Below are 57,147 nucleotides of genomic sequence, written 5' to 3' on the forward strand. Positions count from 1 at the left end.
GCGGCGGGTTTCACACCGCACTCGCGCTTGCCGCATGGGAGTCCGAAGGCTGGCTCCTTCTGTTCCCCGAGGCCTTCCCCCATGTGCGCCCGAGATGGAGGGTGCCTGCCCAGTTACGGGGAAGGGACTCAGGGAGGATCAAGGAGCCCAAGGAAGAGCTAAAGCGACGGCTCGGCGTACCGATGTTTCGTGAGAGTGACGGCCCTCTCATCGCGCGAGAGGCCCTTGCGCACGGTCTGATCGACGCTCCGGAGGGCCGGAACGACTCGTTCAGCGACTTCCTCAGGGAGCTCGACGACTGGTCCTGACTTGCCCGCTGCCTGGAGCATGTTGGTCACTCGATGGAATGCTCGCGAGACAGGAATCAATCGGTTAGGGCGGTGAGCCATCCGTGATCCTGAGCCGGAAAGGGGAATCTCAGTGAGACTGACTCCGACCCTTTGCATTAGGTACTTCAACTGGTCAGCGCCTTGATCACACTATCCGAGCTGGAGTGCCCCCGGCAGGATGCGAACCTGCGCACTTGGCTCCCGAGAGCGCGTGCTCCTGAGGCGTCTATGCAGGTCAGAGGTCGAAAGCTAGCAGCCAAGCCGGGCTGGTCCGTAAATAGGCCGCATCCTGCGGCGCTGCCGTGGGGTCCGACCAGGCAGTGAAGCGGGCACACAGGCCCGCGGCTCACCCGCTGCAAACAGGTCGGACCACCCCTTCCGCCCGGACATGCTCCCTACTCCGTGGGCGCGGCCGGCTGACTGGTGCGCTGCGTGCTGGTCAATGATCGTGCCCCCCTCGTTCCCGCTCCGGACCCGAGGCGACCATGCTCGCCACCCAGGCATGACATCACTGGCGAGAAGCACCCTATTTTGTCTGACCGCTACCCCAGGGATCCAGCCAGTAGACGAGCCTCCGACCTGCGTGTTCCCAGATCACCCTGGCAGTCGACCTGTCACTGTTGGTTGCCCTCGGTCACCCTTGAGCCCCTCGCGCGGCCCACAGACGGCCCAGGAGATCGACCTCTGCTGCGCCGCCGCATCACTCGGGAGGCAGGACTCCACGGCCAGCCGCTCACTGTGAAGCCACGTGAACGTTCGGTCTGGCTCCAGGCGGGCGTCCCCCCAATGGATGGCGTGGATCCCGCGCTCGGGATCTGCTGTGAAGAACACACAGACGAGCTTCGTCGTGGCCCCAGTTCCTCGACCGCCTCGTGCAGCTGCTCGTACTCTTCAGTCACAAGGCCGTCAGCCAAGGGGAACAAGCCTTCCTGAGGGTCAGGCCCATGCCCGGTGAGCATCCGCCGGCGCGTTGACGATGCATCCGCAGACAGCCGTGCGCGATCGAGCGGCGTCGGACGGTTCGCGTATTTAAAGGGGAAGAGGGCGTAGTCGTTTACGACCGCATAGTCGTACCCGCGCACGTCACGCACCACCCCGCGCAGCTCCACCGCTGCCGCAGCAAGCTCCTCCCTTACAGCCTCCGCAAGTGTGGCCCCGTATGGGCTGCGCTTCTTCAGCTTCGCAGCAAGGTGCACTTCACGAGCGCGAAGGTGTGCTCTCCCTAGCTGTTCAGGCACGAGCGCCTGAAGTTGCACCGCACTCCTACCGAAACGCTCCAACGTCCATGCCGATGCCCTAGGCCCACGGCCACTACATCCAGACACTCCCCATGCCCCCTCCGTCCGCCCTCAACCTGTCTGACAGCTACACGGCGCCACACAAGAGAGAGAATCGGTCAGTCGACCTAGAAGCTGCCCCCGCTCGCCACCGACACCGTGTCACCCGCCTGTCCGACATGACAGATAGTCACTGTCAGGCCTCCTCGGCATACTTGACTCGAGTCGCCGATCAGTGTGCAGCTCGTGACGTCGATGGCAGCAGCTCGGGTGATGTGATGAGCGGGAAGGGATTCGGTTTCATCAGAACTGTTCCTCGCGACGGGCACGCCTTGGGCGGCGGAACGTGCCGCCCTGAGCGCTTCGGCCCCACTTGGCGTCGCCGGCTGCCTGGCCACCGCAACGACTCGGACCTCGGCGGTCGTCAGTGCCTGCTCGATCTTCTGGCCAAGCTCTGTGTCGGCTTCGTGCGCGATGCGCAGTACCTCGATGTCTGTCTGGGCAGCCTTCGTGCCTGCGGCTTCGTTCTGAGCCAGAGAAGTGCTTCAGTTCCCCTAAACCCCGGGTGCCGGCAGCCCGGCGAACACGTGGCATACAGGCCCGTCGAAGAGTTCGTCAGCGTGCGTCAAGGCCGAAGTCCCTTCCGATCTTCTCCCTAGGTACTGTCGAACCACATTCGGGCCTGCTGGACCTGCTGCGCACGGCTGGACGACTCGCATCGTTGACCGAGTGGTGAAGGAGCGTCGTGTCCTTGTCCGCCAGGTCGTAGATCTCGATCGCCTCGCCCTGGGCAACGACCTTGTTGAGGTGGTTCGGGTAGTACCCCGAAGGACGCATCCCCGTTGTTGATCACGTACAGCTTGAAGGACTGCGTGCCGCTGTGAAAGCGCACGCTGATGCGAGATTCGGCGACAAAGCCCAGGTGTTCCAGCTCGGTGATCGCGTCCCGAAATGCTGCGGGTGTAACCGACCATGATGTCGTGCATGCGGTCGCGGAGCCGCTTGTCTTCGGGCCCGTCGACGCACTTCGGGGGCTTACGGCCCGCTGAGCTCGTCGGCCTGGCCCAGCCGGAGGCCTCCTCCCCGCTTCCGGTTGAGGGACCGCCCTCCTGCACCGGGCACGTCCCAACGTCGGCAAGCAATGGACCGACTTAGGTGAGAGCCACGCCGACCGCGGCCTCAAGAACCGGCCTACGGAAGATGTCCGTCGGGTGCCGATCCCTCCCCAGCTCGTAAGCACCGTGCGACCTCCGGCACTCCGCGCGCTCGTCGTGGCTCAACGCGGGCGTGAACACCACCGCGCTCGCCGAACCGCGCCGGCAACAGCGTGGAGGTGCTGTTGAGTCGGTACGCGAAGTGCCTCGACGGCCGTCAGGAAGTGGCGAACCGGCGCATCGAGCAGCTGGTGCGCGAGTACGAGTGACCGCCACCTGCCACCCCTGATCAAAGGCCCCTGGACCTGTCCGGGGGCCGTGGGTGTTCAGCTGCTGCGATCCCGCACGGACGACGTCTAGAACGGGGGAGTCCACCCCGGCGGCCACTTCGTCTCGTGTCCGGGCGGAGGCCACACGTCCGAGCCGTTGTAAACGCACCACTGACGGCCCAGCCACTCGCACTCGGGTATGGCACCTTCCCAGTCGTCCGTGCAGCGGTCGGCCCAGTGGCGTCCCACCAGCACCGGCCGGGTCAACACGCCGTTCGCGGTGTCCTGGACACGCAGAACCATGCCGACACCGTTGATACCCGGATTGCCCCGCGGCCCGTACGACACCCTGTGAGCACCCGAGGAGTAAAGGTCCAGGACCGTCTCTTCGAGTGCAGCAGGCACACAGCCAGTCAGTTCCAGTCCGTCCAGGGTCACGCGCGGACCGTGGGCGGCGTCGGCTGCCACGCAGAAGAGCCAGTCAACGCGGTTGAAGTACGTGTAGACAGCGGGCACCCCTGGGTGGAAGCCGAGTTGGAGGCCGTAGACGTCCGGGTAGAAGGGTTCGGCTGAGAAGCGCTTCAGCTCAAAGGCTTCCGGGAGCGCAGCCCTGACCTCGTCGGGGGACATCCCGAATCGCAGCGGGCCGACGCTCTCCAGCGGGTTCAGCACCCACACCGGCAGGCCTGGCTCCGCCGAGGTCTCCCCGGCTTCCGAAACCATCCGCTGTTCCCCTCGTTCGTGGGCCTGCCTCGCGGGCCAGGCCACGATAGGCCGCGACCCCCGACATACGGCCGCTCACCCCGGCACACGCCCGCACATACAACAAGACCCCGCGTCCAGCGTTTCCGCTGATCACGGGGTCTGTGTGGCACTTCCTGCGAAGTGCCCCCGGCAGGATTCGAACCTGCGCACACGGCTCCGGAGGCCGTTGCTCTATCCCCTGAGCTACGGGGGCGTCCGCCGTGTTTCTCGGCGACGGGTAGAACCCTACCAGCTCTAGGAGCGTGCCTGTGAACAGGTATTTCCGGGGCGTCACCGAGGGGCGCGTCCCCCGCACGGGTCAGAAGTGGGCAAAACCCGGACGCGGCCCTTGGGGGCGGCCTACTCTCGTTCGTGTGTCAGGCGTGTCCGGTCGGGTGCTCGTTGTCGATGACAACAAGGTGATCCGCCAGTTGATCAGGGTCAATCTCGAACTCGAGGGGTTCGAGGTCGTGACCGCGGCCGATGGTGCCGAGTGTCTGGATGTCGTACATCAAGTCTGTCCTGATGTCGTCACCCTGGACGTCGTCATGCCCCGCCTGGACGGGATCAAGACGGCCGAGCGGCTGCGGGCCGACCCGCGGACCAGTCATCTGCCGGTGGCGATCATCAGCGCCTGCGGCGAGCACGAGGTCGGCGGGGTCTCCTCCGGTGTCGACGCGTTCCTCGCCAAGCCCTTCGAGCCCTCGGAGCTCGTGCGCGTCGTGCGGCAGTTGATGCACCGCGAGCGGCGGGAGCGGCCCGAGGCGGCCGGGCCCGACGGGGGAGAGGACCCTGCCGCAGTCGTCGTACTGAAGGAACCGAAGGAACTGAAGGAGCAGGACGCCCGACGCTGACCCGCGGTGCCCGCATGGCGAAACCGGTTCGCGTTCCGCCCCCCCTCCTCCCCTAGGCTGGTCCCGTGACCCCCGCGGACCTCTCCCTCACCGTGCAGCACGCCGTGCGCCGTGCGGTCGACGACGGTGCGCTGCGGGTCGACGTTCCTTCTCGCGTCAAGGTCGAGCGGGCCCGGCCCGGGGGTACCGGGGAGTACGCCAGTAGCGTCGCGCTCAGCCTCGCTCGGTCCGCGGGGCGCACCCCGCTCGATGTCGCGGGGATTCTCCAGGAGCGGCTCCGCGAGAGCCCCGGGATCCTCGCCGTCGACATCACCGGGCCCGGGTTCCTGAACTTCACCCTTCGTGGCGATGCCGGCGGTGATCTCGTACGGGCGATCCGCGGGGCCGGATCGCGGTACGGGCACGGCACCGCCCTCGCCGGGACCGTCGTGCGGTTCGCCGCCGTGTCCGAGCCGCGCGCCGCGGTCGTGACCGACGTCGTGCTGCGGCTGCTTCGGGGGCAGGGGGCCGACGCCGGCTTCGGGGGGGACGAGCGGATTCCCGTGCGGGGTGGGGCGTACCAGCCCGCGCTCCTCGGTGTCGATGCCGCTCGGTGGGCTCTGCTTCGGGCCGCCTCCCATGATCGCGTTCTCGACGGGGCCCCTCTGCTCGTCCAGCACGAGCGCAACTCACTCTTCCGTGTGCGCTACGCCCATGCGCGGGTCCGCCGGCTGCTCGTCAACGCGGCGGACCTCGGCTTCGCCCCCTCGTACGACACGGACATCCACGCTCCCGAGCTTCTCGGCGTCCTCGGCGACCACCCCTTCGTCCTCCTCGCCGCCGCCCGCCACCGCGCCCCCGACCGGGTCGCCCGGCACCTCGAAGCCACCGCCGACGCGCTGCTCGCCTTCCAGCACACCGTGCTGCCGCTCGGCGACGAGAAACCCTCGGCCGCCCATCGCTCCCGGCTCGCGCTCGCCGAAGCCGCCGGGACGGTGCTCGCCGGTGGCCTGTCCCTGCTCGGCATCAGCGCACCCGACCAGATCTGAAAGAGCCAGTCGCCATGAGCCGTTCCGCCCACCCCGCCGGGCCCCGCCACGCCGACGTCCTGCCCGAGGGGCACTACACCGCCCCGCCCGCCGACCTCAACCAGCTCGACCCCAAGGTCTGGGCCCGGACCGTGAGCCGGGACGGGCGCGGGGTCGTCACCGTCGGCGGGATCGCCGTCGACGCCCTCGCCGAGGAGTTCGGCACGCCCGCCTACTTCCTCGACGAGACCGACTTCCGGGGCCGCTGCCGCGCCTGGGCCGAGGCCTTCGGCAAGGACGCCGACGTCTTCTACGCGGGGAAGGCGTTCCTCTCCCGCGCCGTCGTGCGGTGGCTCAAGGAGGAGGGGCTCAATCTCGACGTGTGTTCCGGGGGGGAGCTGAGCACGGCGCTCTCCGCGGGGATGCCTGCCGAGCGCATCGCCTTCCACGGGAACAACAAGAGCGAAGAAGAGATTCGTCGGGCCGTCGAGGCCGGCGTCGGGCGGATCGTGCTCGATTCGTTCCAGGAGATCGTGCGGGTCGCCCATGTCGCCCAGTCCCTCGGGAAGCGGCAGCGCGTGCAGATCCGCGTCACCGTCGGCGTCGAGGCGCACACGCACGAGTTCATCGCCACCGCCCACGAGGACCAGAAGTTCGGCATCGCCCTCGCCGGCGGGCAGGCCGCCGAGGCGGTGCGGCGGGCGCTGAAGCTGGACGGCATCGAGCTCATCGGGATCCACTCGCACATCGGGTCGCAGATCTTCGACATGGCCGGGTTCGAGGTGTCCGCGCGGCGTGTTGTCCAGCTGCTTGCCGAGGTGCGGGACGAGCACGGGGTCGAGCTGCCCGAGATCGACCTCGGAGGCGGGCTCGGTATCGCCTACACCTCCGAGGACGATCCGCGCGAGCCGCACGAGATCGCCAAGGCGCTCGGCGAGATCGTGACGCGGGAGTGCGAGGCCGCCGGGCTGCGGACGCCCCGCATCTCCGTCGAGCCCGGGCGCGCCATCGTCGGGCCCACCGCGTTCACGCTCTACCGGGTCGGCACCGTCAAGCCGCTCGAAGGGCTGCGGACGTACGTGAGCGTCGACGGCGGCATGTCGGACAACATCCGCACCGCGCTCTACGACGCCGAGTACAGCGTCAGCCTCGTCTCGCGGACCAGCGAGGCGGAGCCGATGCTCTCCCGTGTCGTCGGCAAGCACTGCGAGAGCGGTGACATCGTGGTACGGGACGCCTTCCTGCCCTCGGACCTGGCGCCCGGCGACCTCGTCGCCGTTCCGGCCACCGGCGCGTACTGCCGCTCCATGGCCAGCAACTACAACCACGCGCTCCGGCCGCCGGTCGTCGTCGTCCGGGACGGCGAGGCGCGGGTCATCGTGAGGCGCGAGACGGAGGAAGATCTCCTGCGTCTGGACGTCGGCTGATGAAATAGTCGAGTGATGGAATTCATGTCTCACGATCCGGACTAAACGTGGAATCGCCCGTCCGGTGAGTGAGACTGGTTCTCACTCGCAAGAGAACCGTAGAGATACGAATCAGAAGTATGAGAATCGAGGTCGGATGATGCGTACGCGTCCGCTGAAGGTGGCGCTGCTGGGCTGTGGAGTGGTCGGCTCAGAGGTGGCTCGCATCATGACGACGCACGCCGACGACCTCGCCGCGCGCATCGGCGCGCCGGTCGAGCTCGCCGGCGTGGCCGTCCGCCGGCCGGACAAGGTCCGCGGGGGAGTCCCCGCGGACCTGATCACCACCGACGCGACCGCCCTGGTCAAACGCGGGGACATCGACGTCGTCGTCGAGGTCATCGGCGGCATCGAGCCCGCCCGCACCCTCATCACCACCGCTTTCGAGCACGGCGCCTCCGTCGTCTCGGCGAACAAGGCGCTGCTCGCCCAGGACGGCGCGAATCTGTACGCCGCCGCCGAGCAGCACGGGCAGGACCTGTACTACGAGGCCGCCGTCGCCGGCGCCATCCCGCTCATCCGGCCGCTGCGCGAGTCCCTCGCCGGCGACAAGATCAACCGGGTGATGGGCATCGTCAACGGCACGACGAACTTCATCCTCGACAAGATGGACACCTCGGGGGCCGGGTACTCCGAGGCGCTCGACGAGGCCACCGCCCTCGGGTACGCCGAGGCCGACCCGACCGCCGACGTCGAGGGCTTCGACGCCGCCGCCAAGGCCGCCATCCTCGCCGGGATCGCGTTCCACACGCGCGTGCGCCTCGACGACGTCCACCGCGAGGGCATGACCGAGGTCACCGCCGCGGACTTCGCCTCCGCCAAGCAGATGGGCTGCACCATCAAGCTGCTCGCGATCTGCGAGCGGGCCGCCGACGGCGAGTCCGTCACCGCGCGCGTGCACCCCGCGATGATCCCGCTCAGCCACCCGCTCGCCTCCGTCCGCGAGGCGTACAACGCGGTCTTCGTCGAGGCGGAGGCCGCCGGGCAGCTCATGTTCTACGGCCCCGGGGCGGGCGGCTCGCCGACCGCCTCCGCCGTCCTCGGCGACGTCGTCGCCGTCTGCCGCAACCGTCTCAACGAGGCGACGGGCCCCGGCGAGTCCGCGTACACCCAGCTGCCCGTGAGCCCCATGGGCGACGTGGTGACGCGGTACCACATCAGCCTCGACGTGGCCGACAAGCCTGGCGTGCTCGCCCAGGTCGCGACGGTCTTCGCCGAGCACGGCGTATCCATCGATACGGTGCGCCAGCAGGGCAAGGACGGCGAGGCCTCCCTCGTCGTCGTCACCCACCGCGCGCCCGACGCCGCCCTCTCCGGGACCGTCGAGGCGCTGCGCAAGCTCGACACCGTGCGCGGTGTCGCCAGCATCATGCGTGTTGAAGGGGAGTAAGGACCCATGACCCACAAGGGCACCCACCAGTGGCGCGGCATCATCGAGGAGTACCGGGACCGCCTTCCGGTCACGGACACGACGCCGGTCGTCACGCTCCGTGAGGGCGGCACGCCGCTCGTCCCCGCTCAGGTCCTCTCCGAGCGCACGGGCTGCGAGGTGCACCTCAAGGTCGAGGGCGCCAACCCCACCGGCTCCTTCAAGGACCGGGGCATGACCATGGCCATCACGAAGGCCAAGGAGGAGGGCGCGCAGGCCGTCATCTGCGCGTCCACCGGCAACACCTCCGCCTCCGCCGCCGCCTACGCGGTGCGCGCCGGGATGGTCTCCGCGGTCCTCGTGCCCCAGGGCAAGATCGCGCTCGGCAAGATGGGCCAGGCCCTCGTGCACGGCGCGAAGATCCTGCAGGTGGACGGCAACTTCGACGACTGTCTGACCCTGGCCCGCGGCCTCTCCGAGAACTACCCGGTGGCGCTGGTCAATTCGGTCAACCCGGTCCGCATCGAGGGCCAGAAGACCGCCGCGTTCGAGATCGTGGACATGCTGGGCGACGCCCCCGACATCCACGTCCTGCCCGTCGGCAACGCCGGCAACATCACGGCGTACTGGAAGGGGTACCGCGAGTACGCCACCGACGGTCTCGCCACCCACCGCCCGCGCATGTGGGGCTTCCAGGCCTCCGGCTCCGCGCCGCTCGTGCGCGGCGAGGTCGTCAAGGACCCGTCGACGATCGCCACCGCGATCCGCATCGGCAACCCGGCCTCGTGGGACTACGCGATCGCCGCGCGCGACGAGTCGGGCGGCCTCATCGACGAGGTGACGGACCGTGAGATCCTGCAGGCCTACCGCCTGTTGGCCGCGCAGGAGGGCGTCTTCGTCGAGCCCGCCTCGGCCGCCTCGGTCGCCGGTCTGCTGAAGGCCGCCGCGCAGGGCAAGGTCGACCCGGGCCAGACGATCGTCTGCACGGTCACCGGCAACGGCCTCAAGGACCCCGACTGGGCCGTCGCCGGCGCGCCGCAGCCGGTCACCGTCCCGGTCGACGCCGTGACCGCCGCCGAGCGCCTCGGTCTGGCCTGAAACAGGGCCTGAAACAGGACAGTCCCACCGGTTCCTGATCGGGTGAAACCCGATCAGGAACCTACATAGGCGCACAGGATGGCTCGCGACACGCATCGTGCGCCTCCTGTGCGCCCTATGTCGCCACAGAACCTTCCTTCGATAGGCTGTACCGAACCCGCCCCGACGCATATGCGTGGTGTCGTTGCCGTTGTCGCCCTCCGCGGCCGAAACGGCCCCCCGGGGCCCGGGTCCCCGAGTACTTCTCTTGCACCACCCGCTGTCCGAAACACCGTTTTCGCAATCAAGGAGAGTCAACGAGCGATGGCCGGTCCAGCGTTCCGCGCCGCCGCCGTACGGGTGCGCGTCCCCGCCACCAGCGCCAACCTCGGCCCGGGCTTCGACGCCTTCGGCCTGTCGCTGGGGCTCTACGACGACGTCGTCGTCCGGGTCGCCGACTCCGGGCTGCACGTCGACATCGCCGGTGAGGGCGCCGAGACGCTCCCGCGCGACGAGCGCCACCTGCTCGTACGCTCCCTGCGCACGGCCTTCGACCTGCTCGGCGGACAGCCGCGCGGCCTCGAGGTCGTCTGCGCCAACCGCATCCCGCACGGCCGCGGCCTCGGCTCCTCCTCCGCCGCCATCTGCGCCGGCATCGTCGCCGCCCGCGCCGTGACCATAGGCGGGGACGCCAGGCTCGACGAGGCCGCCCTCCTGGAGCTGGCCACCGAGATCGAGGGCCACCCCGACAACGTCGCCGCCTGTCTGCTCGGCGGATTCACCCTCGCCTGGACCGAGTCCGGCGCCGCGCGGGCGATCAGGATGGATCCTTCGGATTCCATCGTTCCGGTGGTTTTCGTCCCCGGGAAGCCCGTGCTGACCGAGACCGCCCGCGGACTCCTGCCGCGCACCGTCCCGCACGTGGACGCCGCCGCCAACGCCGGCCGCGCCGCCCTCCTCGTCGAGGCCCTGACCCGCCGCCCCGAGCTGCTGCTCGCGGCCACCGAGGACCGGCTGCACCAGGAGTACCGGGCCCCCGCGATGCCGGAGAGCATCGCCCTCGTGAACCGGCTGCGCGCGGACGGCATCCCCGCGGTCATCTCCGGCGCGGGCCCCACGGTCCTCGCGCTGGCCGAACACGGGACGGCCGACAAGGTCGCCCGCCTCGCGGGAGAGGGCTGGGCCGCCAACCGGCTCGACCTCGACGCGTCCGGAGCGAGCGTCCTGCCGCTGGCGCCCTAGGCATGTGGCGGCCGGGGCGCCGGGCAGCGCCTCGGACGCCCGGGGCGCCTGGCAATGCCCCGGACAGGAGATTGCCGGTGAGGGAGAGGGGGAATGTTTGTTGGAGCCGGTAGTGTTAACCTCAAGTCTGCACCAGACCTCTTTGTGGAGCGGTGCGGAGTGTCCCCATCAGGGACCACCCATTCTTCCGGGAGCCTCCCCAACTGCCTGAGCAGCCTGCCTGAGCAGTTTCGAGCACGCTCCGGAACCGGCACGACACCCCTCGCTCTTCTTTCGAGCCGAGGGCCGAGCAGGGGGCGCTCGGGCCGGACCCACAGCACGTTCTCTCTCCGCCGTACCCGGCGGGACCACCGCCCCGGACACGGTCCACGAACCAGGACCCTGCCGGACAGCACAACCGGTCGCCGAGCCAGATGGCCGACGTCCGCTCCAGGGAAGGACCCTTCGTGAGCGACACCACCGATCTGATGGGCGTGACTGCCGACAACAGTGTCGACAACGCCGCGCCCGCCGCAGGTGCCACCGGCACCGCACGGCGCCGCCGCTCCGGCACCGGCCTCGACGGCATGGTCCTGGCCGAGCTGCAGCAGGTCGCGTCCGGCCTCGGCATCAGGGGCACCGCGCGGATGCGCAAGAGCCAGCTGATCGAGGTCATCAAGGAGGCGCAGGCCGGAGGCTCCGCCGCCCCCGCCAAGGCCGCCGACACCGCCGAGACCAAGCCGAAGCGCCGCGCCACCTCCAAGGCCCGCACGGGCGAGACCGCCGAGGCCGCCGCGCCCAAGGCGGAGAAGGCCGAGAAGGCCGTCGCCCAGCAGCAGATCGACATCCCCGGCCAGCCCTCCAAGGTCTCGGCCGCGCAGGACCAGGCCCCCGCCGACGAGGCCCCGGCCGGCGAGCGCCGTCGTCGCCGTGCCACCGCGCCCGCCGGTTCCCCGGAGGGCGAGGCCAAGGCCGAGGCCGCCCAGGTCGTCAAGACCGAGGCCCGCGCCGAGACCCGCGAGGTCAAGGCCGAGCCGCAGGCCGACGCCAAGGCCGAGGCCGCCGCCGACGGCGCCGAGGGCCGCGGCCGCCGTGACCGCGGGGAGCGCGGCGACCGCCGTGACCGCCGTGACCGTCAGCGCGACCGCAAGGGCGACGAGCAGCAGGGCGGTGGCCAGGGCGGCCAGCGCCAGCGCCAGGGCGGCCAGGGCCAGGGCCAGGGTGCCCAGGGCCAGCAGCAGGGCGGCCAGCAGGCCGGTCCGCAGGACGACTACGACGACGCCGAGGGCGGCCGTCGCGGGCGTCGCGGGCGGTACCGCGACCGTCGTGGCCGTCGTGGCCGTGACGACTTCCAGGCCGGCGAGCCGCAGGTCGCCGACGACGACGTCCTGATCCCCGTCGCGGGCATCCTGGACATCCTCGACAACTACGCGTTCATCCGGACCTCCGGCTACCTGCCCGGCCCGAACGACGTGTACGTCTCCCTCGCCCAGGTCCGCAAGAACGGCCTGCGCAAGGGTGACCACGTCACCGGCGCCGTGCGTCAGCCGAAGGAGGGCGAGCGCCGCGAGAAGTTCAACGCGCTGGTCCGCCTGGACTCCGCGAACGGCATGGCCGCCGACTCCGGCCGCGGCCGCCCGGAGTTCAACAAGCTGACCCCGCTGTACCCGCAGGACCGCCTCCGCCTGGAGACGGACCCCGGTGTGCTCACCACCCGCATCATCGACCTCGTGTCGCCGATCGGTAAGGGCCAGCGCGGTCTGATCGTGGCCCCGCCGAAGACCGGCAAGACCATGATCATGCAGGCGATCGCCAACGCGATCACGCACAACAACCCCGAGTGCCACCTGATGGTCGTCCTGGTCGACGAGCGTCCGGAAGAGGTCACCGACATGCAGCGGTCGGTCAAGGGCGAGGTCATCTCCTCGACCTTCGACCGTCCGGCCGAGGACCACACCACCGTCGCCGAGCTGGCCATCGAGCGCGCCAAGCGCCTCGTGGAGCTGGGTCACGACGTGGTCGTCCTGCTCGACTCGATCACCCGTCTGGGCCGCGCGTACAACCTCGCGGCGCCGGCCTCCGGCCGCATCCTGTCCGGTGGTGTCGACTCGACCGCGCTCTACCCGCCGAAGCGCTTCTTCGGTGCCGCGCGCAACATCGAGGACGGCGGTTCGCTGACCATCCTGGCCACCGCGCTGGTCGACACCGGCTCGCGGATGGACGAGGTGATCTTCGAGGAGTTCAAGGGCACCGGCAACATGGAGCTCAAGCTCGACCGGAAGCTCGCCGACAAGCGCATCTTCCCGGCCGTCGACGTCGACGCCTCGGGCACGCGCAAGGAGGAGATCCTCCTCGGCAGCGACGAGCTCGCCGTCACCTGGAAGCTGCGCCGCGTGCTCCACGCGCTCGACCAGCAGCAGGCGATCGAGCTGCTCCTCGACAAGATGAAGCAGACCAAGTCGAACGGCGAGTTCCTGCTCCAGATCCAGAAGACCACGCCTGGAGCCGCCAACAACGACTGACGCGAGAGCTGCGTCACACGACGAGAGCCGGACCCCGGTCCCGTAACCCCGTCGTGACCTGCGTGAACCACTGCGCCCACCGTGCCCCGCACGGTGGGCGCAGTGCCGTTTCCGGGCAGATCTCACGCAAACCTCACGGCCCTCTATGCAACCCTTTCGGGTGCAGAGCCGTCACTGAAGGTGAATTCATGGGCCGAGGGAGGGAAGACGATGACCGAGCAGAGCAAGAGCGGCCGCGCACGCGGCACGCGCCGCAAGCAGCCCGCCAAGCGGCGCAAGGCGCCCCTTCTCATATCCGGGGCCGCCGCGGTCCTCGTCCTCGGCGGCGCCGCCCTGGGCTACGGCTACCTCAAGCTCGACGGCAACCTCAAGGGCGTCGACATCAACGCGCAGCTCGGCAAGGAGCGCCCCGACAACGTCGACAACGGCTCCCTCGACATCCTCGTCCTCGGCTCCGACTCCCGCTCCGGCGCCAACCACGCGTACGGCAAGGACGAGGGCGGCGCCCGCTCCGACACCGCGATGGTCGTGCACGTCTACGAGGGCCACAAGAAGGCGAGCGTGGTCTCCATACCCCGCGACACCCTCATCACCCGGCCCTCCTGCACCGACGCCAAGGGGACCGCCGTCCCCGGCGAGCGACGGGCCATGTTCAACACCGCGTACGAGGTCGGCGGCCCCGCCTGCGCCGTCAAGACCGTCGAGTCGATGTCCGGCATCCGCATGGACCACTACATCGAGGTCGACTTCACCGGCTTCAAGAAGCTCATCGACGAGCTCGGCGGCGTCGAGATCACCACCACGCAGGCCATCAAGGACTCCAAGAGCCACCTCGACCTCGCCCCGGGCACGCACACCCTGGACGGCGAGCAGTCCCTCGGCCTCGTCCGCACCCGCAAGAGCGTCGGCGACGGCAGCGACCTCGGCCGCATCCAGCTCCAGCAGGCCTTCATGAAGGCCTTCATCGAGCAGGTGAAGGGCGTCGGCGTCCTCACCGACCCGACCAGGCTGTACGGACTCGCCGACGCCGCCACCAAGGCCATCACGCCCGACTCCGAACTCGACTCGGTCCAGAAGCTGATGGGCTTCGCCAAGGGCCTCTCCGGCATCTCCGCGGGCAACGTCCACATGGTCACGCTGCCCGTCGACTACGACCCCCGGGACCCCAACCGCGTCGTCCCCCTCGAAGCCCAGGCCCAGCAGGTCTGGAAGGCCCTCAAGGGTGACCTCCCGATCCCCGCGTCGGCCACGAAGGGCACCGCCACGGGCCAGGCCGGGGGCCTGGTCAGGTAGCGCGGGAATACCTCAGGGCCGACCCCCGTTTTGGGAGATGCGGCCGGTCCCTGGCAGACTGGTACGTCGGTCCCGGTTCACGCTGTCCGCAACCCGCGGCGGCGACCCGGAGCCCTCCCGAAACTAGGAGACACCTTGAAGCGCGAGATCCACCCCGAGTACGTCGAGACCCAGGTCAGCTGCACCTGTGGCGCGTCGTTCACCACCCGTAGCACCCTGACCGAGGGCACCATCCGTGCCGAGGTCTGCTCCGAGTGCCACCCGTTCTACACGGGCAAGCAGAAGATCCTCGACACCGGCGGCCGTGTGGCCCGCTTCGAGGCCCGCTTCGGCAAGGCTGCCGGCTCCGCCAAGTAGCGAGCCACTGCGCCGGTCTTCGGCTGCCCCCGTGCGGGGGTGGCCGGGACCGGCGCTTTGCCGTCCCGTAGCAACCCACGAAAACCCAGGAGCCCCCGATGTTCGAGGCGGTCGAGGATCTGGTCGGCGAGCACGCCGGCCTCGAGACCAAGCTCGCGGACCCTTCGGTCCACGCCGATCAGGCCAACGCGCGCAAGCTCAACAAGCGCTACGCCGAGCTGACCCCGATCGTCGCCACCTACCGCTCCTGGAAGCAGACCGGTGACGACATCGAGACAGCGCGCGAGCTGATGCACGACGACCCCGACTTCGCCGCCGAGGTCAAGGACCTTGAGAAGCAGCGCGAGGAGCTCACCGACAAGCTCCGCCTGCTCCTGGTCCCGCGCGACCCCAGCGACGACAAGGACGTCATCCTGGAGATCAAGGCGGGAGCCGGCGGCGACGAGTCCGCCCTCTTCGCCGGCGACCTCCTCCGGATGTACCTGCGGTACGCCGAGCGCGTCGGCTGGAAGACCGAGATCATCGACGCCACCGAGTCCGAGCTCGGCGGCTACAAGGACGTCCAGGTCGCCGTGAAGACCAAGGGCGGCAACGGCGCCACCGAGCCCGGCCAGGGCGTCTGGGCCCGGCTCAAGTACGAGGGCGGGGTGCACCGCGTCCAGCGCGTGCCCGCCACCGAGTCCGCCGGCCGCATCCACACCTCCGCCGCCGGCGTGCTCGTCACGCCCGAGGCCGAGGAGGTCGACGTCGAGATCCACGCCAACGACCTGCGCATCGACGTCTACCGCTCGTCCGGCCCCGGCGGCCAGTCGGTCAACACCACCGACTCCGCCGTCCGCATCACCCACCTGCCGACCGGCATCGTCGCCTCCTGCCAGAACGAGAAGAGCCAGCTCCAGAACAAGGAGCAGGCCATGCGCATCCTGCGCTCCCGGCTCCTCGCCGCCGCCCAGGAGAAGGCCGAGGCCGAGGCCGCCGACGCGCGCCGCAGCCAGGTCCGCACCGTCGACCGCTCCGAGAAGATCCGTACGTACAACTTCCCGGAGAACCGGATCTCGGACCACCGCGTCGGCTTCAAGGCGTACAACCTCGACCAGGTCCTCGACGGCGACCTGGACCCGATGATCCAGGCCTGCGTCGACGCCGACTCGGCGGCGAAGCTCGCCGCAGCGTAAGGCCCCCCTCAAGCCCCACCCCGCACCACGGAGGACCAGCGTGAACCTGCTGCTTGCCGAGGTGGCCCAGGCCACCCAGCGGCTGGCCGACGCCGGCGTTCCCTCACCGCGTTTCGACGCCGAGGAGCTCGCCGCGTTCGTGCACGGCGTCAAGCGGGGGGAGCTGCACAACGTCAAGGACGCGGACTTCGACGCCCGCTACTGGGAGGCCGTCGCCCGCCGAGAGGCCCGCGAGCCGCTCCAGCACATCACCGGCCGGGCGTTCTTCCGCTACCTGGAGCTCCAGGTGGGGCCCGGCGTCTTCGTGCCCCGCCCGGAGACCGAGTCGGTCGTCGGCTGGGCCATAGACGCCGTACGCGCCATGGACGTCGTCGAACCGCTCATCGTCGACCTGTGCACCGGCTCCGGGGCGATCGCCCTCGCGCTCGCCCAGGAGGTGCCGCGCTCGCGGGTGCACGCCGTGGAGCTGTCCGAGGACGCGCTCGCGTGGACCCGCAAGAACGTCGAGGGCTCCCGCGTCGTGCTCCACGAGGGAAACGCGCTCACCGCGCTCCCCGAGCTGGACGGCCAGGTCGACCTGGTCATCTCCAACCCGCCGTACATCCCGCTCACCGAGTGGGAGTACGTGGCGCCCGAGGCCCGCGACCACGACCCGGAGATGGCCCTCTTCTCCGGCGAGGACGGCCTCGACACCATCCGCGGCATCGAGCGCACCGCCCACCGCCTGCTGCGCCCCGGCGGCCTCGTCGTCATCGAGCACGCCGACACCCAGGGCGGGCAGGTCCCGTGGATCTTCAACGAGGAGGCGGGCTGGGCCGACGCCGCCGACCACCCGGACCTCAACAACCGGCCGCGGTTCGCGACCGCCCGCAAGGCGATGCCATGACCGCCATGACGAACCACGTGTACGAGGAGGACGGGAACTGATGGCACGGCGATACGACTGCAACGAGTCGACCGACCGCACGACCGGTCTGCGCGAGGCCGCGTCCGCCGTCCGCCGGGGCGAGCTGGTCGTGCTTCCCACCGACACCGTGTACGGGATCGGGGCGGACGCCTTCAGCGGCGAGGCCGTCGCGGACCTGCTCGCCGCCAAGGGCCGGGGCCGCAACATGCCCACGCCCGTGCTCATCGGCTCCCCGAACACCCTCCACGGCCTGGTCACCGACTTCTCCGAGCAGGCCTGGGAGCTCGTCGACGCCTTCTGGCCCGGCGCCCTCACCCTCGTCGCCAGGCACCAGCCGTCCCTCCAGTGGGACCTGGGCGACAGCCGGGGGACCGTCGCCATCCGGATGCCGCTGCACCCGGTCGCGATCGAACTGCTCACCGAGGTCGGCCCGATGGCCGTCACCTCGGCCAACCTCACCGGCCACCCGGCGCCGGAGGACTGCGACGCGGCCCAGCAGATGCTCGGCGACTCCGTCTCCGTCTACCTCGACGGCGGCCCGACCCCCGGCATCGTCCCGTCCTCGATCGTCGACGTCACGGGCAAGGTGCCGGTGCTGCTGCGCGAGGGCGCGCTCTCCCCGGAGGAGCTCCGGAAGGTGGTACCCGACCTCGAGGTGGCCAGTTGACCGCCCCTGAGGGGCGTGGCATAGCGGGGTACGAAGACAGCGACACCTTCCGCATCCTCCACGTCAGCACCGGCAACGTCTGCCGCTCGCCGATCACCGAGCGGCTGACCCGCCATGCCCTGAGCGACCGCCTCGGCGACCCCCTCGGCGGCGGCCTGATCGTGGAGAGCGCGGGCACCTGGGGCCACGAGGGCGCCCCCATGGAGACCAACGCGGAACTGGTCCTCGCCGACTTCGGCGCGGACTACAGCGGCTTCGTGGGGCGCGAGCTCCTCGACGAGCACGTCATCCGCGCCGACCTCGTCCTGACGGCCACCCGCGACCACCGCGCACAGGTCATCTCGATGGGCCACTCGGCGGGCCTGCGCACCTTCACCCTGAAGGAGTTCACCCGCCTGGTCCGCGCGATCGACCCGGCCACGCTCCCGGACCCCCGCGACGAGGGCATGGTGGAACGCGCCCGCGCCCTGGTCCGCGCCGCCGCGGCTCTACGCGGGTGGCTCCTGGCCCCGTCGCTCGACGCCGACGAGGTGACGGACCCTTATGGCGCCCCGATCACCTTCTTCCGCTCGATCGGCGACGAGATCAACCAGGCGCTGGACCCGGTGGTCACGGCCCTGACGGGCGTTGCCGCCAAGCGCTGACGGCCCAGGCCACATCCGGCGGTCGGAGGCCGCCGCAGCGCCGCGAAGCCCGGGAGGCCCCTCGGGGCCGAGCGGTGCGAGGGGCGCGTCGGGGATCGGGTCGTTCGGGAGGCGGGGTGGGGGGCGGCTGCCTACATTGGTGCTGACATCCCTCCACGTCCGGAGTCCGCCATGTCCGTCACCGCGCCCCCCGATGAGGAACTCGACGTCCTGCGCCGGCAGGACCCCGAGGTCGCCGATGTGCTGCTCGGCGAGGTGCGGCGGCAGGCCGACAGCCTGCAGTTGATCGCGGCCGAGAACTTCATGTCGCCGGCGGTGCTCGCCGCGCTCGGTTCGCCGCTCGCCAACAAGTACGCGGAGGGCTATCCCGGCGCCCGGCACCACGGCGGCTGCGAGTACGCCGACGCCGCCGAGCGGATCGCCGTCGAGCGGGCCACCGCGCTCTTCGGAGCCGAGCATGCGAACGTGCAGTCCCACTCCGGCTCCTCGGCCGTCCTGGCGGCGTATGCGGCCCTTCTCAGGCCCGGTGACACGGTCCTGGCCATGGGGCTCGACCACGGCGGGCACCTGACGCACGGTTCGCCCGCCAATTTCTCCGGGCGGTGGTTCGACTTCGTGCCGTACGGCGTCGACGCCGAGACCGGGCTCGTCGACTACGAGCAGGTCGCCGCGCTCGCCCGCCACCACCGGCCCAAGGCGATCGTCTGCGGGTCGATCTCCTATCCGCGGCACCTGGACTACGCCGTCTTCCGGGAGATCGCCGACGAGGTGGGGGCGTACCTGATCGCCGACGCCGCGCATCCCATCGGCCTCGTCGCCGGGGGAGCGGCCCCCAGCCCCGTTCCGTACGCCGACGTCGTCTGCGCGACCACGCACAAGGTGCTGCGCGGGCCGCGCGGCGGCATGATCCTGTGCGGCGCGGAGCTCGCGGGCCGGATCGACCGGGCGGTGTTCCCGTTCACGCAGGGCGGCGCCCAGATGCACACGATCGCGGCGAAGGCGGTGGCCTTCGGCGAGGCGTCCACGCCGGCGTTCACCACGTACGCCCATCAGGTGGTCGAACACGCCGAGGTCCTCGCGGCCGCCCTCGCCGCCGAGGGCTTCGCGCTGACCACCGGAGGGACGGACACCCACCTCATCACCGCCGACCCGACACCGCTCGGCGTCGACGGCCGGACCGCCCGCGCCCGGCTCGCCGCCGCCGGCATGGTGCTCGACACCTGCGCGCTGCCCTACGGGGAGAGCCGCGGGATCCGGCTCGGCACGGCCGCCGTCACCACACAGGGGATGGGCTCCCCGGAGATGGCGAGAATTGCGGCGTTGTTCACCGTCGCGTTGCGAGACGACCCCGGGGAGACGGCCCGGGTACGCGCGGAAGTACGGGAGCTGACCTCCCGATTTCCCCCGTATGGGCGCTGACCGGAGGCCGAGCGCAACCGTTCGGGCCACCCCGGTGTCTCCAAGCACATGGACGGCACGGCTAGGGTGTGGGGCTGAGATGGCCAGCTATTCCTGTGGGGCAGCCCGTGCGTGATTACCTGCTGACGCTCTGTGTCACGGCCGCTGTGACCTATCTGCTCACCGGTCCGGTGCGGAAGTTCGCCATCGCGACCGGCGCGATGCCGGAGATCCGCGCCCGCGACGTACACCGAGAACCGACACCGCGGCTCGGTGGCATCGCCATGTTCTTCGGGCTGTGCGCGGGACTCCTCGTCGCCGACCACCTGCAGAACCTGAACAGCGTCTTCGAGCAGTCCAACGAGCCCCGCGCGCTGCTCTCCGGCGCCGCGCTGATCTGGCTGATCGGCGTCCTCGACGACAAGTTCGAGCTGGACGCGCTCATCAAGCTGGGCGCGCAGATGATCTCGGCGGGCGTCATGGTCGCGCAGGGTCTGACGATCCTGTGGCTGCCGATCCCCGGCGTCGGCACGGTCGCGCTGACCCCCTGGCAGGGCACGCTCCTCACGGTCGCCCTGGTGGTCCTCACCATCAACGCCGTGAACTTCGTCGACGGCCTCGACGGCCTCGCCGCCGGCATGGTCTGCATCGCCGCCGCGGCCTTCTTCCTGTACGCGTACCGCCTCTGGTACGGCTACACGATCGAGGCGGCCGCCCCCGCGACGCTCTTCGCCGCGATCCTCATGGGCATGTGCCTGGGCTTCCTCCCGCACAACATGCACCCGGCACGGATCTTCATGGGCGACTCGGGCTCGATGCTGATCGGCCTGATCCTGGCGGCCTCCGCCATCTCGATCACGGGTCAGGTCGACCCGGACGCGCTGAAGATCTTCGAGGGCTCGACCCGTCAGGCCACGCACGCCGCCCTGCCGGTCTTCATCCCGCTGGTGCTGCCGCTGACGATCATCGCGATCCCGATGGCGGACCTGGTGCTCGCGATCGTGCGCCGTACGTGGAAGGGCCAGTCGCCGTTCGCGGCCGACCGCGGCCATCTGCACCACCGGCTCCTGGAGATCGGGCACTCGCACAGCCGCGCGGTGCTGATCATGTACTTCTGGTCGGCGCTCATCGCCTTCGGCACGCTGGCCTACTCGGTCCACTCGACCTCGATGTGGATCGTCCTCGGCGTCGTGGCGCTGAGCGCGATCGGCCTGGTGCTGCTCCTGCTGCCGCGCTTCACGCCGCGTGCGCCGCGCTGGGCCCAGTCGGTCGTGCCGCCCCGCTACCGGCGCCGCAAGCCCTCCGTGGCGCCCGCCGAGGCCGGGGAGGAACGGGAGCCCGTGCCCGCCGGGGTCAACGGGGCGACCGCCATCGGTCACCGTTCGCGCTTCACCGACCGGAGTAAGGCCGGGGCGCGCAGTTGACGAAAGCCCCATTCGGGGCCAATACCAGACAAGGTGACCCCGTGTCGCGCACACACGCGCGGGGTCACTCTCATGTGTGACTGTTTGCACACCTTACGGGTAAAGACCTATTCAAATAGTTTGTGATACGGTTCACGAGACCCGGCGACAGTGCCGAAAGACCGTAGTGCGACGGTCTGTTGGCCCCGAGGCCCATCTCGGACCGGGCATACGCTCGTCCCTGACGACCATCACCACCCCCTCCAAGCAAGCGGAGACACCGCCATGCCTTCCAGCGACGCTCGCCTCCTCCTCTCGGCCGTCGTCCCCACTGCCGCCGTCGGCGTCATCGCCACGGTGATCAGTGGTGTCGTCGCCGGCGGGAAGGGCGCTCTCGGCGCGGGAATCGGCACCTTGGTCGTGCTCATCTTCATGGGGACCGGGCTCTTCGTCCTCCAGCGGACGGCCAAGAGCCTCCCGCAGTTGTTCACGGCGATGGGAATGATGCTGTACGCGGCCCAGCTGCTGCTGCTCTTCGCTCTCCTCGCCCTGTTCAAAAAGACGACGCTGTTCGACTTCAAGGCCTTCGCCTTCTCGCTGATCGCGGCAACCGTGGTGTGGGCCGCTGCACAGGCCCGGGCGCACATGAAGGCCAAGACGTTCTACGTCGACCCCAAGAACACGGGGTCGAAGCAGTGAAAGGTAGGGCCGACGTAAAGGTCCCTCCGGCTTCCTGCTATCGTCCGATGCCAACTGCGGCACTGCGGACGCAGGCATCGGAACCGGCGCCTTTCGCAGCGCGAGGCTCGATGCCCACCAGCCGCCCCCTTATCCGTAAGACCAGTCCAGTGCCGAACCGCGGCTGCGCGCCGCGCCGACACAACGAGGTTGCCGTACCTATGCGCCACGCTGAAGGAGCCCGCGGTGAGTGCTGACCCGACTCAGGTGCTCGCTTTCGAGACCGACTGCCACATCTTCGACGGATGCGGCTTCCCAGGCCCGGGTCTGCACTCGTTCCTGTTCGAGCCGATCTGGGGCGACACCGACGGCTTCTACTTCAACAAGCCGATGCTCCTCGCGCTGCTCGGCTCGATCATCGTCGTCGGCTTCTTCTGGGCGGCCTTCGCCAAGCCCAAGCTCATCCCGGGCAAGCTGCAGATGACCGCCGAGGCCGGCTACGACTTCGTGCGCCGCGGCATCGTGTACGAGACCCTCGGCAAGAAGGAGGGGGAGAAGTACGTCCCCCTGATGGTCTCCATCTTCTTCTTCGTCTGGATGATGAACCTCTGGTCGATCATCCCGGTCGCCCAGTTCCCGGTGACGTCGATCATCGCGTACCCGGCGGCTCTCGCGGGCATCGTCTACATCCTCTGGATGAGCCTGACGTTCAAGCGTCACGGCTTCGTCGGAGGCCTGAAGAACCTGACGGGCTACGACAAGTCGCTCGGCGCGATCCTCCCGCTCGTCATGTTCATCGAGTTCCTCTCGAACGTCATCCTGCGGCCGTTCACCCACGCCGTGCGACTCTTCGCGAACATGTTCGCGGGTCACACGCTGCTGCTGCTCTTCACGATCGCCTCCTGGTACCTGCTGAACGGCATCGGCATCGCCTACGCGGGTGTCTCGTTCGTCATGGTCATCGTGATGACCGGCTTCGAGCTCTTCGTCCAGGCCGTCCAGGCGTACGTCTTCGTCCTCCTGGCCTGCACGTTCGTCCAGGGCGCGCTCGCCGAGCACCACTGAGCGTCCTCTCCCAAGACCCCCAATCGTCCGGTGGCCAACCCCCACCGGTCCGTGAAAGAGAAGGAAGAACTGGCATGTCCCAGACCCTTGCTGCTGTCGACGGTTCCCTCAGCTCGGTCGGTTACGGCCTCGCGGCGATCGGCCCCGGCGTCGGCGTCGGCATCATCTTCGGTAACGGCACCCAGGCCCTGGCCCGTCAGCCCGAAGCCGCCGGTCTGATCCGCGCCAACCAGATCCTCGGCTTCGCCTTCTGTGAGGCGCTCGCCCTCATCGGCATGGTCATGCCGTTCGTCTACTAAAGACGAACTGCGACGACCGCCTCTTTAGACGAAAGGCACTGATGTGAACCTCGCCATGATCCTGGCGCAAGAGGCTGAGAAGGAGAATCCTCTCATCCCGCCGTGGCCTGAGGTGGTCATCGGTCTGATCGCCTTTGTCATCGTCTTCGGTTTCCTCGCCAAGATGCTCCTCCCGAACATCAACAAGGTTCTGGAAGAGCGCCGCGAGGCCATCGAGGGTGGCATCGAGAAGGCCGACGCTGCTCAGGCCGAAGCCCAGAGCGTGCTCGAGCAGTACCGGGCCCAGCTCACCGAGGCCCGCCACGAGGCCGCTCGCCTTCGTCAGGAGGCAACGGAGCAGGGCACCGCGATCATCCAGGAGATGAAGGCGGAGGGCCAGCGCCAGCGCGACGAGATCATCGCCGCCGGCCACGCCCAGCTCGAGGCCGACCGCAAGGCCGCGGCCACCTCGCTGCGTCAGGACGTCGGCAAGCTCGCCACGGACCTGGCCGGCAAGCTGGTCGGGGAGTCCCTTGAGGACGTCGCCCGCCAGAGCCGTGCGATCGACCGTTTCCTCGACGAGCTTGAGGAGAAGGCAGAGGCCGGCCGATGAACGGAGCGAGCCGCGAGGCACTGGCCGCCGGCCGCGAGGCGCTGGACGCGCTGACCGACAGCACGTCGGTCGACGCGGGCGTGCTCGCGGACGAGCTGGCGGCTGTCACCGCGCTGCTCGACCGCGAGGTGTCGCTGCGCCGGGTCCTGACCGACCCCGCTCAGTCGGGTGAGGCCAAGGCCGAGCTCGCGCAGCGACTCCTGCGCGGACAGGTGGGCGGCGCGACCGTCGACCTGGTCTCGGGCATGGTCCGGTCCCGCTGGTCGCGTTCGCGCGACCTGGTCGACGCGACCGAGGAACTGGCGAACACCGCCGACCTCACCGCGGCGCAGAAGGCGGGCGCCCTCGACGACGTCGAGGACGAGCTGTTCCGGTTCGGCCGGATCGTGTCCTCCAGCACCGAGCTCCGCTCGGCGCTGACGGACAAGGCCGCCACGGCCGCCGCGAAGGGCACGCTGCTCGGCAGCCTGCTCGGCGGCAAGGCCCACGCGACCACCGAGCGTCTGGTCGTCCGTCTGGTGACCCAGCCCCGGGGACGTAGCCTGGAAGCGGGACTCGAGTCCCTGTCCAAGCTCGCCGCGGCGCGCCGGGACCGGATGGTCGCCGTCGTCACCTCGGCGGTGCCGCTGTCCGACGGGCAGAAGCAGCGCCTCGGTGCCGTACTGGCGAAGCTGTACGGCCGCGAGATGCACCTGAACCTGGACGTGGACCCCGCGGTCCTCGGCGGGATCACGGTGCGCGTCGGCGACGAGCTCATCGACGGTTCCATCGCGGAGCGCCTCGCCGAGGCGACCCGTCGACTGGCCGGCTGACGACAGCGACCGCAGCAGCACCAAGGCAGCACAGCAACACAGCATCACCAGCGGCCCGGTTGGGCCGTGCAGAGATTGCAGAAGATTCCTGGGGGTCGGCCCCCAGACCCCTTAAGAAACTTCGGGCCCAACAAGGAGAGCAGGGAACCCAGATGGCGGAGCTCACGATCCGGCCGGAGGAGATCCGGGACGCACTGGAGAACTTCGTCCAGTCGTACCAGCCGGACGCGGCCTCGCGCGAGGAGGTCGGCACGGTCAGCCTGGCCGGCGACGGCATTGCCAAGGTCGAGGGTCTTCCCTCGGCCATGGCGAACGAGCTGCTGAAGTTCGAGGACGGGACCCTCGGTCTCGCGCTGAACCTCGAAGAGCGCGAGATCGGTGCGATCGTCCTCGGCGAGTTCAGCGGCATCGAGGAGGGTCAGTCGGTGCAGCGCACCGGCGAGGTCCTCTCCGTCGGTGTCGGTGAGGGCTACCTGGGTCGCGTCGTCGACCCGCTCGGTAACCCGATCGACGGTCTCGGCGAGATCGCGACCGAGGGCCGCCGCGCCCTCGAGCTGCAGGCCCCGGGCGTTATGGCCCGTAAGTCGGTGCACGAGCCGATGGAGACCGGCTACAAGGCCGTCGACGCGATGACGCCGGTCGGCCGTGGTCAGCGTCAGCTGATCATCGGTGACCGTCAGACCGGCAAGACCGCTCTGTGTGTCGACACGATCATCAACCAGCGCGACAACTGGCGCTCGGGTGACGTGAACAAGCAGGTCCGCTGCATCTACGTCGCCGTCGGCCAGAAGGGCTCGACCATCGCGTCCGTTCGCGGCGCCCTGGAAGAGGCCGGTGCGCTCGAGTACACGACGATCGTCGCCGCCCCGGCGTCCGACCCGGCCGGCTTCAAGTACCTGGCGCCGTACACCGGTTCCGCCATCGGTCAGCACTGGATGTACCAGGGCAAGCACGTCCTGATCGTCTTCGACGACCTGTCGAAGCAGGCCGACGCCTACCGCGCCGTGTCGCTGCTGCTGCGCCGCCCGCCGGGCCGTGAGGCCTACCCGGGTGACGTCTTCTACCTGCACTCCCGTCTCCTCGAGCGCTGCGCGAAGCTCTCGGACGAGCTGGGCGCGGGCTCGATGACCGGTCTGCCGGTCGTCGAGACGAAGGCCAACGACGTCTCGGCGTTCATCCCGACCAACGTCATCTCCATCACCGACGGCCAGTGCTTCCTGGAGTCCGACCTGTTCAACGCCGGCCAGCGTCCGGCCCTGAACGTCGGTATCTCGGTCTCCCGTGTCGGTGGCTCCGCCCAGCACCCGGCCATGAAGCAGATCGCCGGCCGCCTCCGCGTGGACCTGGCCCAGTTCCGTGAGCTGGAGGCCTTCGCGGCCTTCGGTTCCGACCTGGACTCGGCCTCGAAGGCGCAGCTTGAGCGTGGTCAGCGCATGGTCGAGCTGCTCAAGCAGGCTCAGTACCAGCCGATGCCCACGGAGAACCAGGTCGTCTCGGTCTGGGCCGGCACCACGGGCAAGATGGACGACGTCCCGGTCGCCGACATCCGTCGCTTCGAGGCCGAGCTCCTGGCGTACCTCCGCCAGAACCACTCCGGTCTCATGACCTCCATCCGCGAGGGCAAGAAGATGTCGGACGACACCCTGACGGCCGTCGCCGACGCCATCGCCGAGTTCAAGCAGCAGTTCGAGACGTCTGACGGCAAGCTGCTGGGCGCGGACGCTCCCGCCGTCAACGTCTCGAAGTGACGACGGAAGGGACCTGACTCATGGGAGCGCAGCTCCGGGTCTACAAGCGTCGCATCAAATCCGTCACCGCGACGAAGAAGATCACCAAGGCGATGGAGATGATCGCCGCCTCGCGTGTCGTCAAGGCGCAGCGCAAGGTGCAGGCGTCGACTCCGTACGCGACCGAGCTCACGCGCGCGGTCACGGCGGTGGCCACGGGTGCGAACGACAAGCACCCGCTGACCACCGAGGCGGAGAACCCGAGCCGTGCCGCGGTCCTGCTCCTCTCGAGCGACCGCGGTCTGGCCGGTGCCTTCAACTCCAACGCCATCAAGGCGGCGGAGAAGCTCATCGCGAAGCTGGAGGGCGAGGGCCGCGCGGTCGACATCTATGTCGTCGGCCGCCGTGGTGTCGCGCACTTCAACTTCCGTGAGCGGAAGCTGAGCGACACGTGGACCGGCTTCACGGACGAGCCCACGTACGCGGACGCCAAGAAGGTCGCGGCACCGCTGATCGAGGCGATCGAGAAGGACACGGCCGAGGGTGGTGTGGACGAGCTCCACATCATCTACACCGAGTTCGTCTCGATGATGACCCAGACGGCGGTCGAGGCCCGGCTGCTGCCTCTCAGCCTCGACGAGGTGGCGAAGGAGGCCGGCGAGCCGGACACCCTCCGTCCGCTGTACGACTTCGAGCCGTCGGCGGAGGACGTCCTCGACGCCCTCCTGCCGCGCTACGTCGAGAGCCGGATCTACAACGCGCTGCTCCAGTCGGCTGCTTCCAAGCACGCCGCCACGCGCCGCGCGATGAAGTCGGCGACCGACAACGCGGGAGACTTGATCAACAACCTCTCCCGACTTGCCAACGCGGCCCGACAGGCCGAAATCACCCAGGAAATCAGCGAGATCGTCGGTGGCACCGCAGCCCTGGCCGACGCGACCGCGGGGAGTGACAAGTAATGACGACCTCTGTTGAGACGGCCGCCGCCACGGGCCGCGTCGCCCGGGTCATCGGCCCGGTCGTCGACGTGGAGTTCCCCGTCGACGCGATGCCGGAGATCTACAACGCCCTCCACGTCCAGGTCGCCGACCCGGCCGAGGACGGCGCGCTGAAGACGCTGACCCTCGAGGTCGCGCAGCACCTCGGTGACGGCATCGTCCGTACGATCTCGATGCAGCCCACCGACGGTCTGGTCCGCCAGGCCCCCGTGGTCGACACCGGCGACGGCATCACGGTGCCCGTCGGCGACGTCACCAAGGGCCGCGTGTTCAACACGCTGGGCCAGATCCTGAACGAGCCCGAGGCGGAGTCGGAGGTCGGCGAGCGCTGGTCCATCCACCGCAAGGCCCCGGCGTTCGCGGACCTCGAGTCGAAGACCGAGATGTTCGAGACCGGCCTGAAGGTCGTCGACCTTCTCACTCCGTACGTCAAGGGTGGAAAGATCGGTCTGTTCGGTGGTGCCGGTGTCGGCAAGACCGTTCTGATCCAGGAAATGATCATGCGTGTGGCGAAGCTGCACGAGGGTGTTTCCGTGTTCGCCGGTGTCGGTGAGCGCACGCGTGAGGGCAACGACCTCATCGCGGAGATGGAAGAGTCGGGCGTTCTGGACAAGACCGCGCTCGTCTTCGGCCAGATGGACGAGCCCCCGGGCACCCGTCTCCGTGTGGCCCTCGCCGGTCTGACCATGGCGGAGTACTTCCGCGATGTGCAGAAGCAGGACGTGCTGTTCTTCATCGACAACATCTTCCGCTTCACGCAGGCCGGTTCCGAGGTCTCGACCCTGCTCGGCCGTATGCCCTCCGCGGTGGGTTACCAGCCGAACCTGGCCGACGAGATGGGTCTCCTCCAGGAGCGCATCACCTCGACCCGTGGTCACTCGATCACCTCGATGCAGGCGATCTACGTCCCCGCCGACGACCTCACCGACCCGGCGCCGGCGACCACCTTCGCCCACCTCGACGCGACGACGGTTCTCTCCCGTCCGATCTCCGAGAAGGGCATCTACCCGGCCGTGGACCCGCTGGACTCCACGTCCCGGATCCTGGACCCGCGCTACATCGCGCAGGACCACTACGACGCCGCCACGCGCGTCAAGGGAATCCTGCAGAAGTACAAGGACCTCCAGGACATCATCGCGATCCTCGGTATCGACGAGCTGAGCGAGGAGGACAAGATCACTGTCCACCGCGCCCGGCGTGTCGAGCGCTTCCTGTCCCAGAACACCCACGCGGCGAAGCAGTTCACCGGCGTGGACGGTTCGGACGTTCCGCTCGACGAGTCGATCGCCGCGTTCAACGCGATCTGCGACGGTGAGTTCGACCACTTCCCGGAGCAGGCGTTCTTCATGTGCGGTGGCCTTGAGGACCTCAAGAACAACGCCAAGGAGCTCGGCGTCTCCTGAGCCTCGTGCTCGTCCGAGGGGGACGGGATCCCGTCCCGTCCCCCTCTCCACGCCCCCTAGAATTGACCCCAACACCCGGCACGACCGCCGGGTGGTGACCCGAGGAGCCACCCTTGGCTGCTGAGCTGCACGTCGAGCTGGTCGCCGCGGACCGGAGTGTCTGGTCCGGCGAGGCCACCCTGGTCATCGCGCGTACCACCTCCGGCGACATCGGCGTCATGCCCGGCCACCAGCCGCTGCTCGGTGTGCTGGAGTCGGGCCCGGTGACCATCCGTACGAGCGAGGGCGCGACCATCGTCGCCGCCGTCCACGGCGGATTCATCTCGTTCGCCGACGACAAGCTGTCTCTGCTCGCGGAGATCTGCGAGCTGGCTGACGAGATCGACGCCCAGCGCGCCGAGCGCGCGCTGGAGCGTGCGAAGACGGACTCCGACGCCGCCGCCGAGCGGCGCGCCGAGGTCCGGCTGCGCGCGGTAGCGGTCCGCTAGCGGTCCGCGCCGAGTAGGAGTGCCCTCAGCCGCGGCACGGTCCGGAATACTCCGGAGCGTGTCGCGGCTGAGGCGATGCAGATGCAGGTTGTATTCGGTTCTGCCGGCCGTGCCGGCTACGGGACGCAGCGAGGAGGTCGGTGAAGATGTTCCTCGCTCTGCTCGTGTGCGGCATCGTCGTCGCACTGGTGGTGATCGGGCTCTTCGTCTTCGGCTTGCGCCGGAGACTGATCCAGCGCGCCGGCGGCACCTTCGACTGCTCCCTGCGCTGGGACCTCCCCGACGAACCCGATCCGAACGGCAAGGGCTGGGTGTACGGCGTCGCCCGCTACAGCGGTGACGAGATCGCCTGGTTCCGTGTCTTCTCGTACTCGCCCCGCCCGCGCCGGATCCTGGAGCGTTCCTCCATCGTGGCGCTCGAGCGCCGGATGCCGGAGGGCGAGGAGGAGCTCGCGCTGCTCTCCGACTCCGTGATCCAGCCCTGTATGTACGAGGGCGTCCGCCTGGAGCTCGCGATGAGCGAGGACGCCCGGACGGGCTTCATGGCCTGGCTGGAGGCTGCGCCTCCAGGGCAGCGAGTGAATGTGGCCTGAGGCATGAAGAAGCGGGGACGGCGTGCTGCGCCGTCCCCGCTTCCTCGTCTCCGCTAGTTCAGGCCGGTGTTGATGGCGCCGACGAGCTCGCCGTTGCCGGTGTCACCGCTGAACTCCCAGAAGAACGCTCCGCCGAGGCCCTGGTTCTTGGCCCAGCTCATCTTCGAGTTCACGGTGGCGGGGGTGTCGTAGCTCCACCAGTTGGTGCCGCAGTGGGCGTACGCCGTGCCCGCGACGGTGCCGTTGGCCGGGCAGGAGTTCTTGAGGACCTTGTAGTCCTCGATGCCCTGCTCGTACGTGCCCTGCGCCGGGCCGGTCGCCGTGCCGCCGGGGGCGTCCTGGGTGACGCCGGTCCAGCCGCGGCCGTAGAAGCCGATGCCGAGCAGCAGCTTGTTGGCCGGGACGCCCTTCGCCTTGAACTTGGCGATCGCCTCGGCGGAGTTGAAGCCCTGCTGCGGGATGCCGGCGTACGAGGTGAGCGGGGAGTGCGGGGCCGTCGGGCCCTGCGCCGCCCAGGCGCCGAAGAAGTCGTACGTCATGACGTTGAACCAGTTCATGTACTGCGCGGCGCCCGCGTAGTCGGCGGCGTCGATCTTGCCGCCGGTGGAGGCGTCGGCGGTGACGGCCGCGGTGACCAGGTTGTTGGCGCCGAACTTGGCGCGCATGGCCTGCATCATGTTCTTGAAGGAGGCCGCGCCGCTGGTGTCGCAGGACAGACCGCAGGCGTTGGGGTACTCCCAGTCCAGGTCGATGCCGTCGAAGACGTCGGCCCAGCGCGGGTCCTCGACCAGGTCGTAGCAGGACTGGGCGAAGGCGGTCGGGTTCTGCACGGCCTGGCCGAAGCCGCCGGACCAGGTCCAGCCGCCGAAGGACCAGATCACCTTGATGTTCGGGTAGGCCTTCTTCAGCTTGCGGAGCTGGTTGAAGTTGCCGCGCAGCGGCTGGTCCCAGGTGTCGGCGACGCCGTCGACGGACTGGTCGGCGGTGTAGGCCTTGTCGTAGTCGGCGTAGGAGTCGCCGATGGTGCACTTGCCGTTCTGGACGTTGCCGAAGGCGTAGTTGATGTGCGTGATCTTCGACGCGGAGCCGGAGGTCACGATGTTCTTCACGTGGTAATTGCGCCCGTAGACGCCCCAGTTGGTGAAGTAGCCCATCTTCACGGCGTTCGGGAGCGGGGTGCCGCCGCCTCCGCCGGTGGTGTGGACGGCGACCGGGCCGGCGGCGGGGCCGGTCTGGTCGGTGGTGTCGCGGGCGACGACGGTGTACGAGTAGTCGGTGCCCGCGGTGAGGCCGCTGTCGGTGAAGGTGAGGCCGGTGGTGGTGGTCACCTTCGTGCCGTCGCGCAGGACGTCGTAGTTCTTGACGCCCTTGTCGTCGGTGGCCGCGGTCCAGGTGAGCTTGGCCGAGGTGTCGGTGATGTTCGAGGCGACCGGGGTGCCGGGGGCCGAGGGCGGGTTGTCGCCCGGCACGGTGGTGCCGTCGCAGGGAGCGCCGTTGATCTTGCAGCCGCTGGGCGCGCCGGGGCCTGCGCCGTTGTAGCCGAAGGAGACGGAGGCGCCGGGGGCGAGGGTGCCGTTCCAGCCGACGTTCTTGGCGGTCCAGTGGGTGCCGGAGCCGGTGACGGTGGCGTCCCAGGCGGAGGTGACGGAGGTGCCGGCGGGGTAGTCCCACTCGACGGTCCAGGAGGAGAGGGTCGTGGTGCCGGTGTTCTTCACCGTCCACTTGCCCTCGAAGCCGGTGCCCCAGTCCTGGGTCTTGGCGTAGGTCGCGGTGGCCGAGGCGGCGGCTTCGGCGGGGGAGGCGAGGCCGACCAGGGCGGCGAGAGGCAGGATCAGGGCGGTCAGTCCGGCGGCGGTCCGCTGTCTGAACCCTGTTCTGCGCGTCGGTGCTTGAGTGCTCAACGGTGCTCCTCAAGTTGCGGACGGACAAGGTGGGGGTGGTCCGTGAAGATGCGCGCGCCCCGCGAGCGTAGGAAGGTCTGGACCAATCGTCAAGAGGTCCAGACCAACGTCGGCAAAGAACTGCTAAATCCCCAACTCCTGTGCCAGTACGGCCGCTTGGACCCGGCTCCGCAGCTCCAGCTTTCCCAGGACCTTGCTCACATGCGTCTTCGCCGTCGCCTCCGCCATGTCCAGATGGACCGCGATCTCCGCGTTCGAAAGACCCAGGCCGAGCGCCGAGAGCACCTCCCGCTCCCGGGGCGTCAGCACGTCCAGTACGGCGGAGTCCGCCACCGGACGGCTCGGGGCGGCGAACTCCGCGATCAGCCGCCGCGTCACCGCCGGGGCGATCAGACCCTCGCCGCGCCCCACCGTCCGCACCGCCGTGATCAGGTCCTTCGCCTCTGTGGCCTTCAGCAGGAAGCCCGAGGCCCCGGCCCGCAGCGCCCCGAAGACGTACTCGTCCAGGTCGAAGGTCGTCAGGACGAGCACGTCGGCGAGACCCTCCGACACCACCAGGCGCGTCGCCGTCACCCCGTCCATCCGGGGCATCTGCACATCCATCAGGACCAGATCGGGACGCAGCTCGCGCGCCAGCTCCACCGCCCGCTCGCCGTCGGCCGCCTCGCCGACCACCTCGATGTCGGGCGCGCTCCCCAGGATCAGCACGAGCCCCGCCCGTACCGCGGACTGGTCCTCCGCGACCACCACCCGCACCGTCATGCCGTTCCCGCCCTCTCTTCGGCGGGCAGCACCGCCCGCACCTGCCAGACCGCCCCCGAGGCCGCCGCGCGGAACTCCCCGCCGAGCAGCTCCGTGCGCTCCCGCATGCCCACCAGTCCCTGACCCGAGCCGGGCGCGCGCGGCCCCGGACGCTCCCCGTACGGCGAGTCCACCGCCACCGTGAGCACCCCGCCGGACCGGCCGACCCGGACTCTGACCGTACCGGGGGCGGCGTGCTTGACCGCGTTGGTCAGCGACTCCTGCACGATCCGGTACGCGGCCAGCTCCACCGGCGCCGGCAGGGCACCGTCCGGCGGGCGGTTGTCCTCCAGGACGAAGTCCAGACCGTCGGCCGAGCCGTTCGTCCGGGCCCGCTCGACCAGCGTGTCGAGCGCGTCGAGGCTCGGCACGGCCCCCGGCTCCGTCTCCCCGCCGCTGTCCCGCAGCAGCCCGATGAGCCGCCGCATCTCGGCGAGGCCCGCCACGCTGTTCTCGCGGATGACCGTCAGCGCCTGCCGGGTGGTGGCCGGTTCGTCGAGGGACAGCGCGGCCGTGGAGTGGATCGCGATCGCCGAGAGGTGGTTCGCCACCATGTCGTGCAGCTCGCGCGCCATCCGGGCCCGCTCGGCCACCACCGCCTGCGCCCGGTCCATCTCGGCGAGCAGCGCGGTCTGTTCGGCCCGCAGCCTGGCCGCGTCCGCCGTCTCCCGGTGGTTGCGGACGATCGCGCCCGTGACCGCGGGGAGGAAGGAGATCATGCCGGTGAGCACCCCGATGAGCAGCGCGTACGCGTTCTGCCACCAGACCAGGAAGCCGATCGTCACCCCGACCGTGACGAGACCGGTGGTGTACGGGACGCGGCGGGCGTGCGCGGGCGACCCGTACACCACGGCCGCGTACACGACGTCCGTGAACATCAGGACGGTGGCCAGGCTCCCGTACGTGCACTGGTCCGCGACGACCGCGAGCGTGCCCGCGGTCAGCGCCGCGCGGGGCGCCGTCCGGCGCATCGCCTCGCACCCGGCCATCACCACGAGCGGCACCAGGACCACCCAGCGCTGGGTGAACCACCGGTCCACCTGGGTGTGCAGCCCGAACGACCACAGGATCAGCCCGCCGACGAGGCCGAAGGCGGCGATGGACAGATCGGTGCGGTGCGGGCGGGGGAGCGTCACGTACTCATCCAACATGCCGCACCGGGCCGGGAACTCGTCGCCCGGGCCGATCCGTCCCTCCGCCGAAGGATGTAGACGGACTTCGTCACCGGCGACGACGAACCGGGCCCGGGCCCACGGGACGCTGAAGGGGAACCGAAAGGGGAACCACCGTGATCGTCACGCTGATCGTGCTCTGCGAGGTCGGCTTCTGGGTCCTGCTGGCCGCCGGCCTCGCCATCCGCTATCTCCTGAAGATGCCCAGGACCGGTATGGCGCTGCTGCTCTGCGAGCCGGTCCTGGAGGTCGTGCTCCTCGTCGCCACCGCGATCGACCTCAAGAACGGTGCGGACCCGAGCTGGGAGCACGGCCTCGCCGCGCTGTACCTCGGCTACACCGCCGGCCACGGCCACCGCACCGTGAAGTGGCTCGACGGCCACGCCGCCCACCGCCTCGGCGGCGGCCCGCCGCCCCCGAAGCCCCCCAAGTACGGCATGGCCCGCGCCCGCCACGAGGGCCGCATCTGGCTGGGCACGCTCGTCGGCGGCGCCGTCGCCACGGCCCTGCTGCTCCTCGCGCGCTGGTACGTCGGCGACGACGGCGACACCGACAGCCTGCGGAGCTGGATGTTCGCCGCGTGGCGGGCCGTCGGCATCCACGGACTGATCGCGCTCAGCTACTTCGTCCGGCCGAAGAAGGACCCGGAAAGCGGGTCAGCGGTCGCCGCCCGGGACCCAGAGCACGTCCCCGACTTCCTTGTTCGCGGTGCGCGCAAGGATGAAGAGCAGGTCTGACAGCCGGTTGAGGTACGTGGCGGTCAGCGCGTTCATCGTCTCGCCGTGCACCTCCAGGGCCGCCCAGGTGGAGCGCTCCGCCCGCCGGACCACCGTGCACGCCTGGTGCAGCAGGGCCGCCCCGGGCGTGCCGCCCGGCAGGATGAAGGAGCGCAGCTTGTCGAGCCGCTCCAGGAAGTGGTCGCAGTCGGCCTCCAGCTTGTCGACGTACGACTGCTCGACGCGCAGCGGCGGGTGCTCGGGGTTCTCCACCACCGGCGTGCAGAGGTCGGCGCCCACGTCGAAGAGGTCGTTCTGGATCCGGACGAGGACCTTCACGACGTCCTCGTCGAGCTGCCCGAGGGCGATGGCCGTCCCGATGGCGGCGTTGGCCTCGTTGGCGTCGGCGTAGGCGGAGATCCGGAGATCCGTCTTGGCGGTCCGGCTCATGTCGCCGAGCGCCGTGGTGCCCTTGTCGCCGGTACGGGTGTAGATGCGCGTCAGATTGACCATGGTCCCAGCGTAGTTACGCCTGGGCCCCGCGGAACGTCCGTGTGCCGACCGTCACGGCGAGCGCCGTGAGCCCGGTCGCGGCGAGGCCGCCGTACAGCATGGTGGTGGTCGCTAGTGCCCGATGTGCGCGTCCCGTACCGCGTCCACCAGATAGCGGCGTACGAAAGCGGTTCGCTGCCGTTGGTCGCCACAGGCGGCGGGGTGCGCGTGGAGGACATGGGAGATCACTTCTGGTCGCGCTCTGTCAGTGAGGCCTAACCGTGTGGGTGTAACTGGGTCAGTATGCGTCGAATGAGAGCAAGTGCACTTATGGCGTCTGGCGGTGCTCTAGCTTCGAGGTGTGAGCGGACGTGTGACAATGAAGCGACAGTTCGGGCATCGTGCCCGTTTGGCGCTGACACCTGCACAGGTCCGGCTCCTGGACGACCAGGCGCACGCCGCCCGCACGATGTGGAACCTGCTGCACGATTGGTGGCAGATGCTGCCCAGACAGAAGCGTTCCCTGGCGGCGGCGGATGCCGCCATCCGGCAGGCCCGCAAGGAGATCGACTGGCTTGGGGTGCTCCCGGCGCAAGCCGCGCAGGCGGTGCTCAAGGCGTATTTCCGGGCGTGGAAGAACTACTGGGATGGCCGCGCGGAGGTGCCGCGCTTCAAGGCCCGCTTCCGCGCCGGGCTGTCGGTGGACATTCCGCAAGGGCGCGACCTGCACATTGTGCGTGTGCACCGCCGCTGGGGGATGGTCAACATTCCGAAGGTCGGCCGCGTTCGCCTTCGCTGGACCAAGGACCTGCCCGTGGGCAGGCGCACCGGTGCCGACGAGCGCGTCACCGGTGCACGGCTGGTCAAGGATGCACTCGGCTGGCACATAGCCTTCCGAGTCCAGACATTCGAGCCCGAGCCCGAGACACACGATGGCCCCGAGGTGGGGATCGACGTCGGCGTGACCGTGCCTCTCGCCCTCTCGGACGGGACCGCGTACGGCCACGGCGAATGGCTGACGGCGAAGGAGAAGACCACACTGGTCGGCCTGGAGCAACGGGCCGCCCACCGCAAGACCTGCCGCAGACGCGGAGAGAAGACGTCCCGCCGATTACAGCGTACGTACGACCGGATTCAGGGGCTTCGCGCGAGAGCCAAGCGCAGGCACTTGGACTGGCAGCATCAAACCACCACGGCCATTGCCCGGACATACGGCACCGTGGTGGTGGAGGCATTGCAGATCACGAACATGGTCAAGAGCGCCAGGGGAACGGCGGACCGGCCAGGCCGGAATGTCGCCCAGAAGTCCGGCCTGAACCGCGCCATCGCTCAGGAGGCGTGGGGTCGCACAGTCGAACTCCTGGCGTATAAGACCACCCGCGAGGGCGGCAGCCTGCACAAGGTCCCCGCGCCCGGAACCTCCCAGCGGTGCTCAGCCTGCGGGCACACGACCCCTGGTAGCCGGGAGTCCCAGGCCGTGTTCGTCTGTAAAAACCCCGACTGCGGCTGGACCGGCAACGCCGACCACAACGCAGGTCGGAACATCCTGCACCTCTACCGGATGGGCCTCGCGCTCCTCCCGGCTGCCGGGAGGGCAGTCGTCAGGCGTGCTCGTCGCGTCAAGCCCGCCACCGCACGGTAGGCAGGAATCTGCCGGTTCGCACCGGGAGAGCGCTCCAAAACTACTTTCCGGCCAGGGAGGACCTCTTCCTCGACCGGATGGAGGGCATCGCCCACCGGCTCGCCCGGATGATCCGCGGCCGCGACGCGGGGGAGTCCGCCGCGCAGGCCGTGCTCCGCGAGATCCGCGGCCATGTCACCGCCGTCTCGCCCGCCTACGGGCTGATGGACGGGTACGCCGACTTCATGCGGGTGATCGACGAGGCCCCCACCCTCCAGGCCCGGCTCATGGCCCTCCAGCAGGAGGTCCGCCGGACCACCGTCGCCGCCCTGCGCGAGGAGGTGGGCGCCGGGCCCGACGACCCGCTGCCGCTGCTCGTCGGCGGCCAGATCGCCTGGATCGAGTCCACCGTCGTCGGCTACATCGCCGGCGAGATGACCGCCGGACGCAAGGCGACCGCCGTCTCCCGCGAGGCCCTCGTCCTCCTCGACGAGATCGAGGAGCTGCTGAGCGAGAAGGTCCTGACGTACGCGGTACGCGAGGACTAGTGCCTGTCCGGCGGCCCCGGCCTTCATCCGCCGGACAGCGCCTGAGGAGTGTCGTGAGTGTGACGTCCGTCAAAGAGGGCGTGACGCGCATTACTTCGCGGTCACATGGGGCCCCGCGACCGCTAATCTCCGCCGGAGAGCCAGAAGTGAACAGGCGTTAAAAGGGGTGGAAGATCGTGGCCAGGAAGCTCGCCGTCATCGGGGCCGGACTCATGGGATCCGGCATCGCGCAGGTCTCCGCACAGGCGGGCTGGGACGTCGTCCTGCGTGACGTCACCGACGCCGCCCTGACCCGCGGCACCGACGGCATCAAGGCGTCGTACGACAAGTTCGTCGCCAAGGGCAAGCTCACCGCCGAGGACGCCGAGGCCGCGCTCGGGCGCATCACCGCCACCACCGAGCTCGACGCCGTCGCCGACGCCGACATCGTCGTCGAGGCCGTCTTCGAGAACCTCGACGTCAAGCACGAGATCTTCCGCTCGCTCGACAAGATCGTCAAGGACGGCGCCGTCCTCGCCTCCAACACCTCCGCGATCCCGATCACCAAGATCGCCGCGGTGACCGAGCGCCCCGAGGCCGTCGTCGGCGTCCACTTCTTCTCACCCGTGCCGATGATGCAGCTCGTCGAGCTGGTCCGCGGCTACAAGACGAGCGACGAGACCCTCGCCACCGCCCGCGCCTTCGCCGAGTCCGTCGGCAAGACCTGCATCGTCGTCAACCGCGACGTCGCCGGCTTCGTCACCACCCGCCTCATCTCGGCCCTCGTCGTCGAGGCCGCCAAGCTCCACGAGTCGGGCGTCGCCACCGCCGAGGACATCGACATCGCCTGCAAGCTCGGCTTCGGCCACGCCATGGGCCCGCTCGCCACCGCCGACCTCACCGGCATCGACATCCTGGTGAACGCCGCCAACAACATCTACACCGAGTCCCAGGACGAGAAGTTCGCGCCGCCGGAGCTGATGCGCCGGATGGTGGACGCGGGTGACATCGGCCGCAAGAGCGGGCAGGGCTTCTACAAGTACTGATCCCGGCCCGCCACCCCGCCCTCACTCCGTGGGGTGAATTTCGGTATCGGTTCGCTGACAAGGCGCAACGTATCTGCCGGTGCGGCAGTCAGTTGTTGCGAAGACGGAGCACTCTCGGGGAGCGCATATGCACATCAGGGGCGACCACGTCGAGCTGGTCGTCGGGGGCCGCCTCGACGTCCGCAGCGCGGCGGACGCCCGCACGGTCCTGCACACGGCCGTCGACGACGGAGTCGGCGACCTCGTGCTCGACCTGACCGGCCTCGACTCCTGGGACGCGACCGGACTCGGCGTCATCATGGGCGCCCACCGGAGGGCCGGCCGCTGCGGCCGCCGCCTCGTCCTGCGCGGGGTGCCGCCCCAGATGCAGCGGCTCCTCGTCGCCACCAGGCTCCACCGCATCCTCGCCATCGAGGGCGGCCTCGCCCTGGAGTCCCTGCCCCGCGTGTGACCTCCCCGAGGCCCCGCCGTGTGTGAAGCCGCTGTGTGAACCAGGCGTCACGCTCAATCCTCACAAGACCGTGACGTCTTGGTCTCGGGGGCACCCCGACTGTTCCCGAGCGCCTGACCACGGTCTAGGGTTCGGTCGCCCGCACCTTGACGGACCCGCCCGCACACCGGACGGACCCACCGGCGGGCACCGGACACCGCTGCTTGGGAGCTTGGACCATGGACCCGATCAACCCTGGGTCGGAGGAGTACGGTCACGACACCGAGGGCGAAGACGCCCGCCAGGGCCGCGGCGCGCCCACGCCGGCACCCGCCCAGACGCCCGCGCGCGCCCGCGTCGTCCGGCTCGTCTCCGGCGAACTGCTCCTCACCGTCAACCCCGTCGACGGCAGCGAGATCGAACCCTGCCCGCCCGGGCGGGAACCGGCCGCCCCCCGCCCCCGCACCGCCGAGGAGCGCGCCGAGGCCGCCCGCGCCGCCGCCCCGCCCCTCCCGCCGGGCCCCGCCGCCCCCGAGCTGCCCCTCCTCGAACGCCAGGAGGAGCGCGAGCGGCTCACCGGCATCCTCCGCCAGGGCCGCTCCGCCCGCCTCACCGGCGCCCCCGGCTCCGGCCGCACCGCCCTCCTCGACGCCGTCGCCGCCGACTGCGCCGGCCTCGCGCCCGACGGAGTCGTCCGCCTCTCCGGCCACCACCGCACGCCCACGGAACTCCTCCACGAGCTCTTCACGGCCGTCCGGTACGCCCCCGACCAGCGCCCCGACCGGGCCGCCCTCCTCGACCGGCTCCGCGACGTCGGCGCCGTCGTCGTCGTCGACGACCTGGAGTTCGGCGGCGCCGCCCTCGACGAGCTCCTCGCCGCCGCCCCTGAGTGCGCCTTCCTCCTCGCCGCGGGCCCCGACACCCCCGCCCCCTCCGCCGACGCCCACGTCGAGGGGATCCCCCTCGCCGGCCTCGGCCGCGCCGCCGCCCTGGAGCTCCTGGAGAGCGCCGTCGGCCGCCCCCTCACCGAGGAGGAGGCGAACTGGGCCGGCGACCTGTGGTTCGAGTCCGAAGGGCTCCCGCTCCGCTTCGTCCAGGCCGGCGCCCTGCTCCGGCAGCGCGACAGGCTGCGCGTCACCCCCGCCGAGTTCGACGCCTTCGGCGCCCTCGAAGAGGCCTTCGGACCCGCCGACCCCGCCGCCGCGGCGGCCAACGCGGCCGCCGCCTTCGACGGCGCCGACGACCCCGACGTCGAACTGCGCGAGATACCGCTGCCCAGCCTCGGCGAGGGCGCCGCCCCCGCCGCGCTCCTCGCCTCCCGCCTCAGCCGCTCCGCCCAGGCCGCCCTGCGCTTCGCCGTCGCCCTCGGCGGCGAGGTCCCGCACCACGCCCACCTCCCGGCCCTCGTCGGCGACACCCACGCCGACGCCGCCCTCGGCGAACTCATGGCCTGCGGACTGCTCTCCCCGGCCGGCCCCCGCTACCGGCTCGCCGCCGGAGTCCTCACCCAGCTCCTCGCCCACGGCTACGAGCACGAGGCCGCCGACCGTGCCCACACCATCGCCCAGCACTACGCCTGGTGGACCGCCCACCCCTCCGTCACCCCCGAACGGGCCGCCGCCGAGGCCGACGCCCTGCTCGCCGCCCTCACCGCGCTGATCCCCGGCACCGGAGAGCCCGCCGCCGAACACCGGGCCACCGCCGTCCTCCTCGCCCGCGCCGCCGCTCCCGCCTTCGCCGCCGGACTCCACTGGGGCGCCTGGGAACGCGCCCTGCGCGCCGGACAGGAAGCCGCCCGCCTCACCGGCGACGTCGCCGAAGAGGCCTACTTCCACCACGAGCTCGGCGTCCTCGCGGTCTGCGCCGGGAACCTGGAGCGCGCCCGCGCCGAGCTGGAGGCCTCCATCGGCATGCGCGGCGTCCTCGCCGACAAGCGGGGCACCGTCGCCGGCCGCCGGGCGCTCGCCCTCGTCGCCGACCTCTCCGGCGACCACGCGGCCCCCGCCGCTTCCGCCGCTTCCGCCGTGGAGCCCGTCTCCCCGCCGCGCGGCACCCCCGCCCTGCGCGGCCCCGCCGCCCGGCCCGCCCTCACGAAGCCGGAGCCCGCCACCGCCCCGCTGCCGGGCGGAGCCCTCCGTACCCCGGCGACGGCCCCCGTCCCGGCGTTCCCCGACTTCGCCGACGAGGCCCCGACGGTCCTCACCCCCGCCGACACCGGCGGCAGCCGCTCCGGCCTCAGGGGCGGCATCCTCAGCGGCGCCCGCCGCAACCTCGTCGCCGTCGGCGCGGGCGGACTCCTCGTCGCCGTCCTCGGCACCGTCGTGACCCTCGGCCTCACCTCGGGCAGCGGCGAGACCCCCGCCACCGACCACGTCACCTCCGACAGCACCGCGAGCGAGAGCGGCACCGACGACGGCCTCGAAGGCGACGAGCCGCCGGCCGACGGCGAGAGCGCCCCGGCCGAGACGGGGGAGGCGACCCGCTCGGACTCCCCGAGCCCCTCGGACTCCGGCAGCGCGTCGCCGTCCGCCTCGACGGCCCCGTCCGCCTCGGGCTCGCCGTCGGCCTCGGACAGCCCGTCGGCGCCGACGTCCCCCTCGACGACCGCGGCGCCGACGAGCCCGAGCGCGACCACGAGGCCGCCGCGCCCCACGGCGACGAGCCCCAAGCCGCCGAAGCCGCCGACCACGCCGCCGCCGACGACCACCAGCCCGCCGCCGACGACCGAGACGCCCACGACGCCCCCGCCGACGACCACGGCTCCTCCCGCGGGCGGCGAGACCACCACCACCCTCGGTGCCCCCTCCGCCTCCGGGACGTCCACCGCCTCGTCGACGCCCGCCTGACCCCGCACGGGAAAGACGACGGCCCCGGGCGCGCTCAGCGCACCCGGGGCCGTCCCACGGAAGACCGGCCTCAGAACAGCCGCAGCTTGTCGTCCTCGATGCCGCGCAGTGCGTCGTAGTCGAGGACCACGCAGCCGATCCCGCGGTCCGTCGCGAGGACCCGGGCCTGCGGCTTGATCTCCTGGGCCGCGAAGACGCCCTTCACCGGCGCCAGGTGCGGGTCGCGGTTGAGGAGCTCCAGGTAGCGGGTCAGCTGCTCGACGCCGTCGATCTCGCCGCGCCGCTTGATCTCCACCGCGACCGTCCCGCCGTCGGCGTCCCGGCACAGGATGTCCACGGGGCCGATCGCCGTCGGGTACTCGCGGCGGATCAGCGTGTAGCCCTCGCCGAGGGTCTCGATGCGGTCGGCGAGCAGCTCCTGCAGGTGCGCCTCGACGCCGTCCTTGATGAGGCCCGGGTCGACGCCCAGCTCGTGCGAGGAGTCGTGGAGGATCTCCTCCATCGTGATGATCAGTTTCTCGCCCGCTTTGTTGATCACGGTCCAGACGCCCGCCTCACCGTCGACACCCTCCTTCAGGGTGCACGGCGGGGACATCCAGTTGAGCGGTTTGTACGCCCGGTCGTCCGCGTGGATCGAGACGCTGCCGTCTGCCTTGACCAGGATCAGACGGGGGGCGGAGGGCAGGTGGGCCGTGAGCCGGCCCGCGTAGTCCACGGAGCAACGGGCAATGACGAGACGCATGGTCGGCAACGCTACAAGACTGGCGCTCTTCCGCGCGATTCGGGCATCCGCCAAGCACGGTCCTGAGCCGAACACCCGTCGGTTATCAGCCGGTTGTGTGCCCATTCTTCTGGTGCGGCCCGGACTGCGCGCTTACCGTGGAAGCTGGAGGTCGTCGTGCGTGCACGCTGCGTGGCGTTCGGCCGGCCTTCGTCCCTGGCCGCAAGACCCCGTCCGCGGGGTCGCGAGAGGAGAACCCATGTCGCTCGACGTCTCACCGGCACTGTTGGAACAGGCCGAGCGAGGCGAGGTCGACGAAGCCGACTTCGTCGACTGCGTCCGGACCTCCCTGCCCTACGCATGGGAGATGATCAGTTCTCTGGTGGCACAGCTGAAGGTCGACGGCGGAGAGTTCGCCGACAACCAGACGCCGCCGCCGAATGAGCAGGCACGTGGTCAGCTGCTGCGCGCGCTCGCGAGCGACGCCATTCGTGGTGCGCTGCAGCGGCACTTCGGGGTGCGTCTCGCCTTCCAGAACTGCCACCGCGTGGCGGTCTTCCCGCTCGACCCGGCGGTGGACGAGCGGCTCGCCCGTTTCACGTCCGTACGGGGACAGCTGCTGAACCAGTCGCCGGAACTGCGCGACTGCTGAGACATGGTGCTGCCGCTCCGCGCCGAGGGAGAACGCGGCCGATGCGAGCCGACGCGCATCGCGGCCGGCAGGCGCGGGCGCGGCAGCACGGTCCCGGAGCCGGTGACGCCTTTCACACCGGCGTCCACCAGGAGCGGCAAGACCTCCGCTCACACCAGCGTCACACCAGGAGCGGCAGGACCTCCGCTCACACCGGTGTCACACCAGGAGCGGCAGGACCTCCGCGCCGAGCCGCCGGACGTTCTCCTCGGTCGCCGCGAGGTCGCCCGTGCCCTCCGCGAGCAGGGCGAAGCGCGTGATGCCCGTACGCTCCGCGGTCGCCGCGAGCCGGTCCGCCGCGCGCCGGGGCGTGCCCACCGGGTGCAGCCCGCACAGCAGCTCCGTGTACGCCACGGGGTCCCGCATCGCCCGGTGCCGGCCGTCCACGGTCACATGCGCGTCGAGGCCCTGCCTCAGCCAGCCCGGCATCGCCTTGACCAGTGCCTCCGCCGCGTCCGCGCCCCGGTCCGCGAGCTGGGCCACGCCCGCCGAGACATGGCCGGCGCCGATCCGCGCGATCTCGTCCGGGTCGCGCCCGGCCTCCCGTGCGCAGCGCGCCCAGGCCGCGACCATCTCGGCCTTGTCCTCGTCGCCGCAGTGCATGCCGAGCAGCATCGGCAGCCCGCGCTCCGCCGCGAGCCGCACGCTCTTCGGCGAGGTGCAGGCCACCACCACCTCGGGGGAGGCCTCGCCGCCGATCAGCTCGTCGGGCCGGGGCACCACGGGCACCTCGCGGAAGGAGAACCGCTCCCCGTCGGCGCCGACGCGCGGCTCGGTGAGCCAGCGGAGCAGCAGGTCGAGCGATTCGGGGAAGCCCTTCTCGTACGCCGTGAGACCCGCGCCGAAGACCTCCAGGTCCACCCAGGGCCCGCCGCGGCCCACGCCGAGGGTGAACCGGCCGCCGGAGGTGAGGTGCAGCAGTGCCGCCTGCTCGCCCAGGGCGACCGGGTGGACGGACGGCAGCACGCTCACCGCCGTGCCGACCCGGAGCCGCCGGGTGCGGCCGAGGAGCAGGGCGGCCAGTGTCACGGCCGAGGGGCAGACCCCGTACGGCACGAAGTGGTGCTCGGCCAGCCAGACGGAGTCGAGCCCCGCCTCCTCCGCCACCTCGGCGGTCCGCACCGCCCGGTGCAGTGGCTCCCCCTGGCCCTGGCCCGGGAACTGGGCTGCCAGAACGAACGTACCCACGCGCATCGCCTTCTGCCTCCTTGCGGCCGACGCGTATCTCCCCTCGCACAGGCACCAACGTCTGACACGTGCCAAAGGCAACGGCCGTTCATGAAGTTCTTGCGATTTTCGGCTAAGCCGTTCCGGGCGCGGCCCGGGGCACCGCGTGGCGGCCCTTAGGCTGGAGAGATCGGTCCGTGTTCCCAGACCCACGTGAGGTGTGCCCGTGTCCCCGCGTCACAACCGCTCCCGAGGCGGCGAGAAGCCCGCGCAGCAGGGCGACAACGGAGACCGGTACGGCGGTGTGCAGCGCACCGAGACCTGGCAGGGCGAGGAGTGGTGCGTCCGGCTGGTCGCCGGGGCGAGCGCCCCCGGCAAGCGTTACCGCTGCCCGGGCTGCGACCAGGAGATCCCGTCCGGCGCCCCGCACGTCGTGGCCTGGCCGGAGTACGGCGGGGTGGACGACCGCCGCCACTGGCACAAGGCCTGCTGGAACGCGAAGGACCGCCGCACCAGCAGGGTGCAGCGGTCCCGCAACGCGCCGAGGTACTAGGCGCCGAGGTACTGGGCCGAGGTACTGGGCCGAGGTACGGGAAGGTCACACGTCCCGGCTGTTCAGCAGCGCGTACGCGCCGCACAGGGCCGCCGCCGCGATCACCGCCATGATCAGCAGCGGCTCCCAGCCCGCCGGGCCCGAGTCGCCGAACGGCGGCCTCTCGCTGTAGAGCGAGATCATCTGCGACGGGATCGCGTAGGTGAAGAGGAACTTCTGCAGCGACTGCAGGGTCTGGTTGAACATGAACAGGGCCGCCACCAGCGGCATCAGCAGCAGACCGATCATCACCGTGATCGCGCCGGCCGAGTGCCGGATGAGCGTGCCGACCGCAAGCGACAGCAGGCCGAGCAGGGCCAGGTAGCCGCCCGCGCCGACCGTCGCCCGCAGCCACTCGGATGTCGTCGGCGTCGCCGCCGTGTCGACGAGGGCGACCTGCGCCACCGCCACGAGCGTCGCGAGGACGGTGGTGACCGTGAAGACGAGCAGGAAGAACACGATCGCCTTCGCCGTGAGCACCCGGGCCCGGCTCGGGCAGGCCGTCAGGGTCGTACGGATCATGCCCGTGCCGTACTCGGAGGCGATCGTCAGGACGCCGAGGGTGATCACGCAGATCGACGCCGGCAGCATCCCGAAGAAGCCGAAGGCGAGCGCGGACTGCTCGCCCATCGGGGCCTCGGAGGTCGCGGCGATCGCCGCCACGCCGATGCCGATGGCGAGCATCAGCAGGATCATGACCCCGAGCGTCCACATCGTCGAACGCACCGAGCGGATCTTCGTCCACTCGGAGGCGAGCGCGTCACCGAGGTGGGCGGCGCGGACCGGGATGGGCGAGACGTAGGCGTGCGGCGCCGGGGCGTGGTGGTGCGCGGGGGCGGTCATCGGGCGTCCTTCGGGGTGTCGCTCGGCTGCAGGCTGTTCGGCTGAGGGGCGCCCGGCTGCGGGGCGGCCGGAGGAGCGTACGGGCCGGGCGCGGGGGCCTGCGGACCGCCGGCGTACGGGTTCGGTCCGGGCGCGGGAGCCTGCGGGGCCGCGCCGTACGGGTTCTGTCCGGGCGGCGGCGGGGCGTACCAGCCCTGCTGCGGCACCTCCTGGACCTGCGGCTGCGGCGGCATCCCGTACCCCGGCTGCCCGGGCTGGAGCGGCGGCTGGAGGTGGGCGAGCCGGTCGTCGGTGGAGCGGTAGTCCACGGCGCCCTGCGTCAGCCGCATGTACGCCTCCTCCAGGGACGCCTGGTGCGGGGACAGCTCCCAGAGCCGTACGTCCGCGCCGTGCGCGAGGTCGCTGATCCGCGGCAGCGGCAGGCCCGTCACGCGCAGCGCCCCGTCCGGCTCCGGCAGCACATGGCCGCCGGCCTCCACGAGCACCGACGTCAGCTTCTCCCGCTGGGCCGGCTCGGTGCCCGGGGTCCGCACCCGGGCGAAGTCGGCGGAGTTCGCCGAGATGAAGTCCTTCACCGGCATGTCCGCGAGCAGCTGCCCCCGGCCGATCACGATCAGGTGGTCGGCGGTCAGCGCCATCTCGCTCATGAGGTGGCTGGAGACGAAGACCGTGCGGCCTTCAGCGGCCAGCTTCTTCATCAGGTTCCGCACCCAGAGGATGCCCTCGGGGTCCAGACCGTTGACGGGCTCGTCGAAGAGCAGCACCTGCGGGTCGCCGAGGAGCGCCGCCGCGATGCCGAGCCGCTGGCCCATGCCGAGCGAGAAGCCCTTCGAGCGCCGCCTGGCCACGTCCTGGAGGCCGACGACACCGAGGACCTCGTCGACGCGCTGGGCCGGGATGCCGGCCAGCTGCGCGAGCGAAAGGAGGTGGCTGCGGGCGCTGCGGCCGCCGTGCACGGCCTTGGCGTCCAGGAGCGCGCCGACCTGCCGGGGCGCGTTCGGCAGCTGCCGGAAGGGGTGGCCGCCGATCGTGACATGACCCGAGGTGGGCCGGTCGAGCCCCAGGATCATGCGCATGGTCGTCGACTTGCCGGACCCGTTGGGCCCCAGGAACCCGGTGACCACACCGGGCCTCACCTGGAAGGAAAGGTTGTACACGGCCGTCTTGGCGCCGTAGCGCTTCGTCAGGCCGACTGCCTCGATCATTCTCCAGCCCCATCGACAGGTCGGTCGCGTGCATCCGTGTCGGGGCGTGGCGGCCGTCGGCCGGAGCCCCCCGTATGAGCTAGGAGCTTATCCAGCCGTTGACGGTTCCGCCGAAACGCTCGGGATCAGGCGTCGCGCTTCTTCAGCACCAGGTAGCCGCCGAGCAGCGAGGCCGCCACCCACAGCGCCATGATCCCGAGCCCGCCCCAGGGTCCGTACGGCGCCTTCTCCGAGTTCATCGCGTCCGGGATGACCCGCATGACCTTCGAGCCGGCCTGGTCCGGGAAGTACTGGGCCACCTCCTTGGCCTTCGGTACGGCCGAGAGGATGTTCGACACCAGGAGCAGGAACGGCACCAGGATGCCGAGCGACAGCATCGACGAGCGCAGCATCGCCGCCACGCCCATCGAGAACAGGGCGATCAGACCCATGTAGAGCCCGGCGCCGATCACCGCGCGCAGCACGTTGTCGTCGGCGATGGAGGCACGGTGCCCGCCGAGCAGCGCCTGCCCCAGGAAGAAGGTGATGAAGCTCGTCGCGAGCCCCACCAGGAAGGCGAGCCCGCCCGCCACCGCGATCTTCGAGAAGAGGAAGGTCGCCCGCTGCGGCACGGCGGCCAGCGAGGTGCGGATCATGCCCGAGGAGTACTCGGTCCCCACCACCAGGACGCCGAAGACCACCATCGCCAGCTGCCCCAGGATCATCCCGGAGAAGCTGATCAGGGTCGGGTCGAAGGTGGCCCTCTCGACCGCCCTCATGTCGTCGAAGGTGGCGTTCGTCAGGGCGCTGAGACCCGCGCCCATCGCCACCGTGACGAGGAAGGCGCTCGCCAGCGTCCAGACGGTCGAGGACACCGTCCGGATCTTGGTCCACTCGGACTGCAGGACCGCGGTTTCCACTGCCATCGATCAGGCTCCCTTGGAGGTCGAGCCGGAGGGCGCGGAGGTCGAGCCCCACCGGGGGCCGGGCGCCGCGGCGCCGCCGTGTACGTCGGTGCCGTGCGCGTGGTACTCGACCGCGGCGGCCGTCATCTGCATGAACGCTTCTTCGAGGGAGGCGCGCTGGGCGCTCAGCTCATGCAGCACGAGCCCGTTCTCCGCGGCCAGCTCACCGAGCTTCTCCGTCGTCGCCCCGTCCACCTCAAGGACTCCGCTGCCCGCCTCGACCACGATGAATCCGTTCGTGTGAAGCACGTCCCGCAGACGTTCCTGCTGAGGGGAGCGCATCCGTACGAAACTCCGGGAATTCTGCTGGATGAAATCCGCCATCGACGTGTCGGCCAGCAGCTTTCCCTGCCCGATCACGATCAGATGATCGGCCGTCAGCGCCATTTCACTCATCAGATGGCTGGAGACGAAGATCGTCCGGCCTTCGGCGGCCAACGCCTTCATCAGATTGCGGATCCAGTGAATTCCCTCGGGGTCCAGACCATTGACGGGCTCGTCGAACATCAGGATCTCGGGATCGCCCAGGAGCGCCGACGCGATCCCGAGCCGCTGCCCCATACCGAGGGAGAACCCCTTCGACTTCTTCTTCGCGACCGCCGTCAGACCCACCAGGTCCAGCACCTCGCCCACCCGGCTCGCCGGGATGCGGTTGGACTGCGCCAGACAGAGCAGGTTGTTGTACGCGGAGCGGCCGCCGTGCATCGCCTTGGCGTCGAGCAGCGCTCCGATGTACTTCAGCGGCTCGGACAGCTCCCGGTAGTGCTTGCCGTCGATCCGGACCGTCCCGCTCGTCGGGTTGTCCAGGTCGAGCATCATCCGCATCGTCGTCGACTTGCCCGCCCCGTTCGGCCCGAGGAAGCCGGTGACCACGCCAGGACGGACCTGGAAGGAGAGGTGGTCGACCGCGATCTTCGTCCCGTAGCGCTTGGTCAGGCCCTCAAGCTCGATCATGCGTCCCAACCTACGGGCGCGCAAAACCCCCCGCCACCGGAATGACGGGGGGTTCTCACGGGGTCTGCTACGCCAGGGGCGCTGTTACCGCGACTGCTGGGCCGGGACGCCGGCCGTGCGCTCGTCGTCGATCGGGGAGCCGGCGGCCGCCACCGCGGCACCGGTCAGCGTGGCCAGCATCTCGCGGACGTTGGTCAGCTGCGCGTTGATCGAGTCGCGGCGGTTCGTGAGCGCCGCCAGCTCGCGCTCCGATTCCGAACGGATCCGGTCGGCCTTGGCGTTCGCGTCGGCCACGATGTCCTCGGCCTGGCGCTGCGCGGTCTCCACCGTCTGACGGGCCCGGCGCTCCGCGTCCGTGCGCAGCTTCTCGGCCTCCAGGCGGAGCTGCTCGGCGCGGTGCTCGATCTCCGCGAGGCGCTTCTCGGCCTTCGCCTGACGCGAGGCCAGGTCCCGCTCCGACTGCTCGCGGCGCTTCGCCAGGTTCGTCTCGAAGTCCGCGGCGGCCTGGGCGGCCTTGGCGCGGGTCTCCTCGAAGAGGGCGTCCGCCTCCTCGCGCTTCGACTGAGCGTCCTTCTGGGCCTCGGCGCGCAGCGAGTTGGCCTCGCCCTGCGCCTTCTCGACGATCCGGACGCCCTCGTCCTCGGCCTTCGCCTTGCGCTCGGCCGCGAACGACTCCGCGTCGTTGCGCACCTGCTGGGCGGCCGACTCGGCCAGCTCGCGGTGCTGCTCGGACGCGCGACGGGCCTCCTCACGCAGGTCCTTCGCCTCCTCCTCGGCGAGCCGGAGGATCTTCTCGACCCGGGCACCCAGACCCGCGTACGACGGCTCGGCGTCGGTGACCTGCGCCTGGGCGTTCTGCGTCTCGAGGTGGAGTTCCTCGATGCGCTTCTCCAGGGAGGTGATGCGGGACAGGGCGCTGTCGCGGTCGGACACGAGCTTGGTAATGCGGTCGTCCACCTGACCGCGGTCGTAACCGCGCCGCACGAGCTCGAAGCCGAAGGGGGAGGAAGTGTCGCTCATGGGGTTCCTGTCGAATGAGACCGGTGAGGTGTTAGAGGGAATCCTAGGGGCCGAAGCGGCGTGTCATCGAGCGTATGCCCGTTTGATCTGGAGAATGTCCAGCCTTTTGAGTGGCTAGCCGTCCTGGGACTTGCCACCCGAACGAGTGGACCCCGCCGACGCACCCGCCTTGACCCCGTCCTTTCCGGTGGACGGCGTCTCGAAAGACTCCAACGCCTCCAGAACGTCCTGGACACGGGAGATCTCGGCGTTGATGTCCTTTCGACGGCGCGTCAGCACCTCCAGCTCGCGCTGCCCGTCCGCGACGGTCTTCTCCGCCTCGGCCGCCGCCTCGTCGCGGATCCGCTCGGCCTCCGCCCTGAGGGCCTCCGCCTCCGCGATGACCGAGGCCTTCTTCTGCGCGGCCTCCTTCAGGAGCCCGTCCGCCTTGCGGACCGCGGCGATCCGGACCTTGCTCGCCTCCGAACTCGCCTCCGAGACCATCTCCTTGGCCTTCTCGTCGGCCTCGGCGCGCTGCTCCTCGGCGGCCTTCACCAGCTTGTCGACGCGCTCGCCGGCCGTCTTCATCTGCTCGGCCGACTCGCGCCGCGCCCGCTCGTGCAGCTCCTCGATCTCCCCCTCGATCCGGCTCCGCAGCTCCTCGGCCCGGTCCCTTATGGCCGTCGCGTCGCTGCGCGCCCCGACCAGGAGCTCGTCCGCGTCCGTACGGGCCTGCTCCACCAGCGTGTTGCCCTCGACGGTCGCCTCGGCGACGATCCGCTCGGCCTCCTTGCGGGCCGCGCCGACCATCGTGTCCGCCTGCGACTCGGCCTCCGTGGTGGCGCGCAGCGCCTCCTCCTGGGCCTTGGCCATCAGCTGGTCGGCCTGCTCGGCCGCGTCGGAACGCTTCCGGGCCCCGGCCTCCCGGGCCTCGTCGAGCGTCCGGTCCGCCTCCTCGCGGGCCTCCGCGCGCATCTGCTCGCCCGCGGCGGCGGCTTCCTCCTTCACCCGCTCCGACTCGGTACGGATCCGCTCGGCGTCCCGCAGGGCCTCGGCGATCGCCTCGGCGCCCTCGGCGCGCAACCGCTCGGCCTCCTCCGCGGCGGCGCCGACGGTCCGGTCCGCCTCGGCGCGGGCGTCCGCGCCGACCGAATCGGCCAGCTCGGCCGCCTCGTTCACGATCCGCTCGGCCTCGGCCGTGGCCTCGCCGACGAGGGCGTCCGCCTGCTCGGCGGCGTCCGTACGGCGCTTGTCGGCGGCCTTGCGGGCGTCGTCCAGGATCTGGTCGGCGTCGGCGAGCGCGGCGTTGCGCAGGGCCTGCGCGTGCGCCTCGCCGTCGGCCTTGACCTGCTCGGCCTCGGTGCGCAGCCGCTCGGCGTCCTGCTCGGTCGTCTCGCGCAGTTCGGCGGCCTCGGCCGCGATCCGCTCGGCCTCGGCGGTGGCCTCGCCGACGAGGGTGTCGGCCTGCTCGGCGGCGTCGGCACGGCGCTTGTCGGCGGCCTTGCGGGCCTCGTCGAGGACCTGCTCGCCCTCGGTGCGGGCCTCGGCGCGCAGCGCCTCCGCCTGCGCCTCGCCGTCGGCCTTGACCTGCTCGGCCTCGGCCCGCAGACGGGCGGCGTCCTGCTCGGTCGTCTCCATGAGCTCGACCGCCTCGGCGGTGAGCCGCTCGGCCTCGGCGGTGGCCTCGCCGATCAGCGTGTCGGCCTGCTCGGCGGCGTCGGCACGGCGCTTGTCGGCGGCCTTGCGGGCCTCGTCGAGCACCTGCTCGCCCTCGGTGCGGGCCTCCGCCCGCAGCGCCTCCGCCTGCGCCTCGCCGTCCGCCTTGACCTGCTCGGCGTCGACCCGCAGCCGGGCGGCCTCGGCGGTGAGCCGCTCGGCCTCCGCCGTGGCCTCGCCGATCAGCGTGTCCGCCTGCTCGGCGGCGTCCGCACGGCGCTTGTCCGCGGCCTTGCGGGCCTCGTCGAGCACCTGCTCGCCCTCGGCGATCGCCGCGTCGCGCAGCGCCTCCGCGTGCGCCTCGCCGTCGGTCTTGAGCCGCTCGGCCTCCGCGCGCAGCTCGGCGGCCTCGGCCCCGATCCGCTCGGCCTCCGTCGTGGCCTCGCCGATCAGCGCGTCGGCCTGCTCGGCGGCGTCCGTACGGCGCTTGTCCGCGGCCTTGCGGGCCTCGTCGAGGACCTGCTCCGCCTCGGCGCCGATCCGCTCCGCCTCCGCGCGCGCCTCGCCGAGCGCCGTCTCGGCGCGCTCGGCGGCCTCCGAACGGATCCGGTTCGCGTCGTCCCGGGCGTCCGCCCGGGTGCGGGCCGCGTCCTGCTCGGCCGAGGCCAGCGCGTCCGTGACCTCCGTCCGTACCCGCTGGGCGTACTCCGCGGTGTCCGACCGCAGCTTTTCCGCCTCGGCGAGCGCGTCCGTGACCGTCCGCTCCGCGAGCGCCTTCGCGGCCTCCGACTCCTCCTGGGCACGCGCCCGCGTGGCGGCGGCGTCCTCGGTCGCCCGCTCGCGCTCCTCGTACGCGTCGGAACGGACCCGGTCCGCCTCCTCCTGCGCCTCGGTGCGGGTCCGCTCGGCCGCGTGCTCGGCGGCACTGCGCAGCCCGGCGATCTCCTCCTCGGCCTGCTCCCGCAGACCGGACACCGAGTCCCGCACCTCCTGCGCGGTCTGCTCGGCGGCGGTGACCATCTCGGTCGCCCGCGCGTCCGCCTCCTCGACCAGGCGCTGCGCCTCGGCCTGCGCCTCCTCCACCCGCTTGCGGGCGGCGGCGAGGAGCTCCTCGGACTGCTCCCGGGCGTGCTCGCGCTCCCGGCCGGCCTCGGAACGGGCCGACTCCAGCGTCTCCTCGGCCTCCCGGCGGCGCCGGACGGCCTCGTCCTGCGCGGCGGCCAGCGCCTCGGCGGCCTCGGCGGCCACCCGCTCGGCGGCCGCGGCGGCCTCGGCCCGCATCCGGTCGGCGGTCTCCTGGGCCTCCGTGCGCAGCCGCTCGGCCTCCTCGGACGCCTCCGTGCGCAGCCGTACGGCCGCGGACTCCGCCTCGGTACGCGTGGTCGACGCGTCCGACGAGGCCTCGGCGCGCAGCCGCTCGGCCTCCTGCTCGGCCTGCTCCCGCAGCGTACGGATCCGCTCGGCGGCCTCGGTCCGCAGCCGCTCCGTCTCCTCGGCGGCCTCGCGCCGGATCCGCTCGCCCTCGGCCCGCGCCTCGCTGAGCTCCTCACCGGCGGCCGTGACCTTCGCCTCGGCGTCGGTGTGCAGGCGGGTCAGCTCCTCGGCGGCCTCCGCGCGGCGCGCCTCGGCGGCCCGCTCGGCGTCCGCGCGCAGCCCGGCGGCGGCCTCCTCGGCCGCGCCCGTCACCGAGGCGGCCTGCTCCTCGGCCTCGGCGCGCAGCCGCTCGGCCTCGGCGCGGGTGCGCTCCAGGGTCTCCTCGGCCTGGGTCCGGAGCGTCTGGGCGCGCTCCATCGCCTCCGACTTGACCCGCTCGCTCTCGGCACCGGCCTTGGCGCGCTGCTCCTCGGCGTCCGTACGGGCCTTGGTGAGGAGCTCCTCGGCGGTCCTGGCCGCCTCCTCGATCTGCTGGAGGGCCTCGCGCCGGGCCTCGCCGCGGATCCGCTCGCCCTCGTCGACGGCCTCGGCGCGCAGCGCCTCGGCCTCGCCGCGCAGCCGCCGGGCCTCCTCCTGGAGCTCGACCGTCTTGGCGCGGTACTCCTTGGTGTCGTCCTTCGCCGAACCGAGCAGTTCGTCGGCCTGCTCCCCGGCCTCGGCGCGCAGCCGGTCCGCCTCGGTCTCGGCCTCGCGGCGGACCCGCTCGGCCTCCTCGGCGGCCTTGCGGGTGGTCTCCCGGGCGTCCTCGGAGGCCTTGGTGAGCATCTCCTCGGCGCTGCGGGCGGCCTTGGCGAGCGCGGCGGCGGAGTCCTCGGCGGCGGCGGTGACGGCCTTCTCGGAGGCCTCCGTGACGAGCTTCTCCGCCTCGGCGGTCGCCTCGCGGAGCTTCTCCTCGGCCTCGGCCTTGAGCGCCTCGGTCTCCTTGGTGGCCTCGCCGACCAGCCGGGCGATCTCCGCCTTGGCGGTGCGGGTGCGCTGCTCGTTGACCTGGTCGGCGGAGGAGAGCTGCCGGGCCGCGGCCTCCTTGGCCTCGGTGAGGGCCTTCTCGGCCTCGGCGCGGGCGGCCCGGAGCCGCTCCTCGGCCTCCTGCATGCGCTGCTCGGCGGCGCGGGACAGGTCGGCGGCCTGGCGGCGGGCCTGGTCGGTCTCGGCCGCGGTGGTGGAACGGAGCTGCTCGGCGTGGCTGGTGGCCTCCTGCGCCTGGCTGGAGGCGGCGGAGAGGAGCCGCTCGGCGTCCTTGCGGGCGCGCAGCAGAATCGCTTCGGCCTCGCCCCGGGCGGACTCCGCCTCGGCGCCGACCCGGCGGCTGGTCTCCTCGGCGAGCCGGGTGGCCTCGGCGCGGGCGGTGGCGAGGGACTGCTCGGCCTCCGCGCGGGACTCCTCCATCAGGCGGCGGGCCTGCGACTCCGTGCGGGCGCGCAGCTGTTCGGCCCAGGCGACGTTCTCGTTGACGTGCGCCTCGACGGTCTGGCGGCGCTCGTTGAGCTCCTGGTCGAGCTGCTGGCGGCGCTGGACGGCCTCGTTGTGCAGCTCGGCCTGGAGCCGGGCCTGGTGCTCGGCGTGCTCCTGGAGGATCCGCTGCGTCTGGGCGCGGGCCTCGCGCAGCTCGCGCTCGGCGTCCTGGCGGAGCTGCTCGGCCTGCGCCTGCGCGTTCCGCAGGAGCTGCTCGGCCTGGTAGCCGATGTCGGCGCTGTCGTACGCCGGCCGGGACGCGATGGTGCGGCGCGCCTCGTGGAGTTTGGCGCGCAAGACCTCGACCTGGTAGCCCAGGTCCTCGGCGTGCTGGACGGCCTTCTCGCGTTCGGTCTTCAGCCGGTCCATCTCGGCTTCGAACCTGGCGAGATGGTCGTCTTCAGCTCGGTGGCTCTCCTGGCGTTCGTAGCCCCGCACTGCGCGGTCCCATCCTTCCCCGAGCTCTTCGAGCAGGGGAGACCCCAACCCTGGTCGCAACTCCTGCGAGCACGCCCTCACGGCCGAGGACGGACCCCCGGGGAATCGTGGCAGATCGGACGACCCCGACATCCCGACTTCGGCGCCGCACGGAGCGGCTCCGACCTGCCCCGGCCCGGAGTCGCCCACTCTACCGGGCCGGGAATCCGGAGGTCAGTGCTCCGCTGAGGAGTGGTCAGCCGACGGCTCGGCGGAGGTGACCAGTTCGGTCAGGACGCCGTGGCAGTCCTTGGGGTGGAGGAAGGTGATCCGGGAGCCCATGGAGCCGATCCGCGGCTCGTCGTAGAGGACGCGGACGCCCTTGCCGCGGATGGCCTCCGCGTCCGCGTCGACGTCCGCGGTGCCGAAGGCGATGTGGTGCACGCCCTCGCCGTTCTTGGCGAGCCACTTGCCCACCGCGGAGTCCTCCCGGGTCGGCTCGAGGAGCTGGAGGTACGAGGCCCCGCCGTCGTCGGTGGCGTTGATCTTGAGCATGGCCTCGCGGACGCCCTGCTCCTCGTTGACCTCGGAGTGGAAGACCTCGAAGCCGTACGTGGCACGGTAGAACTCGACAGTCTTGGCCAGGTCGAAGCAGGCGATCCCGATGTGGTCGATACGCGTCAGCATGCCTCCAGTGCACCGCTGGAAGGGTGGTTACGCAACGTGCGCGCCGTCACACCTTTCGGCCGGTGACCGCGCGCCGCACCGCTCAGTACATTGGCGGTAAACCCTCGTTCACTCCTCATCCCAAGGGGCCGTGCCTCATGTCTGGAACGACCGGTACCACTTCAGTGATCGTCGCGGGCGCCCGCACGCCCATGGGTCGCCTCCTCGGCTCGCTCAAGTCCTTCTCGGGCGCCGACCTCGGCGGCTTCGCCATCAAGGCGGCCCTCGACCGGGCCGGCATCGGCGGCGACCAGGTGCAGTACGTGATCATGGGCCAGGTGCTCCAGGCGGGCGCCGGCCAGATCCCCGCCCGTCAGGCGGCCGTCAAGGGCGGCATCCCGATGAACGTCCCGGCGCTCACCATCAACAAGGTGTGTCTGTCCGGCCTCGACGCTATCGCGCTCGCCGACCAGCTGATCCGCGCCGGCGAGTTCGACATCATCGTCGCCGGCGGCCAGGAGTCCATGACCAACGCCCCGCACCTGCTCCCGAAGTCCCGCGAGGGCTTCAAGTACGGCGCGATCGAGATGCTCGACTGCATGGCGTACGACGGTCTCACCGACTCCTTCGAGGGCATCGCCATGGGCGAGTCCACGGAGAAGCACAACACCCGCCTGGGCATCCGGCGCCCCGAGCAGGACGAGATCGCCGCGCAGTCGCACCAGCGCGCCGCCGCCGCCCAGAAGAACGGCATCTTCGAGGCCGAGATCACCCCGGTCGAGATCCCGCAGCGCAAGGGCGAGCCCGTCGTCTTCTCCAAGGACGAGGGCATCCGCGCGGAGACCACCGTCGAGTCCCTCGGCAAGCTCCGTCCGGCCTTCGCCAAGGACGGCACCATCACCGCCGGCACCTCCTCGCAGATCTCGGACGGCGCCGCCGCCGTCGTCGTGATGAGCAAGGCCAAGGCCGAGGAGCTCGGCCTGGAGTGGATCGCCGAGATCGGTGCCCACGGCAACGTCGCGGGCCCGGACAACTCGCTCCAGTCGCAGCCGTCCAACGCGATCCTGAACGCCCTGAAGAAGGACGGCCTGAGCGTCGAGGACCTCGACCTGATCGAGATCAACGAGGCCTTCGCCGCCGTCGCCGTCCAGTCAATGAAGGACCTCGGCGTTACCCCCGACAAGGTGAACGTCAACGGCGGCGCGATCGCCCTCGGTCACCCCATCGGCATGTCGGGCGCCCGTCTCGTGCTCAGCCTGGCCCTGGAGCTCAAGCGGCGCGGCGGCGGCATCGGCGCGGCCGCCCTCTGCGGCGGCGGCGGCCAGGGCGACGCCCTGATCGTCAAGGTCTCCGGCAAGTAATCCCGCAATCGAGGAGCAGCGCAGATGGTGGACGTCCCCGAACTCGTCGCCCAGGCACGAGAGGGCAGGCCGCGGGCCGTGGCCCGGCTGATCTCGCTCGTGGAGGGGGCGTCCCCGCAGCTGCGCGAGGTGATGGCGGCGCTCGCGCCGCTCACCGGCGGCGCGTACGTGGTGGGCCTGACCGGCTCGCCGGGCGTGGGCAAGTCCACGTCGACGTCCGCGCTGGTCTCCGCGTACCGCCGGGCGGGCAAGCGGGTCGGCGTGCTCGCCGTCGACCCGTCCTCGCCGTTCAGCGGGGGAGCGCTGCTCGGTGACCGGGTCCGGATGTCGGAGCACGCCTCCGACCCGGGCGTCTACATCCGCTCCATGGCGACCCGCGGCCACCTGGGCGGGCTCGCCTGGTCCGCCCCGCAGGCCATCCGCGTCCTGGACGCGGCCGGCTGCGAGGTGATCCTCGTGGAGACCGTCGGCGTCGGGCAGTCGGAGGTGGAGATCGCCTCCCAGGCCGACACCTCCGTCGTGCTGCTCGCGCCGGGCATGGGCGACGGCATCCAGGCCGCGAAGGCGGGCATCCTGGAGATCGGCGACGTGTACGTGGTGAACAAGGCCGACCGGGACGGCGCGGACGCCACCGCCCGGGAGCTCAACCACATGCTGGGCCTGGGCGAGGCGCGGGCGGCCGGCGACTGGCGGCCGCCGATCGTG

Annotated in this window: 49 protein-coding genes, 1 tRNA gene and 2 pseudogenes (2 of these 52 running past the window's edge); 36 read left to right on the forward strand and 16 right to left on the reverse strand. The window is 70.8% G+C overall.

Annotated features, from left to right (window positions below; all coding sequences use genetic code 11):
* A protein-coding gene (locus ACZ7HT_RS22660; RefSeq protein ID WP_471168648.1) for a hypothetical protein crosses the window boundary here: on the forward strand, positions 1 to 308 show its 3' portion. Its footprint begins 307 nt before the window's first position; 308 of the gene's 615 nt are visible here — the last part of the coding sequence; the start codon falls outside the window, past its left edge; the stop codon is at positions 306 to 308.
* Between the two features lie 2,808 nt (positions 309 to 3,116).
* On the opposite strand, the gene ACZ7HT_RS22665 is transcribed toward ACZ7HT_RS22660, so the two are convergent.
* Positions 3,117 to 3,752, reverse strand: coding sequence for a hypothetical protein (locus ACZ7HT_RS22665; protein ID WP_471168651.1), 636 nt, complete (start codon positions 3,750 to 3,752; stop codon positions 3,117 to 3,119).
* A gap of 163 nt (positions 3,753 to 3,915) precedes the next feature.
* Positions 3,916 to 3,987, reverse strand: a tRNA-Arg gene (locus ACZ7HT_RS22670).
* 205 nt (positions 3,988 to 4,192) lie between these two features.
* Here ACZ7HT_RS22670 and ACZ7HT_RS22675 point away from each other — a divergent pair.
* The 25 genes from ACZ7HT_RS22675 (at position 4,193) to ACZ7HT_RS22795 (ending at position 29,788) form a co-directional block, all read left to right on the forward strand.
* Positions 4,193 to 4,627 (forward strand): response regulator transcription factor, encoded by a 435-nt coding sequence (locus tag ACZ7HT_RS22675; protein ID WP_471168831.1) that lies wholly within the window; start codon positions 4,193 to 4,195, stop codon positions 4,625 to 4,627.
* Between the two features lie 65 nt (positions 4,628 to 4,692).
* Positions 4,693 to 5,655: an ArgS-related anticodon-binding protein NrtL gene (nrtL, locus tag ACZ7HT_RS22680; protein ID WP_471168654.1), complete on the forward strand. Its 963-nt coding sequence runs from the start codon at positions 4,693 to 4,695 to the stop codon at positions 5,653 to 5,655.
* 14 nt (positions 5,656 to 5,669) lie between these two features.
* The gene (gene lysA, locus ACZ7HT_RS22685; RefSeq protein WP_471168656.1) at positions 5,670 to 7,061 is read left to right on the forward strand and encodes a diaminopimelate decarboxylase; all 1,392 of its coding nucleotides are present in this window, start codon (positions 5,670 to 5,672) and stop codon (positions 7,059 to 7,061) included.
* Between the two features lie 136 nt (positions 7,062 to 7,197).
* Positions 7,198 to 8,490, forward strand: coding sequence for a homoserine dehydrogenase (locus ACZ7HT_RS22690; RefSeq protein WP_471168659.1), 1,293 nt, complete (start codon positions 7,198 to 7,200; stop codon positions 8,488 to 8,490).
* A gap of 6 nt (positions 8,491 to 8,496) precedes the next feature.
* On the forward strand, positions 8,497 to 9,567 hold the full coding sequence (thrC, locus tag ACZ7HT_RS22695; protein WP_471168661.1) for a threonine synthase: 1,071 nt from the start codon (positions 8,497 to 8,499) through the stop codon (positions 9,565 to 9,567).
* 303 nt (positions 9,568 to 9,870) lie between these two features.
* Positions 9,871 to 10,788: a homoserine kinase gene (thrB, locus tag ACZ7HT_RS22700; protein ID WP_359513754.1), complete on the forward strand. Its 918-nt coding sequence runs from the start codon at positions 9,871 to 9,873 to the stop codon at positions 10,786 to 10,788.
* A 446-nt stretch (positions 10,789 to 11,234) separates the two neighbouring features.
* Positions 11,235 to 13,289, forward strand: a complete 2,055-nt coding sequence (rho, locus tag ACZ7HT_RS22705) for a transcription termination factor Rho (RefSeq protein WP_471168665.1) — start codon at positions 11,235 to 11,237, stop codon at positions 13,287 to 13,289.
* Positions 13,290 to 13,499: 210 nt separating this feature from the next.
* Positions 13,500 to 14,582 (forward strand): LCP family protein, encoded by a 1,083-nt coding sequence (locus ACZ7HT_RS22710; RefSeq protein ID WP_471168668.1) that lies wholly within the window; start codon positions 13,500 to 13,502, stop codon positions 14,580 to 14,582.
* A gap of 135 nt (positions 14,583 to 14,717) precedes the next feature.
* Entirely contained in the window at positions 14,718 to 14,939 is a 222-nt protein-coding gene (gene rpmE / locus ACZ7HT_RS22715) for a 50S ribosomal protein L31 (protein WP_015036196.1), read from the forward strand.
* A 98-nt stretch (positions 14,940 to 15,037) separates the two neighbouring features.
* Complete coding sequence (gene prfA, locus ACZ7HT_RS22720) at positions 15,038 to 16,114, forward strand: peptide chain release factor 1 (protein ID WP_471168671.1); 1,077 nt, start codon at positions 15,038 to 15,040, stop codon at positions 16,112 to 16,114.
* Positions 16,115 to 16,154: 40 nt separating this feature from the next.
* Positions 16,155 to 17,000 carry a peptide chain release factor N(5)-glutamine methyltransferase gene (gene prmC, locus ACZ7HT_RS22725; RefSeq protein WP_471168673.1) on the forward strand — a complete coding sequence of 282 codons (846 nt, stop codon included), beginning with the start codon at positions 16,155 to 16,157 and terminating at the stop codon, positions 16,998 to 17,000.
* Between the two features lie 40 nt (positions 17,001 to 17,040).
* The gene (locus tag ACZ7HT_RS22730) at positions 17,041 to 17,688 is read left to right on the forward strand and encodes an L-threonylcarbamoyladenylate synthase (RefSeq protein ID WP_471168676.1); all 648 of its coding nucleotides are present in this window, start codon (positions 17,041 to 17,043) and stop codon (positions 17,686 to 17,688) included.
* Positions 17,685 to 18,332: an arsenate reductase/protein-tyrosine-phosphatase family protein gene (locus ACZ7HT_RS22735; RefSeq protein ID WP_471168679.1), complete on the forward strand. Its 648-nt coding sequence runs from the start codon at positions 17,685 to 17,687 to the stop codon at positions 18,330 to 18,332. The genes ACZ7HT_RS22730 and ACZ7HT_RS22735 overlap by 4 nt, the downstream gene beginning before the upstream one ends.
* A 171-nt stretch (positions 18,333 to 18,503) precedes the next feature.
* The gene (locus ACZ7HT_RS22740) at positions 18,504 to 19,751 is read left to right on the forward strand and encodes a serine hydroxymethyltransferase (RefSeq protein WP_471168682.1); all 1,248 of its coding nucleotides are present in this window, start codon (positions 18,504 to 18,506) and stop codon (positions 19,749 to 19,751) included.
* A gap of 107 nt (positions 19,752 to 19,858) precedes the next feature.
* Positions 19,859 to 21,154 (forward strand): MraY family glycosyltransferase, encoded by a 1,296-nt coding sequence (locus ACZ7HT_RS22745; protein WP_471168684.1) that lies wholly within the window; start codon positions 19,859 to 19,861, stop codon positions 21,152 to 21,154.
* A 264-nt stretch (positions 21,155 to 21,418) separates the two neighbouring features.
* Entirely contained in the window at positions 21,419 to 21,832 is a 414-nt protein-coding gene (locus ACZ7HT_RS22750; protein ID WP_116158823.1) for a hypothetical protein, read from the forward strand.
* 225 nt (positions 21,833 to 22,057) lie between these two features.
* Entirely contained in the window at positions 22,058 to 22,876 is an 819-nt protein-coding gene (atpB, locus tag ACZ7HT_RS22755; protein WP_471168687.1) for a F0F1 ATP synthase subunit A, read from the forward strand.
* A gap of 74 nt (positions 22,877 to 22,950) precedes the next feature.
* Entirely contained in the window at positions 22,951 to 23,175 is a 225-nt protein-coding gene (locus ACZ7HT_RS22760; protein ID WP_116158821.1) for an ATP synthase subunit c family protein, read from the forward strand.
* Between the two features lie 55 nt (positions 23,176 to 23,230).
* Entirely contained in the window at positions 23,231 to 23,767 is a 537-nt protein-coding gene (locus tag ACZ7HT_RS22765) for a F0F1 ATP synthase subunit B (RefSeq protein ID WP_471168833.1), read from the forward strand.
* Complete coding sequence (locus ACZ7HT_RS22770) at positions 23,764 to 24,579, forward strand: F0F1 ATP synthase subunit delta (protein WP_471168691.1); 816 nt, start codon at positions 23,764 to 23,766, stop codon at positions 24,577 to 24,579. The genes ACZ7HT_RS22765 and ACZ7HT_RS22770 overlap by 4 nt, the downstream gene beginning before the upstream one ends.
* A gap of 152 nt (positions 24,580 to 24,731) precedes the next feature.
* Positions 24,732 to 26,327, forward strand: a complete 1,596-nt coding sequence (gene atpA, locus ACZ7HT_RS22775; protein WP_471168694.1) for a F0F1 ATP synthase subunit alpha — start codon at positions 24,732 to 24,734, stop codon at positions 26,325 to 26,327.
* Positions 26,328 to 26,347: 20 nt separating this feature from the next.
* A complete protein-coding gene (locus ACZ7HT_RS22780; protein WP_471168697.1) occupies positions 26,348 to 27,265 on the forward strand; it encodes a F0F1 ATP synthase subunit gamma in 918 nt (305 codons plus the stop codon).
* Positions 27,265 to 28,707, forward strand: coding sequence for a F0F1 ATP synthase subunit beta (gene atpD, locus ACZ7HT_RS22785; protein WP_471168700.1), 1,443 nt, complete (start codon positions 27,265 to 27,267; stop codon positions 28,705 to 28,707). Before ACZ7HT_RS22780 ends, atpD begins: the two co-directional genes overlap by 1 nt.
* Before the next feature lie 113 nt (positions 28,708 to 28,820).
* A complete protein-coding gene (locus ACZ7HT_RS22790) occupies positions 28,821 to 29,195 on the forward strand; it encodes a F0F1 ATP synthase subunit epsilon (protein WP_471168703.1) in 375 nt (124 codons plus the stop codon).
* Positions 29,196 to 29,341: 146 nt separating this feature from the next.
* A complete protein-coding gene (locus ACZ7HT_RS22795) occupies positions 29,342 to 29,788 on the forward strand; it encodes a DUF2550 domain-containing protein (RefSeq protein WP_116165310.1) in 447 nt (148 codons plus the stop codon).
* 53 nt (positions 29,789 to 29,841) lie between these two features.
* Here the strand turns inward: ACZ7HT_RS22795 and ACZ7HT_RS22800 are convergent, their stop codons facing one another.
* From ACZ7HT_RS22800 to ACZ7HT_RS22810, 3 genes are all read right to left on the reverse strand, one after another.
* The gene (locus ACZ7HT_RS22800; protein ID WP_471168706.1) at positions 29,842 to 31,689 is read right to left on the reverse strand and encodes a glycosyl hydrolase family 18 protein; all 1,848 of its coding nucleotides are present in this window, start codon (positions 31,687 to 31,689) and stop codon (positions 29,842 to 29,844) included.
* A gap of 123 nt (positions 31,690 to 31,812) precedes the next feature.
* Complete coding sequence (locus ACZ7HT_RS22805; RefSeq protein ID WP_471168709.1) at positions 31,813 to 32,451, reverse strand: response regulator; 639 nt, start codon at positions 32,449 to 32,451, stop codon at positions 31,813 to 31,815.
* On the reverse strand, positions 32,448 to 33,641 hold the full coding sequence (locus tag ACZ7HT_RS22810) for a sensor histidine kinase (RefSeq protein ID WP_471168711.1): 1,194 nt from the start codon (positions 33,639 to 33,641) through the stop codon (positions 32,448 to 32,450). The genes ACZ7HT_RS22805 and ACZ7HT_RS22810 overlap by 4 nt, the downstream gene beginning before the upstream one ends.
* A gap of 137 nt (positions 33,642 to 33,778) precedes the next feature.
* Here ACZ7HT_RS22810 and ACZ7HT_RS22815 point away from each other — a divergent pair, with 137 nt between their 5' ends.
* A complete protein-coding gene (locus tag ACZ7HT_RS22815) occupies positions 33,779 to 34,399 on the forward strand; it encodes a hypothetical protein (protein ID WP_471168714.1) in 621 nt (206 codons plus the stop codon).
* Here ACZ7HT_RS22815 and ACZ7HT_RS22820 read toward each other — a convergent pair.
* On the reverse strand, positions 34,319 to 34,891 hold the full coding sequence (locus ACZ7HT_RS22820) for a cob(I)yrinic acid a,c-diamide adenosyltransferase (RefSeq protein WP_471168717.1): 573 nt from the start codon (positions 34,889 to 34,891) through the stop codon (positions 34,319 to 34,321). The two genes, ACZ7HT_RS22815 and ACZ7HT_RS22820, sit on opposite strands and share 81 nt — an antisense overlap.
* A gap of 13 nt (positions 34,892 to 34,904) precedes the next feature.
* Positions 34,905 to 35,047: pseudogene (locus tag ACZ7HT_RS22825) on the reverse strand (ABC transporter permease); the annotation flags it as partial.
* A gap of 202 nt (positions 35,048 to 35,249) precedes the next feature.
* Here ACZ7HT_RS22825 and ACZ7HT_RS22830 point away from each other — a divergent pair.
* The 5 genes and pseudogenes from ACZ7HT_RS22830 (at position 35,250) to ACZ7HT_RS22850 (ending at position 41,340) form a co-directional block, all read left to right on the forward strand.
* Positions 35,250 to 36,512, forward strand: a complete 1,263-nt coding sequence (locus ACZ7HT_RS22830; RefSeq protein WP_471168837.1) for an RNA-guided endonuclease InsQ/TnpB family protein — start codon at positions 35,250 to 35,252, stop codon at positions 36,510 to 36,512.
* A gap of 38 nt (positions 36,513 to 36,550) precedes the next feature.
* Positions 36,551 to 37,039: pseudogene (locus ACZ7HT_RS22835) on the forward strand (TetR/AcrR family transcriptional regulator); the annotation flags it as partial.
* A gap of 176 nt (positions 37,040 to 37,215) precedes the next feature.
* On the forward strand, positions 37,216 to 38,064 hold the full coding sequence (locus ACZ7HT_RS22840) for a 3-hydroxyacyl-CoA dehydrogenase family protein (protein ID WP_376589606.1): 849 nt from the start codon (positions 37,216 to 37,218) through the stop codon (positions 38,062 to 38,064).
* Positions 38,065 to 38,191: 127 nt separating this feature from the next.
* Positions 38,192 to 38,515, forward strand: coding sequence for an STAS domain-containing protein (locus ACZ7HT_RS22845; RefSeq protein ID WP_041131268.1), 324 nt, complete (start codon positions 38,192 to 38,194; stop codon positions 38,513 to 38,515).
* A 218-nt stretch (positions 38,516 to 38,733) separates the two neighbouring features.
* Positions 38,734 to 41,340 carry an ATP-binding protein gene (locus ACZ7HT_RS22850; protein ID WP_471168722.1) on the forward strand — a complete coding sequence of 869 codons (2,607 nt, stop codon included), beginning with the start codon at positions 38,734 to 38,736 and terminating at the stop codon, positions 41,338 to 41,340.
* Between the two features lie 70 nt (positions 41,341 to 41,410).
* Here ACZ7HT_RS22850 and nucS read toward each other — a convergent pair whose 3' ends face one another.
* The gene (gene nucS, locus ACZ7HT_RS22855) at positions 41,411 to 42,082 is read right to left on the reverse strand and encodes an endonuclease NucS (RefSeq protein WP_359513785.1); all 672 of its coding nucleotides are present in this window, start codon (positions 42,080 to 42,082) and stop codon (positions 41,411 to 41,413) included.
* 238 nt (positions 42,083 to 42,320) lie between these two features.
* Here nucS and ACZ7HT_RS22860 point away from each other — a divergent pair, with 238 nt between their 5' ends.
* Positions 42,321 to 42,713: an SCO5389 family protein gene (locus ACZ7HT_RS22860; protein WP_017236120.1), complete on the forward strand. Its 393-nt coding sequence runs from the start codon at positions 42,321 to 42,323 to the stop codon at positions 42,711 to 42,713.
* 198 nt (positions 42,714 to 42,911) lie between these two features.
* On the opposite strand, the gene ACZ7HT_RS22865 is transcribed toward ACZ7HT_RS22860, so the two are convergent.
* Complete coding sequence (locus ACZ7HT_RS22865) at positions 42,912 to 43,946, reverse strand: LLM class flavin-dependent oxidoreductase (protein WP_471168725.1); 1,035 nt, start codon at positions 43,944 to 43,946, stop codon at positions 42,912 to 42,914.
* Positions 43,947 to 44,145: 199 nt separating this feature from the next.
* Between ACZ7HT_RS22865 and ACZ7HT_RS22870 the strand changes: the two genes are divergently transcribed.
* The gene (locus tag ACZ7HT_RS22870; protein ID WP_471168728.1) at positions 44,146 to 44,472 is read left to right on the forward strand and encodes an ATP/GTP-binding protein; all 327 of its coding nucleotides are present in this window, start codon (positions 44,146 to 44,148) and stop codon (positions 44,470 to 44,472) included.
* Between the two features lie 45 nt (positions 44,473 to 44,517).
* Here the strand turns inward: ACZ7HT_RS22870 and ACZ7HT_RS22875 are convergent, their stop codons facing one another.
* From ACZ7HT_RS22875 to mce, 7 genes are all read right to left on the reverse strand, one after another.
* Positions 44,518 to 45,354, reverse strand: coding sequence for an ABC transporter permease (locus ACZ7HT_RS22875; RefSeq protein ID WP_471168731.1), 837 nt, complete (start codon positions 45,352 to 45,354; stop codon positions 44,518 to 44,520).
* Complete coding sequence (locus ACZ7HT_RS22880) at positions 45,351 to 46,559, reverse strand: ABC transporter ATP-binding protein (RefSeq protein WP_471168734.1); 1,209 nt, start codon at positions 46,557 to 46,559, stop codon at positions 45,351 to 45,353. Before ACZ7HT_RS22880 ends, ACZ7HT_RS22875 begins: the two co-directional genes overlap by 4 nt.
* Positions 46,560 to 46,684: 125 nt before the next feature.
* Complete coding sequence (locus ACZ7HT_RS22885; RefSeq protein WP_471168736.1) at positions 46,685 to 47,464, reverse strand: ABC transporter permease; 780 nt, start codon at positions 47,462 to 47,464, stop codon at positions 46,685 to 46,687.
* 3 nt (positions 47,465 to 47,467) lie between these two features.
* A complete protein-coding gene (locus tag ACZ7HT_RS22890; protein WP_471168739.1) occupies positions 47,468 to 48,457 on the reverse strand; it encodes an ABC transporter ATP-binding protein in 990 nt (329 codons plus the stop codon).
* An 84-nt stretch (positions 48,458 to 48,541) separates the two neighbouring features.
* Complete coding sequence (locus ACZ7HT_RS22895; protein WP_471168742.1) at positions 48,542 to 49,477, reverse strand: cellulose-binding protein; 936 nt, start codon at positions 49,475 to 49,477, stop codon at positions 48,542 to 48,544.
* Between the two features lie 114 nt (positions 49,478 to 49,591).
* Positions 49,592 to 54,436, reverse strand: a complete 4,845-nt coding sequence (gene scy / locus ACZ7HT_RS22900) for a polarized growth protein Scy (protein ID WP_471168745.1) — start codon at positions 54,434 to 54,436, stop codon at positions 49,592 to 49,594.
* A 213-nt stretch (positions 54,437 to 54,649) separates the two neighbouring features.
* A complete protein-coding gene (gene mce, locus ACZ7HT_RS22905; protein WP_471168748.1) occupies positions 54,650 to 55,102 on the reverse strand; it encodes a methylmalonyl-CoA epimerase in 453 nt (150 codons plus the stop codon).
* 137 nt (positions 55,103 to 55,239) lie between these two features.
* On the opposite strand from mce, the gene ACZ7HT_RS22910 reads away from it, so the two are divergent.
* On the forward strand, positions 55,240 to 56,442 hold the full coding sequence (locus tag ACZ7HT_RS22910) for an acetyl-CoA C-acetyltransferase (RefSeq protein ID WP_471168751.1): 1,203 nt from the start codon (positions 55,240 to 55,242) through the stop codon (positions 56,440 to 56,442).
* 24 nt (positions 56,443 to 56,466) lie between these two features.
* Positions 56,467 to 57,147: the 5' portion of a methylmalonyl Co-A mutase-associated GTPase MeaB gene (gene meaB, locus ACZ7HT_RS22915; protein ID WP_468876346.1), read on the forward strand. 276 nt of this gene lie beyond the right edge of the window; 681 of the gene's 957 nt are visible here — the first part of the coding sequence; its start codon is at positions 56,467 to 56,469; its stop codon lies beyond the right edge, outside the window.

The organism is Streptomyces sp. NPDC037410 (assembly GCF_055602235.1).

Bases quoted from the DNA above. Each gene is read 5' to 3' on its own strand.
- ACZ7HT_RS22780 (WP_471168697.1), top strand. From the start codon at position 26,348: ATGGGAGCGCAGCTCCGGGTCTACAAGCGTCGCATCAAATCCGTCACC.
- ACZ7HT_RS22760 (WP_116158821.1), top strand. From the start codon at position 22,951: ATGTCCCAGACCCTTGCTGCTGTCGACGGTTCCCTCAGCTCGGTCGGT.
- ACZ7HT_RS22880 (WP_471168734.1), bottom strand. From the start codon at position 46,559: ATGATCGAGGCAGTCGGCCTGACGAAGCGCTACGGCGCCAAGACGGCC.
- ACZ7HT_RS22750 (WP_116158823.1), top strand. From the start codon at position 21,419: ATGCCTTCCAGCGACGCTCGCCTCCTCCTCTCGGCCGTCGTCCCCACT.
- atpA (WP_471168694.1), top strand. From the start codon at position 24,732: ATGGCGGAGCTCACGATCCGGCCGGAGGAGATCCGGGACGCACTGGAG.
- ACZ7HT_RS22860 (WP_017236120.1), top strand. From the start codon at position 42,321: ATGTCGCTCGACGTCTCACCGGCACTGTTGGAACAGGCCGAGCGAGGC.
- nucS (WP_359513785.1), bottom strand. From the start codon at position 42,082: ATGCGTCTCGTCATTGCCCGTTGCTCCGTGGACTACGCGGGCCGGCTC.
- mce (WP_471168748.1), bottom strand. From the start codon at position 55,102: ATGCTGACGCGTATCGACCACATCGGGATCGCCTGCTTCGACCTGGCC.
- ACZ7HT_RS22885 (WP_471168736.1), bottom strand. From the start codon at position 47,464: ATGGCAGTGGAAACCGCGGTCCTGCAGTCCGAGTGGACCAAGATCCGG.
- prfA (WP_471168671.1), top strand. From the start codon at position 15,038: ATGTTCGAGGCGGTCGAGGATCTGGTCGGCGAGCACGCCGGCCTCGAG.
- ACZ7HT_RS22805 (WP_471168709.1), bottom strand. From the start codon at position 32,451: ATGACGGTGCGGGTGGTGGTCGCGGAGGACCAGTCCGCGGTACGGGCG.
- atpD (WP_471168700.1), top strand. From the start codon at position 27,265: ATGACGACCTCTGTTGAGACGGCCGCCGCCACGGGCCGCGTCGCCCGG.
- ACZ7HT_RS22895 (WP_471168742.1), bottom strand. From the start codon at position 49,477: ATGAGCGACACTTCCTCCCCCTTCGGCTTCGAGCTCGTGCGGCGCGGT.
- thrC (WP_471168661.1), top strand. From the start codon at position 8,497: ATGACCCACAAGGGCACCCACCAGTGGCGCGGCATCATCGAGGAGTAC.
- ACZ7HT_RS22730 (WP_471168676.1), top strand. From the start codon at position 17,041: ATGGCACGGCGATACGACTGCAACGAGTCGACCGACCGCACGACCGGT.
- ACZ7HT_RS22865 (WP_471168725.1), bottom strand. From the start codon at position 43,946: ATGCGCGTGGGTACGTTCGTTCTGGCAGCCCAGTTCCCGGGCCAGGGC.
- ACZ7HT_RS22770 (WP_471168691.1), top strand. From the start codon at position 23,764: ATGAACGGAGCGAGCCGCGAGGCACTGGCCGCCGGCCGCGAGGCGCTG.
- ACZ7HT_RS22850 (WP_471168722.1), top strand. From the start codon at position 38,734: ATGGACCCGATCAACCCTGGGTCGGAGGAGTACGGTCACGACACCGAG.
- ACZ7HT_RS22910 (WP_471168751.1), top strand. From the start codon at position 55,240: ATGTCTGGAACGACCGGTACCACTTCAGTGATCGTCGCGGGCGCCCGC.
- ACZ7HT_RS22830 (WP_471168837.1), top strand. From the start codon at position 35,250: ATGAAGCGACAGTTCGGGCATCGTGCCCGTTTGGCGCTGACACCTGCA.
- ACZ7HT_RS22710 (WP_471168668.1), top strand. From the start codon at position 13,500: ATGACCGAGCAGAGCAAGAGCGGCCGCGCACGCGGCACGCGCCGCAAG.
- thrB (WP_359513754.1), top strand. From the start codon at position 9,871: ATGGCCGGTCCAGCGTTCCGCGCCGCCGCCGTACGGGTGCGCGTCCCC.
- lysA (WP_471168656.1), top strand. From the start codon at position 5,670: ATGAGCCGTTCCGCCCACCCCGCCGGGCCCCGCCACGCCGACGTCCTG.
- ACZ7HT_RS22820 (WP_471168717.1), bottom strand. From the start codon at position 34,891: ATGGTCAATCTGACGCGCATCTACACCCGTACCGGCGACAAGGGCACC.
- ACZ7HT_RS22845 (WP_041131268.1), top strand. From the start codon at position 38,192: ATGCACATCAGGGGCGACCACGTCGAGCTGGTCGTCGGGGGCCGCCTC.
- ACZ7HT_RS22665 (WP_471168651.1), bottom strand. From the start codon at position 3,752: ATGGTTTCGGAAGCCGGGGAGACCTCGGCGGAGCCAGGCCTGCCGGTG.
- ACZ7HT_RS22690 (WP_471168659.1), top strand. From the start codon at position 7,198: ATGATGCGTACGCGTCCGCTGAAGGTGGCGCTGCTGGGCTGTGGAGTG.
- ACZ7HT_RS22765 (WP_471168833.1), top strand. From the start codon at position 23,231: ATGATCCTGGCGCAAGAGGCTGAGAAGGAGAATCCTCTCATCCCGCCG.
- ACZ7HT_RS22740 (WP_471168682.1), top strand. From the start codon at position 18,504: ATGTCCGTCACCGCGCCCCCCGATGAGGAACTCGACGTCCTGCGCCGG.
- ACZ7HT_RS22890 (WP_471168739.1), bottom strand. From the start codon at position 48,457: ATGATCGAGCTTGAGGGCCTGACCAAGCGCTACGGGACGAAGATCGCG.
- ACZ7HT_RS22875 (WP_471168731.1), bottom strand. From the start codon at position 45,354: ATGACCGCCCCCGCGCACCACCACGCCCCGGCGCCGCACGCCTACGTC.
- ACZ7HT_RS22795 (WP_116165310.1), top strand. From the start codon at position 29,342: ATGTTCCTCGCTCTGCTCGTGTGCGGCATCGTCGTCGCACTGGTGGTG.
- ACZ7HT_RS22810 (WP_471168711.1), bottom strand. From the start codon at position 33,641: ATGTTGGATGAGTACGTGACGCTCCCCCGCCCGCACCGCACCGATCTG.